This window comes from Azospirillum melinis, assembly GCF_013340935.1.
GTDB lineage: Bacteria > Pseudomonadota > Alphaproteobacteria > Azospirillales > Azospirillaceae > Azospirillum > Azospirillum melinis.
Genome location: NZ_WHOS01000041.1, coordinates 1 through 56481 on the forward strand (window position 1 = coordinate 1; position 56481 = coordinate 56481).

55 protein-coding genes (1 of these 55 only partly in view) are annotated in these 56481 nt (G+C 68.3%); 32 read left to right on the plus strand and 23 right to left on the minus strand.

The window, feature by feature from the left end; translation table 11 throughout:
• Window positions 1–730, minus strand: a 730-nt coding sequence (locus tag GBZ48_RS24720) for a 3-hydroxyacyl-CoA dehydrogenase family protein (protein WP_174473447.1), incomplete at its 3' end; no start/stop codon positions are given.
• 345 nt (window positions 731–1075) lie between these two features.
• On the opposite strand from GBZ48_RS24720, the gene GBZ48_RS24725 reads away from it, so the two are divergent.
• From GBZ48_RS24725 to GBZ48_RS24780, 12 genes are read left to right on the plus strand one after another with little or no spacing between them, the layout of a single operon-like run.
• Window positions 1076–1840, plus strand: a complete 765-nt coding sequence (locus GBZ48_RS24725) for an SDR family NAD(P)-dependent oxidoreductase (RefSeq protein ID WP_209798347.1) — start codon at window positions 1076–1078, stop codon at window positions 1838–1840.
• A 24-nt stretch (window positions 1841–1864) separates the two neighbouring features.
• A complete protein-coding gene (locus GBZ48_RS24730) occupies window positions 1865–2725 on the plus strand; it encodes a branched-chain amino acid ABC transporter permease (protein ID WP_174473448.1) in 861 nt (286 codons plus the stop codon).
• Entirely contained in the window at window positions 2722–3735 is a 1014-nt protein-coding gene (locus tag GBZ48_RS24735; protein ID WP_209798346.1) for a branched-chain amino acid ABC transporter permease, read from the plus strand. Before GBZ48_RS24730 ends, GBZ48_RS24735 begins: the two co-directional genes overlap by 4 nt.
• A complete protein-coding gene (locus GBZ48_RS24740) occupies window positions 3732–4445 on the plus strand; it encodes an ABC transporter ATP-binding protein (RefSeq protein WP_174473449.1) in 714 nt (237 codons plus the stop codon). The genes GBZ48_RS24735 and GBZ48_RS24740 overlap by 4 nt, the downstream gene beginning before the upstream one ends.
• Window positions 4442–5140 (plus strand): ABC transporter ATP-binding protein, encoded by a 699-nt coding sequence (locus GBZ48_RS24745; protein ID WP_174473450.1) that lies wholly within the window; start codon window positions 4442–4444, stop codon window positions 5138–5140. Before GBZ48_RS24740 ends, GBZ48_RS24745 begins: the two co-directional genes overlap by 4 nt.
• A gap of 51 nt (window positions 5141–5191) precedes the next feature.
• On the plus strand, window positions 5192–6397 hold the full coding sequence (locus tag GBZ48_RS24750; protein WP_174473451.1) for an ABC transporter substrate-binding protein: 1206 nt from the start codon (window positions 5192–5194) through the stop codon (window positions 6395–6397).
• A 34-nt stretch (window positions 6398–6431) separates the two neighbouring features.
• On the plus strand, window positions 6432–7214 hold the full coding sequence (locus tag GBZ48_RS24755; protein WP_174473452.1) for an SDR family NAD(P)-dependent oxidoreductase: 783 nt from the start codon (window positions 6432–6434) through the stop codon (window positions 7212–7214).
• A gap of 34 nt (window positions 7215–7248) precedes the next feature.
• Window positions 7249–8439, plus strand: coding sequence for a 3-hydroxybenzoate 6-monooxygenase (locus GBZ48_RS24760; RefSeq protein WP_174473453.1), 1191 nt, complete (start codon window positions 7249–7251; stop codon window positions 8437–8439).
• Between the two features lie 18 nt (window positions 8440–8457).
• On the plus strand, window positions 8458–9516 hold the full coding sequence (gtdA, locus tag GBZ48_RS24765; RefSeq protein ID WP_174473454.1) for a gentisate 1,2-dioxygenase: 1059 nt from the start codon (window positions 8458–8460) through the stop codon (window positions 9514–9516).
• Between the two features lie 11 nt (window positions 9517–9527).
• Window positions 9528–10166 (plus strand): maleylacetoacetate isomerase, encoded by a 639-nt coding sequence (maiA, locus tag GBZ48_RS24770; RefSeq protein WP_174473503.1) that lies wholly within the window; start codon window positions 9528–9530, stop codon window positions 10164–10166.
• Between the two features lie 28 nt (window positions 10167–10194).
• Entirely contained in the window at window positions 10195–10884 is a 690-nt protein-coding gene (locus GBZ48_RS24775) for a fumarylacetoacetate hydrolase family protein (protein WP_174473455.1), read from the plus strand.
• Complete coding sequence (locus tag GBZ48_RS24780; protein ID WP_174473446.1) at window positions 10881–11063, plus strand: hypothetical protein; 183 nt, start codon at window positions 10881–10883, stop codon at window positions 11061–11063. The genes GBZ48_RS24775 and GBZ48_RS24780 overlap by 4 nt, the downstream gene beginning before the upstream one ends.
• Here the strand turns inward: GBZ48_RS24780 and GBZ48_RS24785 are convergent.
• From GBZ48_RS24785 to GBZ48_RS24815, 7 genes are all read right to left on the minus strand, one after another.
• A complete protein-coding gene (locus GBZ48_RS24785; protein WP_174473456.1) occupies window positions 11053–11730 on the minus strand; it encodes a DAK2 domain-containing protein in 678 nt (225 codons plus the stop codon). The genes GBZ48_RS24780 and GBZ48_RS24785 overlap by 11 nt on opposite strands.
• A 1-nt stretch (window position 11731) precedes the next feature.
• On the minus strand, window positions 11732–12733 hold the full coding sequence (locus GBZ48_RS24790; protein ID WP_174473457.1) for a dihydroxyacetone kinase subunit DhaK: 1002 nt from the start codon (window positions 12731–12733) through the stop codon (window positions 11732–11734).
• A 28-nt stretch (window positions 12734–12761) separates the two neighbouring features.
• A complete protein-coding gene (locus GBZ48_RS24795) occupies window positions 12762–14504 on the minus strand; it encodes an acetolactate synthase catalytic subunit (RefSeq protein ID WP_174473458.1) in 1743 nt (580 codons plus the stop codon).
• 75 nt (window positions 14505–14579) lie between these two features.
• A complete protein-coding gene (locus GBZ48_RS24800) occupies window positions 14580–15770 on the minus strand; it encodes a CaiB/BaiF CoA transferase family protein (protein WP_174473459.1) in 1191 nt (396 codons plus the stop codon).
• 10 nt (window positions 15771–15780) lie between these two features.
• Entirely contained in the window at window positions 15781–16578 is a 798-nt protein-coding gene (locus GBZ48_RS24805) for a CoA-transferase subunit beta (RefSeq protein WP_174473460.1), read from the minus strand.
• A 34-nt stretch (window positions 16579–16612) separates the two neighbouring features.
• A complete protein-coding gene (locus tag GBZ48_RS24810) occupies window positions 16613–17518 on the minus strand; it encodes a CoA-transferase (RefSeq protein ID WP_174473461.1) in 906 nt (301 codons plus the stop codon).
• A 144-nt stretch (window positions 17519–17662) separates the two neighbouring features.
• Window positions 17663–18835: a LacI family DNA-binding transcriptional regulator gene (locus GBZ48_RS24815; RefSeq protein ID WP_174473462.1), complete on the minus strand. Its 1173-nt coding sequence runs from the start codon at window positions 18833–18835 to the stop codon at window positions 17663–17665.
• Between the two features lie 133 nt (window positions 18836–18968).
• Between GBZ48_RS24815 and GBZ48_RS24820 the strand changes: the two genes are divergently transcribed.
• From GBZ48_RS24820 to GBZ48_RS24840, 5 genes are all read left to right on the plus strand, one after another.
• Complete coding sequence (locus tag GBZ48_RS24820) at window positions 18969–20483, plus strand: sugar ABC transporter ATP-binding protein (protein WP_174473463.1); 1515 nt, start codon at window positions 18969–18971, stop codon at window positions 20481–20483.
• On the plus strand, window positions 20480–21487 hold the full coding sequence (locus GBZ48_RS24825; RefSeq protein WP_174473464.1) for an ABC transporter permease: 1008 nt from the start codon (window positions 20480–20482) through the stop codon (window positions 21485–21487). The genes GBZ48_RS24820 and GBZ48_RS24825 overlap by 4 nt, the downstream gene beginning before the upstream one ends.
• Window positions 21488–21547: 60 nt before the next feature.
• Window positions 21548–22561, plus strand: coding sequence for a substrate-binding domain-containing protein (locus GBZ48_RS24830; protein ID WP_174473465.1), 1014 nt, complete (start codon window positions 21548–21550; stop codon window positions 22559–22561).
• A gap of 97 nt (window positions 22562–22658) precedes the next feature.
• Window positions 22659–23558 (plus strand): CoA-transferase, encoded by a 900-nt coding sequence (locus GBZ48_RS24835; protein WP_174473466.1) that lies wholly within the window; start codon window positions 22659–22661, stop codon window positions 23556–23558.
• Entirely contained in the window at window positions 23555–24412 is an 858-nt protein-coding gene (locus GBZ48_RS24840) for a hypothetical protein (protein WP_174473467.1), read from the plus strand. Before GBZ48_RS24835 ends, GBZ48_RS24840 begins: the two co-directional genes overlap by 4 nt.
• 748 nt (window positions 24413–25160) lie before the next feature.
• Here GBZ48_RS24840 and GBZ48_RS24850 read toward each other — a convergent pair.
• Window positions 25161–26438: a glycoside hydrolase family 3 protein gene (locus GBZ48_RS24850; RefSeq protein WP_174473468.1), complete on the minus strand. Its 1278-nt coding sequence runs from the start codon at window positions 26436–26438 to the stop codon at window positions 25161–25163.
• Window positions 26435–27790: a cell envelope integrity protein CreD gene (gene creD / locus GBZ48_RS24855; protein ID WP_246307440.1), complete on the minus strand. Its 1356-nt coding sequence runs from the start codon at window positions 27788–27790 to the stop codon at window positions 26435–26437. The genes GBZ48_RS24850 and creD overlap by 4 nt, the downstream gene beginning before the upstream one ends.
• Window positions 27791–27927: 137 nt before the next feature.
• Between creD and GBZ48_RS24860 the strand changes: the two genes are divergently transcribed.
• The 4 genes from GBZ48_RS24860 to GBZ48_RS24875 all read left to right on the plus strand — a co-directional run bounded on the left by GBZ48_RS24860 (window position 27928) and on the right by GBZ48_RS24875 (window position 32029).
• Window positions 27928–28620: a response regulator transcription factor gene (locus tag GBZ48_RS24860; protein ID WP_174473470.1), complete on the plus strand. Its 693-nt coding sequence runs from the start codon at window positions 27928–27930 to the stop codon at window positions 28618–28620.
• A complete protein-coding gene (locus GBZ48_RS24865; protein WP_174473471.1) occupies window positions 28617–30257 on the plus strand; it encodes a sensor histidine kinase in 1641 nt (546 codons plus the stop codon). The genes GBZ48_RS24860 and GBZ48_RS24865 overlap by 4 nt, the downstream gene beginning before the upstream one ends.
• A gap of 114 nt (window positions 30258–30371) precedes the next feature.
• The gene (locus tag GBZ48_RS24870) at window positions 30372–31271 is read left to right on the plus strand and encodes an ABC transporter ATP-binding protein (RefSeq protein ID WP_246307441.1); all 900 of its coding nucleotides are present in this window, start codon (window positions 30372–30374) and stop codon (window positions 31269–31271) included.
• Entirely contained in the window at window positions 31268–32029 is a 762-nt protein-coding gene (locus tag GBZ48_RS24875) for an ABC transporter permease (RefSeq protein WP_174473473.1), read from the plus strand. The genes GBZ48_RS24870 and GBZ48_RS24875 overlap by 4 nt, the downstream gene beginning before the upstream one ends.
• A 110-nt stretch (window positions 32030–32139) precedes the next feature.
• On the opposite strand, the gene GBZ48_RS24880 is transcribed toward GBZ48_RS24875, so the two are convergent.
• From GBZ48_RS24880 to GBZ48_RS24890, 3 genes are all read right to left on the minus strand, one after another.
• Window positions 32140–32589 carry a hypothetical protein gene (locus GBZ48_RS24880; protein ID WP_174473474.1) on the minus strand — a complete coding sequence of 150 codons (450 nt, stop codon included), beginning with the start codon at window positions 32587–32589 and terminating at the stop codon, window positions 32140–32142.
• 133 nt (window positions 32590–32722) lie between these two features.
• Window positions 32723–36547 (minus strand): response regulator, encoded by a 3825-nt coding sequence (locus GBZ48_RS24885; RefSeq protein ID WP_209798345.1) that lies wholly within the window; start codon window positions 36545–36547, stop codon window positions 32723–32725.
• 78 nt (window positions 36548–36625) lie between these two features.
• Window positions 36626–36859, minus strand: coding sequence for a type II toxin-antitoxin system ParD family antitoxin (locus GBZ48_RS24890; RefSeq protein ID WP_343049653.1), 234 nt, complete (start codon window positions 36857–36859; stop codon window positions 36626–36628).
• 384 nt (window positions 36860–37243) lie between these two features.
• On the opposite strand from GBZ48_RS24890, the gene GBZ48_RS24895 reads away from it, so the two are divergent.
• The 7 genes from GBZ48_RS24895 to GBZ48_RS24925 all read left to right on the plus strand — a co-directional run bounded on the left by GBZ48_RS24895 (window position 37244) and on the right by GBZ48_RS24925 (window position 44158).
• The gene (locus tag GBZ48_RS24895) at window positions 37244–38197 is read left to right on the plus strand and encodes a LysR family transcriptional regulator (RefSeq protein WP_174473475.1); all 954 of its coding nucleotides are present in this window, start codon (window positions 37244–37246) and stop codon (window positions 38195–38197) included.
• Window positions 38198–38356: 159 nt separating this feature from the next.
• Window positions 38357–39382, plus strand: coding sequence for a TRAP transporter substrate-binding protein DctP (gene dctP / locus GBZ48_RS24900; RefSeq protein WP_174473476.1), 1026 nt, complete (start codon window positions 38357–38359; stop codon window positions 39380–39382).
• A gap of 15 nt (window positions 39383–39397) precedes the next feature.
• The gene (locus tag GBZ48_RS24905; protein ID WP_174473477.1) at window positions 39398–39973 is read left to right on the plus strand and encodes a TRAP transporter small permease; all 576 of its coding nucleotides are present in this window, start codon (window positions 39398–39400) and stop codon (window positions 39971–39973) included.
• Between the two features lies 1 nt (window position 39974).
• Window positions 39975–41258, plus strand: coding sequence for a TRAP transporter large permease (locus GBZ48_RS24910; protein WP_174473478.1), 1284 nt, complete (start codon window positions 39975–39977; stop codon window positions 41256–41258).
• Between the two features lie 98 nt (window positions 41259–41356).
• Entirely contained in the window at window positions 41357–42289 is a 933-nt protein-coding gene (locus GBZ48_RS24915) for a hydroxymethylglutaryl-CoA lyase (RefSeq protein WP_174473479.1), read from the plus strand.
• Window positions 42282–43517, plus strand: a complete 1236-nt coding sequence (locus GBZ48_RS24920) for a CaiB/BaiF CoA transferase family protein (protein ID WP_174473480.1) — start codon at window positions 42282–42284, stop codon at window positions 43515–43517. The genes GBZ48_RS24915 and GBZ48_RS24920 overlap by 8 nt, the downstream gene beginning before the upstream one ends.
• Window positions 43518–43558: 41 nt before the next feature.
• A complete protein-coding gene (locus tag GBZ48_RS24925) occupies window positions 43559–44158 on the plus strand; it encodes a gamma carbonic anhydrase family protein (RefSeq protein ID WP_174473481.1) in 600 nt (199 codons plus the stop codon).
• 131 nt (window positions 44159–44289) lie between these two features.
• Here the strand turns inward: GBZ48_RS24925 and GBZ48_RS24930 are convergent, their stop codons facing one another.
• The 5 genes from GBZ48_RS24930 to GBZ48_RS24950 all read right to left on the minus strand — a co-directional run bounded on the left by GBZ48_RS24930 (window position 44290) and on the right by GBZ48_RS24950 (window position 48498).
• A complete protein-coding gene (locus GBZ48_RS24930) occupies window positions 44290–44676 on the minus strand; it encodes a transposase (protein ID WP_174473482.1) in 387 nt (128 codons plus the stop codon).
• A 269-nt stretch (window positions 44677–44945) separates the two neighbouring features.
• A complete protein-coding gene (locus tag GBZ48_RS24935) occupies window positions 44946–45872 on the minus strand; it encodes a ParB/RepB/Spo0J family partition protein (RefSeq protein ID WP_174473483.1) in 927 nt (308 codons plus the stop codon).
• Window positions 45865–46884 (minus strand): AAA family ATPase, encoded by a 1020-nt coding sequence (locus GBZ48_RS24940; protein ID WP_174473484.1) that lies wholly within the window; start codon window positions 46882–46884, stop codon window positions 45865–45867. The genes GBZ48_RS24935 and GBZ48_RS24940 overlap by 8 nt, the downstream gene beginning before the upstream one ends.
• Window positions 46885–47044: 160 nt before the next feature.
• Window positions 47045–47665, minus strand: a complete 621-nt coding sequence (locus GBZ48_RS24945) for a hypothetical protein (protein ID WP_174473485.1) — start codon at window positions 47663–47665, stop codon at window positions 47045–47047.
• An 11-nt stretch (window positions 47666–47676) separates the two neighbouring features.
• Window positions 47677–48498 (minus strand): helix-turn-helix domain-containing protein, encoded by an 822-nt coding sequence (locus GBZ48_RS24950; RefSeq protein ID WP_174473486.1) that lies wholly within the window; start codon window positions 48496–48498, stop codon window positions 47677–47679.
• 783 nt (window positions 48499–49281) lie between these two features.
• Between GBZ48_RS24950 and GBZ48_RS24955 the strand changes: the two genes are divergently transcribed.
• Window positions 49282–50511 (plus strand): plasmid replication protein, encoded by a 1230-nt coding sequence (locus tag GBZ48_RS24955; protein ID WP_174473487.1) that lies wholly within the window; start codon window positions 49282–49284, stop codon window positions 50509–50511.
• Window positions 50512–50535: 24 nt separating this feature from the next.
• On the opposite strand, the gene GBZ48_RS24960 is transcribed toward GBZ48_RS24955, so the two are convergent.
• The 5 genes from GBZ48_RS24960 to GBZ48_RS24980 form a co-directional block, all read right to left on the minus strand.
• Window positions 50536–51045, minus strand: a complete 510-nt coding sequence (locus tag GBZ48_RS24960) for a c-type cytochrome (RefSeq protein WP_174473488.1) — start codon at window positions 51043–51045, stop codon at window positions 50536–50538.
• Window positions 51046–51064: 19 nt separating this feature from the next.
• Window positions 51065–52036 (minus strand): alpha-ketoacid dehydrogenase subunit beta, encoded by a 972-nt coding sequence (locus tag GBZ48_RS24965; protein WP_174473489.1) that lies wholly within the window; start codon window positions 52034–52036, stop codon window positions 51065–51067.
• Window positions 52037–52053: 17 nt separating this feature from the next.
• Window positions 52054–53019, minus strand: a complete 966-nt coding sequence (locus GBZ48_RS24970; protein ID WP_174473490.1) for a thiamine pyrophosphate-dependent dehydrogenase E1 component subunit alpha — start codon at window positions 53017–53019, stop codon at window positions 52054–52056.
• A 150-nt stretch (window positions 53020–53169) separates the two neighbouring features.
• Window positions 53170–54519 (minus strand): GAF domain-containing protein, encoded by a 1350-nt coding sequence (locus tag GBZ48_RS24975; RefSeq protein ID WP_174473491.1) that lies wholly within the window; start codon window positions 54517–54519, stop codon window positions 53170–53172.
• Complete coding sequence (locus tag GBZ48_RS24980; RefSeq protein ID WP_174473492.1) at window positions 54516–55070, minus strand: hypothetical protein; 555 nt, start codon at window positions 55068–55070, stop codon at window positions 54516–54518. Before GBZ48_RS24980 ends, GBZ48_RS24975 begins: the two co-directional genes overlap by 4 nt.
• A 393-nt stretch (window positions 55071–55463) precedes the next feature.
• On the opposite strand from GBZ48_RS24980, the gene GBZ48_RS24985 reads away from it, so the two are divergent.
• The 3 genes in view from GBZ48_RS24985 to GBZ48_RS24995 are tightly spaced (at most 4 nt apart) and all read left to right on the plus strand, a layout consistent with a single transcriptional unit that may run on beyond the window.
• A complete protein-coding gene (locus tag GBZ48_RS24985; protein WP_174473493.1) occupies window positions 55464–55787 on the plus strand; it encodes an STAS domain-containing protein in 324 nt (107 codons plus the stop codon).
• A gap of 4 nt (window positions 55788–55791) precedes the next feature.
• Window positions 55792–56160 carry a response regulator gene (locus GBZ48_RS24990; RefSeq protein ID WP_174473494.1) on the plus strand — a complete coding sequence of 123 codons (369 nt, stop codon included), beginning with the start codon at window positions 55792–55794 and terminating at the stop codon, window positions 56158–56160.
• Window positions 56157–56481: the 5' portion of a chemotaxis protein CheA gene (locus tag GBZ48_RS24995; RefSeq protein ID WP_174473495.1), read on the plus strand. The gene runs 1685 nt beyond the window's last position; 325 of the gene's 2010 nt are visible here — the first part of the coding sequence; it begins with the start codon at window positions 56157–56159; the stop codon falls past the right edge of the window. The genes GBZ48_RS24990 and GBZ48_RS24995 overlap by 4 nt, the downstream gene beginning before the upstream one ends.

The following is a 56481-nucleotide window of genomic DNA, read 5'->3' on the forward strand; positions in this document are numbered from 1 at the left end:
CCCCCAGATGATAGGACAGCCCCTGCCCCAGCACCGCCCAGCGCGGTCCGGGGCCGGCGGCGATGGCGCGGTCGATGTCGTCGAGATCGCAGACCCCCTGTTCCACCAGATAGACCGCCTCGCGCCACAGCGCCGCCACCAGCCGGGTCGCCAGATGGCCGGCGATTTCCCGGCGCAGCACCACCGGCACCTTGCCGACCGCGAGGTAGACCGCTTCGGCCGCGGCCACCGCCTCGGGCGCCGTCAGCCGGCCCGGCACCAGTTCGACCAGCGGCAGCAGGTGCGGCGGGTTGAAGGGATGGCCGATCAGGAAGCGGTCGGGATGGCGGGCCCCGTCCTGCAGGTCGCTCGGCATCAGGCCGGAGGTGCTCGACGCGATCAGTGTTCCGGGCGGCACCACCGCCTCGACGGCGGCATAGATGCCGCGCTTGGCGGCCAGCGACTCCGGCCCGTTCTCCTGAACCAGGTCGACGCCGGCCAGTGCCCCCCAGTCGCCGCCGGCAGCGGTCAGCCGGTCCCAGTGGGACCGCGGATCGCCGATGCCGAGCGCCACCAGATCGCCGGCCACCGCCTCGATGGACGGGCGCAGGCGGGCCATCGCCTGCGGATCGGAATCGACCACCGTCACGCGCCGTCCGGTGGCGAGGAAAAGGGCGGCCCAACTCGATCCGATGGTGCCGGCCCCGACGATGCCGACCGACGCGGCGTCATGGCTGAACGCGCGGTGCATGGAGGACTCCTGACTTGTGAGGGGGGATGGAGAGATCGTAAGCCGGCCGGCAGCGATCCGCTGCATTGACAATCCGGGACGCCGATCTTCCAAAAAGCAGATTGACAGTACACATACTGACAGATAGCTTTCTGACAGCATACTTACGAAATGCCCGCTTGCGACATGACCGGCGGCCTTTCGAAGGCGGAATTTCAGAGACAAGCGGACAGCCAGGGCCGACCGGGCGGGACAGCCCCGCCGGGCAATGCCGACAGGCACGGACAACAGGCAAGGCCGGCAGGCCGGACGCCTGCCCTGCCCCTTGCGCGAAGCTCCGCAAAAAAACAGAGGGAAAGGGACGCCATGACGATTCCATTCGATTCGATCCCCTTCGCGTTGACGGGCAGGCGGGTGCTCATCACTGGGGCGGCCGGCGGTATCGGCTCGGCCACGGCAAGGGCCTGCGCACAGCTGGGCGCCGAACTGGTGCTGACCGACATCCGCGACTGTTCGGCCCTGGCGGAGGAGCTGGCGCCGGTCGGTGCCGGAGCCACCGCCCCCAGGGTGACCACCCATGTCTGCGACGTCCGCGACCGTGCCGCCATCGACGCGCTGGCCGAGACCGTCGGCGGCGTCGACGGGATGGTGCTGAACGCCGGGGCCATCGCCTTCGACGACTGGGACTCGCTGGAGTGGGAGGACTCCTTCCACGAGATCATCCACGTCAACCTGCTGGCACCGATGCAGTTCGCCCGCGCCTTCCTGCCGGGCATGCGGACGCGCGGCGGCGCGCGGATCGTACTGGTCGGCTCGGTCGCCGGCTGGACCGGCGGCACCATGTCGACCACCGGCGCGCATTACGTCGTCTCCAAGGGCGGCGTCCACGCCTTCACCCGTTGGCTGGCCCGCCGCGCGGCGCCCGATGTCGGTGTCAACGCGGTCGCTCCCAGCGCCACGGCGACGGCGATGATCGCTGGCCAGCCCTCTCCGGCGGTCGGGGCGCAGCTGGTGCCGCGCGTGGCCTCGGCGGACGAGATCGCCTGGCCGATCGCCTTCCTCTGTTCGCCCGCGGCCTCCTTTCTCAGCGGGGTCGTGCTCGACATCAACGGTGGCGCCTATCTGCGCTGACCGGCATCGAAGGGATCCGCCAAGATGGCGAACGCATTGCTGATCCAGATTCTCAACGGCCTCGTCTATGGGGGGCTGCTCTTCATCGTGTCGGTCGGGCTGGTGCTGATCTTCGGGCTGCGACGGGTGGTCAATTTCGCCCATGGCAGCCTGTTCATGATCGGCGCCTATGTCGGCTTCAGCATCTCCCTGGTCGCCGGATTCTGGGCCGGTGTCGTCGGCGCCGCCGTGGTGCTGGCGGTGGCCGGCGCGCTGCTCGACGTGTCGGTGTTCCGGCCGCTGCGCCGCCAGGATCCCATCGCCACCGTTCTGGTCACCTTCGGTCTGCTGCTGATCCTGGAGGATCTGGCCAACACCGTCTGGGGCAAGGAGACGCATTCCCTGCCGCTGCCGGAGATGCTGGCGGGCAGCGTCGAAATCCTGGGCCAGCCCTTCCCGACCTACCGGCTGCTGGTGATCGCCGTCGCGGCGGCGGTCGGCATCGGGCTGGCGCTGTGGCTGCGCTTCAGCCGGGTCGGGCTGTTCGTCCGCGCCTCCAGCGTCGACCCGGTGACGACGGCCGTGCAGGGCGTCAACACCGACCGGGTCAGCGCGCTGGTCGTCGCCGTCGGCACGGCGCTGGCCGGCCTGTCGGGCACCATCGCCGCCCCGCTGCTGGCGCTGTCGCCGTCGATGGGCGGGTCGATCCTGATCGAATCCTTCATCGTCGTGGTGGTCGGCGGGCTCGGCAGCTTCTCCGGCGCGCTGATCGCAGCACTCGCCATCGGCCAGATCCACAATCTCGGCATCATCTACGTCCCCTGGGCGGCGACGATGGTGCCCTTCCTCCTGATGGTCGCGGTCCTGGTGTGGCGGCCGACCGGTTTCGCAGGGAGCCACGTATGAGCCGCGCAACCATGAACATCGCCGCCGCCCGCGTCGCCTCCCCCCGCCTGTCGCATCTGTCCTGGCTGCTGCTCGCCCTGGCGCTGGCCGTCGGTTTCGGCCTTCCGGGCGTGGTCGCCTCGGTCCTGGTGCTGACGCTGCTGACGCAGGCGGTGATCGGCGGGATGCTGGCGGTCGGCGTCGGCTTCCTGATCCGTCAGAACGGCGTTGTCAGCTTCGGCCACGCCGCCTGGTACGGGGTATCGGCCTACTGCCTCGGCCTGCTGCTGCGCCACGACGTGCTGTCGGTAGAACTGGCGCTGGTGCTGGCTCTCGCCGTGCCGACGCTGACGGCCTTCCTGCTCGGTCTGGTGATCGTCCGGGTTCCGGGGGTCGCCTTCTCAATGCTGACCCTGGCGATCGGACAGGCCTTCCACGAATTCGCGATGAAGGCGCAGGGCGTAACCAACGGGGACGACGGCTTCGCCATCCCGCTGCCCGACACCCTGTTCGGCCTGCCGATCTCCACCGTCCAGCAACCCGAAACCATGTTCGTCCTGTGCTGGAGCCTGCTGGCGCTGGTGGTCTTCGGCCTCTACGTCACCGTGCGCAGCCCCTTCGGCCGGCTGACGGAGGCGATCCGCGAGAACGAGGAGCGCGCCCGTTTCATCGGCTATCGCACGGTGCTGCCGCGCGCCGCGACCTACGCCATCTCCGCCTTCGTGGCGGCGTTGGCCGGGCTTCTCTTCGCTCTCTACAACGGCTTCGTCTCGCCGGAGGTGCTGCACTGGAGCCTGTCCGGCTCGGCGCTGATCATGGCGGTGATCGGCGGCTCGCGGCTCCTCTGGGGGCCGGCGCTGGGCGCGGTGATCTTCTTCTTCCTCAAGGATCTGGCCGGGAACATGACCGAGCACTGGCCGGCGATGATCGGCGCCACGGTAATCGTCGTGACGGTCCTGATGCCGGCCGGCATCGCCGGCACCCTGGCCGAACTCTTCGAGCGCCTGCGCAAGGCTGGAGGCAGAGCATGACCGGCAGCGCCTACGCCATCGAGGGGACGGCACTGACCCGGCCCTATGGCGGCTTCCTCGCGGTGAACAAGGTGGACATCGCGGTTCCCCATGGCGAGATCCGCGGCCTGATCGGCCCGAACGGCGCCGGCAAGTCGACGCTGATCGACGTGCTGTCGGGCCGGGCCGCCGTCTGGTCGGGACAGGTGAGGATGGACGGCCGCGACATCGGCGCGCTGGGCGCGCAGGAACGCCGCCGCCAGGGCATGGCCCGCTCCTTCCAGAAGACCAACATCTTCCCCGAACTGTCGGTGCGCGAGCAGCTCGACATCGCCGCCCGCAAGGCCGAGAAGCCGAATGTCGAGGAGGTGATGGACGAGCTCGGCCTGAGCGAGCTCGGCGCGGCGCGGGCACGCGACATCGCCTATGGCGAGCAGCGCCGGCTCGATCTGGCGCTGGCGCTGATCGGGAGGCCCCGCGTGCTGCTGCTCGACGAGCCGGCGGCGGGGCTGTCGATGCGGGAATCGCTGGGGCTGGCCACCCTGCTGCGCGATCTGGCGCAGCGCTGGAAGGTCACGGTTCTGCTCGTCGAGCACGACATGGAGGTGGTCTTCTCCATCTGCGACCGCATCACCGTCCTGCAACTGGGCCGCGTCCTGGCCGAGGGCACGCCCGACGAGATCCGGCGCTCGGCCGATGTCGTCACCGCCTATCTCGGGAGTGCGGCATGAGCGAACTTCTGGCTTTCAGCAACGTCGTCGCCGGCTATGGCGGCGCCCGCATCCTGCACGACCTGGATTTCCGCATCGACACCGGCGAGCGGGTGGCCGTGCTCGGCCGCAACGGGGTCGGCAAGACGACCATCGTCAACGCCTTCCTCGGCATCGCCCGGCGCATGCAGGGCGAAATCCGGCTGGCAGGCAAGGCGGTCGGCGACATCCGCCACTTCACCGCGGCGCGTGCCGGCATCTCGGTGGTGCCGCAGGGGCGCTGCATCATCCCGAACCTGACGGTGCGCGAGAACCTGATCCTGGGCGCCGCCGTCCGCCGCAAAGGGGCCTGGACCATCGAGCGGGTCTTCGCGATGTTCCCGATCCTCAAGGAGCGGGCAGACACGCCGGGCACCGCGCTGTCGGGAGGGCAGCAGCAGATGCTGGCGATCGGCCGCGCCCTGATGGCAAACCCGCATCTGCTGGTGCTCGATGAGCCCAGCGAGGGGCTGGCTCCGGTGATCGTCGACGAGCTGGCCGAGAACCTGCGGCAGGTCGCCGCCGGCGGCACCAGCCTGCTGATCATCGAGCAGAACTACAGCCTCGTCCGCCGGGTGGCCGAACGCTACTACGTGCTGTCCAAGGGCGAAGTGGCGGAACAGGGCGCCATGGCCGCCCTGACCAAGGAAAGCCTGAAGAAGCACATCGCGGTCTAGAAGCCCTCTCCCGCCCCGGGAGAGGGAAAAAACAAAATCATGGAGGAAACGATGACCAGGACGAACAGCCTCAAGCTTCGCGCGCTGGGCGCCGCCAGCGTGCTGGCGCTCGCCCTTTCCGGCACCGCACATGCGCAGGACATGCTGAAGATCGGCGTGCCGACCGCCATGTCCGGCACCTATGCCGATCTCGGCAACCAGGCCAAGCGGGCCGTCGAGTTCGCCATCGCCGAGGCCAACGCCAAGGGCGGCGTCGCCGGCCACAAGGTCGAGGCCAAGTTCCTCGACACCGAGGCCAAGCCCGACCTCGCCCGCAAGCAGTCCGAACGGCTGGCGCTGGAAGGCTACAAGGTGCTGACCGGCGTCATCGCGTCCGGCGAGGCGCTGGCCATCGCGCCGATGCTCGACCGCTGGGACGCGCTCTACGTCGCCACCGTTACCAAGAGCGACAAGATCACCGGCGACAGCTGCGTCCGCCGCGCCTTCCGGGTCAACCACCAGGACGCGCAGGACGCGGCGGTGGTCAAGCCCTGGCTGGCCGGGCGCAAGGAACAGAAATGGGCGATCATCGGCATGGACGGCGCCTGGGGCCGCGGCTCCGGCGCCGGTTTCAAGGAGGCCGCCACCGCCAACGGCAAGTCGGTCGTCGCCGAACTCTACCCGCCGCTCGGCGCCACCGATTACGCCGCCTACATCCAGCAGATCAAGGCGTCGGGCGCCGAGGGGCTGTGGGTGGCGCTGGCCGGGCGCGACGCCGTCAGCTTCGCCACCCAGGCCCGCCAGTTCGGACTGCTCGACAGCGTCTTCACCGCCGGGGTCAGCTTCGTCACCGACAACACCGTGCAGGCGATGGGCGAGACCTCCAAGGGCATCGCCGGCATCATCAACTACAGCTCGACCCTCGACACGCCGGAGAACAGGAGCTTCGCCGCCGCCTGGGCCAAGCATTTCAACGGCGACCAGCCCTCCAACTTCGAGGGCGAGACCTATCTCGGCATGCAGGTCATCTTCCAGGCGGTGGAGAAGGCCAGGAGCGTCAAGCCGATCGACATTGCCCGGGCGATGAGCGGCGGCAGCTTCGACACCATCCTCGGCAAGGTCGCCTTCCGGCCCGAGGACAACCAGCTGGTCCTGCCCAACTATTTCGGCCATGTCGCCGAGACCGGCGGCAAGCTGCGCCCGGTGGTGACGATGTCCTTCCCGGCCGATCAGGCGACGCCGCCGCCGTCCGGCGCCTGCAAGCTGCAGAAGTTCTGACCTTCCCCTCACCCCCACCGACAGGAGCCGGCGCATGTCCGCTCAGGCCTTTCTGGAAAACCGCTTCGGGCTCGGCGGCTCCGTCTTCCTCGTCACCGGCGGGGCCGGCGGCATCGGTTTCGCCGCCGCCCGTGCCGCAGCCGAGGCCGGCGCCCGCGTCGCCGTCAACGACCTTGACGCCGACCGCGCGGAGCAGGCCGCCGCGAGCCTGCGCGCCGACGGGCTGGAGGCGATGGCCGTGCCCTTCAGCGTCACCGACCCCGCGGCGGCGCGGGCCGGCGTCGCCGCGGTGCTCGGACGCTGGGGCCGCATCGACAGCCTGTTCAGCAACGCCGGCAACCAGAACCGCAAGCCGTTCCTGGACTACCGGCCGGAGGAATGGGCGTCGCTGTGGCAGACCCACGTCGACGGCGCCTTCAACCTCTGCCAAGCGGTGCTGCCGTCGATGGTGGAGCGGCGCGGCGGGCGCATCGTGCTGATGTCGTCGGTCGCGGCCTTCGGCTCGCGCGGCACCATCAGCGCCTACGCCACCGCCAAGGGCGGGCTGGCCGCCATGACGCGGGCGCTGGCGGTGGAATACGGGCCGCTCGGCATCGCCTGCAACGCCATCGCCCCCGGCTTCGTCGCCACCGGCTTCACCACGGCGATGCAGGAGAACGCGGCCTTCCAGAGCTACATCGAAAGTGACGTGCCGGCGCGGCGCTGGGGAACGCCCGACGACATCGCCGGGGTGGCGGTCTTCCTCGCCGGCCCGGCCAGCGGCTTCATCAACGGACAGGTCATCCCCGTGGACGGCGGGCTGCTCGCCACGCTGTGACAGACCAGAAGAGATCACGCAGAGGAACAAACACATGCCTGACCGTCCCATCCTGATCGCCGGAGGCGGCATCGGCGGTTTGGCCGCCGCGCTGGGGCTGGCCCGCAAGGGCTTCCGCTCGATCGTGCTCGAACAGGCCCCCGAACTGGGGGAGATCGGCGCCGGCATCCAGATCGGCCCCAACGCCTTCCACGCCTTCGACTGGCTCGGCGTCGGCGACGCCGCCCGGGCCAAGGCCGTCTACATCGACCATCTGGTGCTGATGGACGCCGTCCGCGACGAGCGCGTCGCCGCCATCCCGCTCGACGAGCCGTTCCGCCGGCGCTTCAAGAATCCCTACGCCGTCGTCCACCGCGCCGACCTGCACATGGTGCTGCTCGACGCCTGCCGGACCAGCGACCTGATCGAGCTGCGCACCAGCTCGTCGGTGGAGCGCTACGAGCAGGACGGCGCATCGGTCACCGTAACGCTCGGCAACGGTGGGCGGCTGACCGGATCGGCGCTGATCGGCGCCGACGGGCTGCGCTCCAAGGTGCGGGCGCAGGTGGTCGGCGACGCCCAGCCGCGCGTGTCCGGACACACCACCTTCCGTTCGGTCATCCCGACCGAGCAGATGCCGGAGGATCTGCGCTGGAACGCGGCGACGCTGTGGGCCGGCCCGAAATGCCACATCGTCCATTACCCGCTGAAGGGCGGCAAGGTCTTCAACCTCGTCGTCACCTGCCACAACGATGCCGCCGAGGCGGTGGCCGGGGTGCCGGTGACCAGGGAGGTGGTGTACGAAGGCTTCAGCCACATCGCCGACCGGCCCAAGCAGATCATCGAGCGTGGCGAGAACTGGAAGCTGTGGGTGCTGTGCGACCGCGATCCGACGCCCAACTGGGTGGACGGCCGCGTCGTTCTGCTGGGCGACGCCGCCCATCCGATGCTGCAATATCTGGCGCAGGGCGCCTGCATGGCGCTGGAGGACGCCGTCAACCTCTCCCACCACATGGCGGAGACGGGCGGCGCCCTGGACGCCGCCTTCCCCGCCTACAACCGCGACCGCTTCGCCCGCACCGGCCGGGTCCAGCTCAATTCCCGCCTGATGGGCGAGTATGTCTACCACCCGGCGGGCGGCCAGGCGGCGCTGCGCAACGCCATCCTCGGCAACTCGACCCGCGAGCAGCATTACGACCGCGTCGCCTGGCTCTACGGCGTGACCGGCCTGGGTGCGGCCATCTGACAGAAAGGATTGAACCACATGTCGATCTCCGGACCGCCCGCCGACACGCCCGAGCGTCAGGCCTATTACGACAAGATCAGCAAGCGCAACCTGAACCCGCTGTGGTCGGTGATGGGCGCCATCATCACCCGCGAGCCGCGCAGCGCCTGCGTGCCCCATCTGTGGGACTTCGCCGAGATGAAGGAGCTGCTGCTGGAAGCGGGCTCCCTCATCACCGCCAAGGAGGCGGAGCGCCGCGTGCTGATGCTGGAGAACCCCGGCATGCCCGGCCAGAACCGCATCACCACCTCGCTCTATGCCGGGCTCCAGCTGGTGCTTCCGGGCGAGGTGGCGCCGTCCCACCGCCACAGCCAGTCGGCGGTGCGCTTCGTGCTGGACGGCGCCGGCGCCCACACCTCGGTGGACGGCGAGCGCACCATCATGCAGGTCGGCGACTTCGTCATCACCCCGCCGCGCGCCTGGCACGATCACGGCAACCACAGCGACGAGCCGATGATCTGGCTCGACGGGCTCGACATCCCGACCGTGTCCTTCTACGACGCCTCCTTCGCGGAATCCTCGCCGGAGGACGAGCGGCCGGTGACCCGCCCGGTCGGCCACTCGATGGCGCAATTCGGCGCCAACATGCTGCCGGTGGATTACGAGGCGACGCAGCCCTCCTCCCCCATCTTCAACTATCCCTACGCCCGCACCCGCGAGGCGCTGGAGACGATGCGCCGCCAGCAGGACTGGGATCCCTGCCATGGGTTGAAGATGCGGTTCGTCAATCCGGTGGACGGCGGCTCGCCGATGCCGACCATGTCGGCCTTCATGCAGCTGCTGCCGAAGGATTTCGCCACCAGCGCCTACCGCAGCACCGACGCCACCATCTTCGCGGTGGTCGAGGGCCGCGGCACCACGACCATCGACGGCCAGCCCTTCGCCTGGGGTCCGAAGGACGTGTTCGTGGCGCCGAGCTGGAAATGGGTGACCCATCACGCCGGCGAGGATGCGGTGATCTTCAGCTATTCCGACCGGATCGCCCAGCAGAAGCTCGGCCTGTGGCGCGAAGACCGCGGCAACCGCGTGAAGGAGTGAGGAGCATGGCGATGGAGGTCTACGGCTATTTCCGGTCGTCCGCGGCCTACCGGCTGCGCATCGCGCTCAATCTCAAGGGGCTGACCGCGGAACAGCACTTCATCCACCTGCGCCGGAAGGAACAGTCTTCGCCCGGCTATCTCGCCGTCAACCCGATGGGGCTGGTTCCGGCGCTGGTCGAGGACGGGCGCACACTGACCCAGTCGCTCGCCATCATCGAGTATCTCGACGAAACGCATCCCACGCCGCTGCTGCTGCCGCGCGACCCGTTCGACCGCGCCTGGGTGCGGTCGGTGGCGCTGGCGGTGGCCTGCGACATCCACCCGGTCAACAACCTGCGCATCCTGAACCACCTTCGCGACGATCTGGGCCAGGACGAGCAGGCCCGCAACGCCTGGTACGCCCATTGGGTGGCGGAAGGCTTCCGCGGGCTGGAGGCGATGCTGGCGGCAAGCCCGCGGCCCGGCACCTTCTGCTTCGGCGATGTGCCGACGCTTGCCGACATCTGCCTCGTCCCGCAGGTCTTCAATGCCGAGCGGATGAACTGTCCCCTCGACGCCTATCCCACCCTCCGCCGCGTCGCCGACGCCGCCCGCGCCCTGCCCGCCTTCCAGGCCGCCGAGCCGGGCCGCCAGCCAGATGCCGACTGATTTTTCCTCCATCCAAGGATGCACCGACGTGACCAGCTATGTCTTCGATCCGGCGCCGCTTCCCGCCGCCCCGGTCCGCGGCACCGACGCCCGTTTCCCGATCAACCGCATCTTCTGCGTCGGCCGCAACTACGAGGCCCATGCCCGCGAGATGGGCGTGCAGGTCGACCGCGAGGCGCCCTTCTACTTCACGAAGTCGCCCGGCACCTACGTCCCGAGCGGGGCGACCGTGGCCTACCCGCCCGCGACTGAAAATTACCATTACGAGATGGAGTTGGTGGTCGCCATCGGGAAGCCGGCCTTCCGCATCGCCAGGGAAGACGCCCTGGACATCGTTTACGGCTATGCCTGCGGCCTCGACATGACCCGGCGCGACCTGCAGCTCGCCGCCCGCGCCAAGCAGCGGCCCTGGGACATCGGCAAGGATTTCGAGGACTCCGCCGTCCTGTCGGAGATCGTCCCGGTCGCCGAGTGCGGCCATCCGGCCGACGGGACGCTGGAACTGCGCGTCAACGGCGAAACCAGACAGTCAAGCGACCTCAGCCTGCTGATCTGGTCCGTTCCGGAACTGATCGCCCATCTCTCCACCCTCTATCACCTGCAGCCGGGCGACCTGATCTACAGCGGCACGCCGGAAGGTGTTGGCGCGGTCAGGGCCGGCGACCGGATCGAAGGGTCGGTCGCCGGCCTCGGCGGCATCGTCCTGACGATTGCATGATCGACGCCTCGGTCGGCTTGTCGCACGGAGCGTCGGCGTCATTCACCGCGCGGGGCACGGACCACTGCCCCGCCGCCACGGGCGGCTATGTCAAGGATATGGAGGATATGCCGCCGTTCCGCGACGGCATACCGCCGGTGGCGGCCGGTGCGGACAGGCCGCTCGACATCAGGGCCTGACCGGACGGAGACTTTCGAGCATATGCCGGAACGCGATCATGCCCGGATCGTCGAGCCCGACCGACCGCTCGGCGAACATGCGGGCCCGACCGATGCGGTTCGGTTTGTTCCGGAAGATCTCGATCGTCCGGTCGGTGGCCCGCGTCGCCGCCCCGTGCTGGGCGGCGGTATCGCTCCGTTCACCGGCGTCGAGCGCGGCCAGCGCCTCCCGCACCGCATCCAGCGGGTCGAGCACGGTCTTGTCGCCCAGTGCCGCCCCGCCGCGGGACGAAAGCGCGCCGAGGATGTCCCCCAGCAGCTGCGGCAGCTCGGAGCATGGCAGGGAGGTTCGCCCGGCGGTCGCCTTGGCGGCCGTGAGGAAGGCAACGGCCAGCAAGGTGCCGAAGCTCGACCCCGACGCCTTGGAGCACGCCATCGCGCAGGCTTTGAAGGCTTGGCCGAGGTCGCCGTCCCCGGTGCCGCCATCCCCGGCGCCGCTGTTGTCCAGACCGGGGCGGATGGCACGGATGTTCTGGGCGCATTTTGCGAGCGTGGCGCCGAGATCGCCGTCGCCCAGACGGCCGTCGAGGGCATTCAGCTCGTCGGCCGCCGCCTCCATCCGGTCGGCCCAGCGGTCGAGCGCCGACGCCAGAACCGCCACCGTCAGTCCATTTTCGGTCGTGTTCATCTCACATGCTCCAGAAGGGGCAGCTGGCCGGAGCACGCAGCAGCGCCTCCAACTCCTCGTCGAGGCGCAGCAGAGTCAGCGAGGCCCCGGCCATCTCCATGGAGGTGGCATAGCGCCCCACCAGCGGGACAGCGACCGCAACGCCGGCATCGGCCAGCCGGCGGGAGAGGTGGCGATAGAGGATGTACAGCTCCTCATGCGGCGTGGCGCCCAGCGAATTGACCAGCACCGAGACCCGCTCGCCGCGGCCGATGCCGGTGTCGGCCAGCAGCCGGTCCAGCATCTCCCCGGCGATCTCGTCGGCGCGACGCAACGGGCCACGCCAGATCCCGGGTTCGCCATGGATGCCCATGCCCATCTCCATCTCGTCGTCGGCGATGGAGAAGGTCGGCCTGCCGGATTCCGGGACGATGCAGGGGGTCAGCGCGACACCGATGCTGGCGGTCGCCGAAACCGCCTTGCGCGCCGCCGCGGTGACCTCGCCCAGCGTCGCCCCCGGCCGGTCGGCCATCGCGCCGGCGATCTTGTAGGCGTAGATCAGCCCGGCGACGCCGCGCCGCTTGGCCCGCTCCTCCGGCCCGGCGCTGGCGACGTCGTCGGCGACCAGAACGCTGGTGGTCTCCATCCCCTCCATCTCCAGCATTTCGCCGGCCATGTCGAAGTTCATGCGGTCGCCGCCGTAGTTGCCGTAGAGCCGCAGCACGCCGGCCCCGCCATCGGCCGCCCGCATGGCGTCCACGCAATCGCCGACACTGGGACCGGCGAAGACGTTGCCGATGGAACAGGCGTCGAGCAGCCCCGGACCGACATAGCCGGTGAAGGTCGGCAGATGGCCGGAGCCGCCGCCCGAAACGATGCCGACCTTGCCCTGCACCGGCCCGCCGGCCCTGGCAATCACCCGCCCGGTCTCGCCGAGGCGGCGGTAGCTCTCCGGATGGGCGGCGACCAGCCCATCCAGCATCTCATCCACATAATCGGCGGGGTTGTTGAGGATCTTCTTCATGGCATTCCTCCCGTCGTGACCGTCCGGCTCAATAGTTCAGCCGGGCGTTGCCCTCGAACATCGTGACCGGCGGGTGGGCGCGCTGTTCGGTGACGATGTCCAGCACCGTGGTGGTGCCGGCGGCCAGCGCCCGCTGGAGCGCCGGCAGGAAGGCGTCGGGCGTCTCGATGCGCTCGCCGGCACAGCCGCAGGCCCGGGCGATGGCGGCATGGTCGACGGCGGCGAAGTCGCAGACATCGGAGTAGTCGTTGAACAGCACCTTCTCGGCGTGCTTCTGATAGCCGAGGATCTGGTTGTTCAGCACGGCGACCACGACGTTCAGTCCCATGCGGCGGGCGGTTTCCAGCTCAGACCAGACATGGGCGAAGCCGCCGTCGCCGACCAGCGCGAAGACCGGGGCGTCCGGCCGGGCGCATTTGGCGCCGAGCGCGAAGGGCAATCCCCAGCCGAGCCCGGCCAGCCCGCGCGGCGTGACGAAGCGCATGCCCGGCTTGAGCGAGGTCAGGTAGTTGGCGACCCAGATGGAGGAATAGCTGGCGTCGGCGACCACAATGGTTTCCGGCGTCAGCACGCTGTCGAGGTCGCGCATGAGACGCTCGGGCCGGACCGGCGCCGCATCCATCGGGATGGCGCGGGCGACATCGTCCTTCCAGGCGGTCAGCCCGGCGGCGATCTGCCTCTCCACCGCCGGACGGGCGGCCTTGCGGGTGGAGAGATCCTCCCCGTCCAGCGCCTCCGCCAGGGCGGCCAGGGTCAGCTTGGCGTCGCCGACCAGCCGAAGCGCCTCGTAGTTGCGGCCGATCTCCTGCCCGTCGACGTCGAGATGGATGTAGCGGGCGGTCTTCGGATAGAGCGACCAGCTGTCGGTGCCGTTCTGGTTGGTGCGGTTGCCGATCAGCAGGATGACGTCGGCGTCCTCGACCATTGGGCGGAGATGGCGGGTGCGGCCGCCGGTGCCCATGAAATAGCCGACCGGGCCGAGGGAGAGCGGGTGCCGCTCGTCCACCGCCCCCTTGCCCATGGCGGTGGTGGCGACGGGCAGGGAGGCGCGGTCCTGCAGCGCCGCCAGTTCCCCGGCGGCGTCGGACAGGTGGATGCCACCGCCGGCGATGACCAGCGGCGCCTTCGCCGAGGCGAGCAGGGCCGCGGCCTCGCGCACCCGTGCCGGGTCTGCGCCGACGCGGTCGAGCGGAAACTGGCCGAGCGAAGCCACACGCTCGCCACCGCCGGGAGCGGGCACGTCGTTGAACAGGTCGATGGGGGCGATCAGCACCGCCGGGCCGGGACGGCCCGAGGCGGCGGCGGTGAAGGCCATGTCGACATAGTCGTCGATGCGCTCGACCTCCGAGACGCGCTTGATCCACTTGGCGCAGCCGCGGAACAGCTCCAGATGGTCGAGTTCCTGGAAGGCGTTCTTGTCGGTCTGCTTGCGGTGGACGTCCTGGACGATGGCGACGATGGGCACGCTGGCCTTCAGCGCCTCGGCGAGGCCGGCGACCAGCAGCGTGGCGGCCGGGCCGTTCTGGGCGGTCACGACGGGCACCTTGTGGCTGACGCGGGCATAGGCGTCGGCCATGGCGGTGCCGGCATTCTCGGTGCGGTAGCCGATCTGGCGGATGCTGAATTCCGGCGCCACCAGGAACAGGGCCGACGGGATGCTCTGCCCGAAGATCATCTCGACGCCGTGACGCTTCAGGGCGGCCGCGAAGACATGGGCGCCGGTGCGGTTGGAGCCTTCGACCGGCTTGGCCGCGGCGAGATGGGTATCCATGCGTGTTCTCCGAAGGGAGTGAATCAGTAAATCGTTTTAGTAAGCAAATGCGCGAAACCGATCAGGCCGCGGCGGTCAGACGGTGCCGTCGTCCCGCAGGGCGCCGACATCGGACGGGGTCATCCCCAGCCATTCGCCCAGCACCTCGTCGGTATGCTGGCCCAGCATCGGAGCGGGGTGGCGGATCTCGCCGGGCGTGTCGGAGAGGCGGACGGTCAGGCCGTGGGTGGTGACGGTGCCGGCCTTGGGGTGCTGCGTCTCGACGATCTGGCGGGCTTCGCGCATGTAGGGGTTGGCCAGCAGATCGGGCAGGGTGGCGATCCGCGCCGCCGGCAGTTCGGCCTGCCGCAGCAGGGCCACCACCTCGTCGGCGGGAAGGCCGGCGATCCACTCGCCGACGACCGCCTCGATGGCCGGGATGTTGCGCATTCGCGCCTCCAGCGTGGCGAAGCGCGGGTCCTCCAGCAGGTCGGGCCGCTTCATGATCCGGGTCAGCCGCGGGAAATGGGCGTCGTTGCCGGCGACCATGTGCAGCCAGACGCCGTCGGCGGCGCGGAAGGTCTGGGCCGGCGCCGAATAGCGGTCGCGGTTGCCGACGCGGGACATCGCCCGGCCGAGCATCGCCTGTTCGGGAATGGCGGTGACCAGCATCGACACGGCGCTGCCCATCAGGCTGGCGTCGACCATCTGGCCCTTGCCGGTCTTGTGGCGGTGCTCGACCGCCGCCAGGATGCCGATGGAGGCGTAGAGCGCGGTGGCGTAGTCGACCAGGAAGGTCCCGCCCATCGTCGGCGGACCGTCCGGATCGCCGGTGATCTCCATCAGGCCGGAGGTCGCCTGGGCGATGCCGTCGAAGCAGGGTTCCGCCGCCATCGACCCCTGCTGGCCGTAGCCGGAGATGCGGGCCATGATCAGGCGCGGGTTGATCGCGTGGAGATCGTCCCAGCCGCAGCCCATCTTCTCCATGGTGCCGGGGCGGAAATTCTCGATCAGCACGTCGGCCTGCTTCACCATCTCGCGCAGCAGGCCATGGGCGCGCGGATCGCGGAAGTTCAGGGTGATGCTGCGCTTGTTGCGGTTGAACACCATGAAGTACAGGCTCTCGCCTTCGACATGGGGTTCCAGGGCGCGGGTGTCGTCGCCGCGGCGCGGGCGCTCGACCTTGACGACGTCGGCGCCGAGATCGCCCAGCATCATTCCGCAATGCGGGCCGGCGATGAAGCGCGACAGGTCGAGGACCTTCAGTCCATCGAGGGGTCCAGGCATGGGGGTCACCTCAGACGCGCAGCAGGACGCGGTTGGGATCGATCACCCGGCGGATGAGATCCAGCTCCTGCATGCTGGGAAGCGGAGTGGCGGGAAGCTGCTCCGGCAGGACCGGGCGGAAGGACATGAGGTCGAAGACCTCTTCCGCCGTGACGCCGGGGTGCAGCGAGCGCAGGCGCATCTGCCGGCTGCCGGGCTCGAAGTCGAAGATCGCCTTGTCGGTGACGACGAGCTGCGGCCCGCCGGAAGACAGCCCGGCCTCCTCGCGGCTGCGGCCGCCCCGCAGGTGGCCGACGCTGGTGATGAAGTCGACCGCCTCGACGAAGACCCGGCGGTCGAGATCGACCACGACGATCGGGCGGGGAACGAAGGCAAAATGCTCGGGCTGGGCGAGGCAGCCGACCAGCCGGACCTTCGGATTGCGGTAATCGCCGATGGCCGTGATGTTCAGGTTGCCGAAGCGGTCGATCTGCGCCGCGGAATCGAAGCAGACGTCGAAGGCGCGGCGGGCCAGCATGTCGCACTTGACGCCGGTGTCCGACGGGCAGGCGGCGGCCTGCCAGCGGGTGAAGCTGTCCTGCTTCAGGTCGGCCGGCATGCTGGACAGGTCCGGCTCCAGCAGGTTGCCCCAATAGACCGAGGCCGACGGGGCATGGAGCATCTGGGCCAGCCGCACCGCCGTCAGCGGGATGCCCACCGCCAGGGTGAAGGCCCGCCCGTTGGTGCCGACGCCGACGAAGGCGAGGTCGCCGTCGCGGATTTCCCGCGCGATGGCGGCGGTGACGATCTCGTTCGTGGTGGGGGACATCGTCGCCACGTCAGCAGCTAAATCGATTTTATTTTCAGGCATGGGTCTGCTCGCGGTTCGGGACGTCGAGAGCCTCCAGGGCGGCGAGGCCGCCGACCTTGGCGACATAGGCGTCGTGGTCGGGCACGGAGCGGGCATACTCGTCCAGATAGGTCTGCGCCCCCTCCGGCGTGCGGCTGCGCTCCAGATAGCCGGTCAGGTGGGCGTCGTCCTCGTCGTAATGGCCGTCGCAGGCGGCCGGATGGGCGCCGTAGGGCAGTTCGACGATGGCTTCGACCCAGTTGCCGGGAATGTAGGTCAGGGTGGGACGGCGCTTGATTTCCTCATGCGGGACGATCTTCTCCACCGTCACGATCAGGCGCGTCGCGGCGCTGGCGATCATCTGGTCGATGTCGTCGCTGTCGCGCACGATCGGCCATTGCACGTTGCCGTACTTGTCGCCGACATAGCCGTGGATGATGGTGAAGTCCGCCTTCGCCGCCGCGACCGCCTGCAGCGGCTCGCCGGTGAAGGGGCAGGAAAAGGGCCGGATCTGCTCGGGATTGTGGCGGGCGATGTCGGACCCCAGCAGGGTCTTGATCGGCAGGAAGGCCAATCCCTGGGTTGCGGCGCGGAAGCGGGCCACCATGGCGGTTTCCGAGAAGTCGCGCACGGCGATGGCCCCGCCCTCCACCCCGCGGCGGAAGTTGGGCGCCAGGCCATAGCTGAACATGCCGGTGTAGATACCCTCAAAGCGGCTGATCGCACCGGCGGCGGCCAGCATGTCGGTGGCCGTGGTCGCCGCCCAGCTCTGCACCGTCAGATCCTTGACCCCGCGGCGGATCAGGGAGCGGATCGCGGCATTCGGCTGACGGCGCAGCAGGCTGCCGCCGAGCGCCAGCGTGCTGCCCGACGCGATGGGGGCGAGCGCCTCCTCCAGGGTTGTCAGTTTCTCTTTCACGGTCGATGTCTCGCGTTGGTTGGGCCGGCGGCCGTCGGCCGGCCGGACATAATCGAATGGAAGCGGTCGAGCGGAAGCGATGCGCGGCGGCGGGCGCCGCGCTGGAAGGATCGCGTGAGGGGTATGGGTCGCCGGCGGCGCGCGTCAGCCGCCGTCGCCGGTCCCGCGCACCGTCACCGGCCTGCGGCGGCGCGGCTTCGGTGTGCTCGGCGGCGGTGCCGTGGTGCCGCGCACGATCAGCGACGGCTTCAGCACCACCGAACGCGGCGGCTCGTTGCGGTCGCCGGCGATGCGTTGCAGCAGCAGGCGGGCGGCGGCGTCTCCTGTTTCCCGCTTGGGATGGTTGATTGTGGTCAGGTTGAGCAGCGGGTGCTCGGCGAGCTGGATGTTGTCGAAGCCGACGACCGAGACGTCGGCCGGAACGCGGATGCCAAGGTCGTGCAGCGCGCCCAGTGCGCCCAGCGCCATCAGGTCGTTGGCCGCCAGGATGGCGGTCGGACGCTGCGACAGCGCCATCAGGCTGCGCGCGGCGCTGTCGCCGGATTCCATGCTGTAGTCGCCCTGGACCGCCAGCGACGGATCGCCGTCCAGGCCGTGCGCCTGCACCGCCGCCTGGTAGGCGGCGAAGCGGTCATCGGCGGAGCTGGAACGGAAGAGACCCTTGACGAAGGCGATGCGGCGGTGCCCCAGGCTGACCAGGTAATCGACCGCCATGCGCACGCCGGACTGGTTGTCGATGCCGACATAGTCGGTGCTGAAATCGGGGGCGCGGCGGTTGACGGTGACCAGCGGGATGCCGGCCGCCGCCACGCGCTCCATGTCCTGGGCGTCGAGGATCTGGGAGAGCACGATCATGCCGTCGATCTGCTTGTCGAGCAGCGAGCGGACATAGGCCGTCTTCTTCTCCGCCTGGAAATCGGTGTTGCAGAGGATCAGGTTCTTGCGCTCCCGCCAGACCACGTCCTCCACCCCGCGGACGACGTCCGGCACGAAGGGGTTGGCGATGTCGCCCACCACCAGCCCGATCGACCAGCTCCGCCCAAGCCGCAGGCCGCGGGCGGCCGATGAAGCGTGGTAGCCGATCTCGCGCGCCTTGCGGCGCACGAGGTCGCGCGTCTCGGCCTTCACGTTCGGCTTGTCGGCCAGCGCGTTGGACACGGTCGCCGGGGAGACGCCGCACAGCGCCGCGAGATCCAGGATGGTCGGCCGGACGCCGGACACGGACGGCGCCGCCGTTCCGTTGACCGTCCCGTTCGCCGGAGCGCCGCCGCCCTGCTGTCCGTTGGCCTGTTCTTCGCGAGGTCGATTTCTGGACATGCCCCACCAAAAAATGCTTGCGAACCGAATTAAAAACGTTTTAGCTCCTGACTGCAAGCGAAAAAACAATAAGCCGGCACCACAATCCGGCCCGCCAGCGACAAGCACAACCGAAAACATAGGGAGGGGAGCGATGCGCGATTCGGCGCCCCTGCTACGGCTGACAGGCATTTCCAAGAGCTTTCCCGGCGTGCGTGCCCTGGACGGGGTCGACCTCACTGTCGGAAAGGGCGAAGTTGTTGCTTTGATTGGAGAAAATGGGGCCGGAAAATCGACGCTGATGAAGATCCTCAACGGGATCTACCAGCCCGATGCCGGGGAGATCGCACTGAACGGCGCGCCTGTCTCCTTTCCGGACCCTCATGCGGCGCTCGCCCACGGCGTCAGCATGGTCCATCAGGAACCGAAACTGTGCCTCGCCCTCAGTGTTACTGAAAACGTTTTAATTGGACATCTGCCGCGTGGCCGTTTCGGCGCCATCGACTGGAAACGGGCGCACGAGCGCACGCGAACGTTGCTGCGGCGGGTCGGTCTGGCGATGGAGCCGACCACCCCGGCGGAACGGCTGTCGATTGCCGAGCGCCAGTTGCTGCAGATCGCCAAGGCGCTGGCATCGGATTCGGCACTGATCGTGCTGGACGAGCCGACCGCCAGCCTGACGCCGGTCGAGGTCGAGCTGCTGTTCGGCATCGTGCGCGACCTGCAGGCGGCCGGGGTCAGCTTCATCTACATCTCCCACCATCTGGAAGAGATCCTGCGCATCGCGCAGCGGGTGTCGGTGCTGAAGGACGGCCGCAAGGTCGCCGACCGCCTCGTCAGCGAGACCGGCAAGGATGAAATGCTGTCGCTGATGGTGGGCCGCAGCCTGGGGGACCGCTTTCCGGCCAAGGACCGCCGGGCCGGCGCAGTCGCCCTGGAAGTGCGCGGCCTGAGCGGCCGGGGCTTCGCCGACATCTCCTTCCGTGTCCATCGCGGCGAGGTGGTCGGCGTCGCCGGCCTCGTCGGCGCCGGGCGGACCGAGCTGGCCCGCGCCATCTTCGGCGCCGATCCGCTCAAGGGCGGGTCTATCCTGGTGAACGGCCAGCCGGCGCGCATCCGCAACCCGGCCGACGCCATCGCGCTCGGCATCGCCTACATCGCCGAGGACCGGCGCGACGGGCTGTTCATGCCGCTGCCGGTGAAGGAGAACATCACCTGCGTCACGCCGGAGGCGGTCGCCAGCGCCGGGGTCATCCGGGAGTCCAGCCAGAGGCGCATCGCCCTCGACTACATAAAACGATTGAATATCCGTACGCCGTCGCCCGAACAGCAGATCCGCTTTCTCAGCGGCGGCAACCAGCAGAAGTGCATCCTGGCGCGCTGGATCATCAAGGGCGTGCAGACCATCATCTTCGACGAGCCGACGCGGGGCATCGACGTCGGCGCGAAGACCGAAATCTACCGCCTGATCGACCAGCTCGCCCGCGAGGGCAAGTCCGTCATCCTGATCTCGTCCGAACTTCCGGAAATCCTCGGCATGAGCGACCGCGTCCTCGTCATGGAGCGAGGACGGCTCAGCGGCGAGGTCGACGGACGCGACGCGACCGAGGAAAGCCTCCTGGCGCTCGCCCTTCCGGCCAACCCTTCTTCCCACGAGTTGCAGCCATGACCGAACCGTCCCAGCCGATGGCGGCACCCGCCACGGGCCCCGCCGCGCCGCAATCCGCACCCGCCGGCCGTTCCGTCAACTGGACCGGCTATCTCGTCCAATACAGCAACGTGCTGGCCCTGATCGTCATCCTGCTGGTGGCCTCGGCGCTGTCGCCCTACTTCTTCTCGACCCGCAACATCTTCAACGTCCTGCGCGGCGCCACCATGGTGGGCATCGTCGCGGTGGGCATGACCTATGTGATCCTGAACCGCGGCATCGACCTGTCGGTCGGTTCGCTGGTCGGCCTGTCGGCGGCGCTGACCGCGTCCTTCGCCGACCAGGGCATCCTGGCGGCGGCGGCGATCGGGCTGGCGTCGGGCCTGTTCCTGGGGCTGGTCAACGGCCTGATGATCACCGTGCTGCGCCTCCAGCCCTTCATCGCCACGCTGGGCATGATGATCTTCGCCCGCGGCCTCGTCTTCGTCTACACCGGCGGCAGCAACATCGCGGTCGAACAGCCGAGCGACGCCTTCACCCTGCTGGGCTCGGGCTATGTCGGGCCGGTGCCGGTGCCGGTCGTGGTGTTCATCGCCATCTGGGCGCTCGCCGCCTGGGTGCTGCGCTACACGGTGTTCGGCCGGTCGATCTACGCGGTCGGCGCCAACGAGGAGGCGGCCCGGCTGTCCGGCATCAACGCCGACCGCAACAAGGTGCTGGTCTACTGCATCAGCGGCGTGCTGGCCGCCTTCGCCGGCGTGGTGATGGCGAGCCGCCTGACCGTCGGCGAGCCCAATGGCGGCACCCTGTTCGAACTGGACGCCATCGCCGCGGTGCTGATCGGCGGCACGACCTTCGACGGCGGCGTCGGCAGCGTGCACGGCACCGTGCTGGGCATCCTGATCCTGGCCTTCCTGTCCAACGTGCTGAACCTGCTGAACATCTCCCCCTATTCGCAGATGCTGCTGAAGGGCGTGATCATCGTCCTGGCGGTCGTGGTCAGCGAGTGGCGCAAGCGCAAATAGCGGGTCGGCAGCCTGCCGCCCCTCCCCAACGAACCGGATAATAAAACGAGGAAACGCATCATGTCGAAGAAGGATATCTGGATGCCCGGCCGCCGCGAGCTGCTGAAGGTGGGCTCCGCCGGACTGGCCGCCGCAGCCGCCCTTCCCTTCGTCAACCGGACCGCCTGGGGCGAGACCGGGGTGGAGGGCAAGACCATCGGCTTCACCATGTCGTTCTCCAACACCGAGTGGATCAAGCAGATGCAGCGCGGCGTCGTCGACACCGCCGCGAAGTACGGCATGAAGACCGTCGTCTACGACGCCAACGACCAGCCCGCCAAGCAGGTGCGCGACATCGAGGACCTGCTGGTCCGCAACGTCGACATCATCATCATCTCCACCTACTACGCCGATGCGATCCGGCCGGCGGTGCAGGAGATCAACCGCGCCGGCATTCCCATCGTGGTGCTCAGCTCCCCCCTCCCGTCCGGGGTCGATTTCAACTGCCTGCTGTCGACCGACATGATCGGCACCGCCCGCAAGGCCGGGGAATACTACGTCAAGAAACTGAACGGCGAGGGCAGCGTCGTCCAGATCGAGGGCAAGCCGGGGTCGCTGATCAACCAGCAGCGCGGCAGCGGCTGGCGCGAGGTCATCGACAAGCATCCGGGCATCAAGGTGGTGTCGCATGTGGTCGCCAACTACGACCGCACCCAGGCCATCCGCGGCATGGAGGACGCCCTGCAGGCGAACCCGAAGATCGACGCCGTCTACAGCCACAACGACGACATGGCGCTGGGCGCGGTCCGTGCCGCCGCGGAATTCGGCCGCGAGAAGTCGATGTTCTTCACCGGCTTCGACGGGCTGACGCCGGAGGCGTTGGAGGCGATCCACAACGGCACCCTGGATGCCGTCTGGGAATATCTGCCGTTCGGCGTCGAGGGCGTCGAGGCGGCGGTGCGCATCCTCCAGAAGAAACCGATCCCGAAGACCATCGCGTTCGAATCGCCGATGATCACCAAGGAGAATGTGCTGGAGTGGTACGACCCGGAGACGCGCAAGCGCCGCGTCCTGCCGTCGCGCCTTTCGCTCTGACCGGATCCGCTCCGGCCGGCTTCGGCCGGCGGCTCCGCTTCCGGCGGTGCTGGCCGGCCCTGCCCGCCGCATCATCCACTGCACCGGAATTCCTGCCGTGACACCAAGCACTTCCAAGGTGGGAAGCATCGCCGATGCCGTCTCCCTGATCCCCGACGGGACGCGGCTGGCAATCGGCGGCTTCGCCATCTACCAGCATCCCATGGCCGTCGTCCGCGCGCTGATCCGCGCCGGCCGCCGCGACCTGACGGTCGTCGGCACGGTCAGCGGCAACGAGGTCGACCTGCTGGCCGGCGCCGGCTGCCTCAAGCGGGTGGAAACCTCCTATGTCGGGCTGGAGAAATACGGGCTGGCCCCCAATTTCCGCCGCGCCGTCGAAGAGGGGCGGATCGAGGTGGTCGACTACCCCGAGGTCCTCAGCTTCGACCGCTTCCGCGCCAGCCAGGAGAATCTCACCTTCTGGCCCTGCGATTACCTGGGCGGCACCGACGTGCTGGCCCGCAACCCCGACATCAGGATCTTCACCTGCCCGATCACCGGGCGAAGCCTGCAGGCAGTGCCGCCGGCCGACCCGGAGGTCGTCGTGCTGCATGCCATCGCCGCCGACGAGCGCGGCAACGTCATCCTGCCGCGGCGCCATCTGCTGCCGCAGGGGCTCGACGTCATCATGGCGCGCGGCTGCGACACCGTGATCGTCACGGTGGAGAAGATCGTGCCGCGCGCCCTGGTGCGCCGCCATGCCGAACAGGTCCAGATCCCCGCTTACAAGACGAAGCTGGTGGTCGAGGCCCCATGGGGCGCGCATCCCACCGCCGTCCTTGGACGCTACGCCACCGACGACGCCCATTTCCGGGACTATGTCGCCGCCTCGGCCAGTCCGGAGGGGTTCGCCGCCTATCTCGACCGCTATGTCCATGCCCCCGCCGACCATGCCGCCTATCTGGAGCGGATCGGCGCGGAGCGGCTGGGCACCCTGACGGAGCTCGACACGCTATGAGCGAATCGCACCACACCCCGTCGGCGGGCGCGCCGACACTGGCCGAGACAATCGCCGTCACCCTGGCCCGCTCCTTTTCCGACGGCGAAGTGGGATTCACCGGCCTTGTCACCGGCGGCGCCGCGGCGCTGTTCGGCACCTCCATCCCGCTGGCCGCCATGGCGCTGGCCCAGGCGATGCACGCGCCGAACCTGACCATCCTGCTCGCCGGCTGGTCGCACAATCCGGATTTGCAGTCGCTGTCGGTCATGCCGGATTCGGAATTCGACGCGGTCCTGCGCGACCTGCCCTGCGACGCCCAGATGATGACCTATCCGGGCCCCTGGTCGATCCGGCGCGGCGACATCGATTTCGGCTTCAGCTCCGGTGTCCAGGTCGATGTGGCGGGCAACATCAACAGCGTCTGCATCGGCGATCCGGCGAGGCCGAAGGTGCGGCTGGTCGGGCCGATCCTCCAGCCCGAGCACATGACCCTGTTCGGGCGCGAATATGTGATGATGCCTCACCACGCACGCCGCAACTTCGTGGAGCGGGTCGATTACGTATCCGGTGTCGGCTATCCGGGCGGTCTGGAGGGGCGCAGGCGCCTGGGGCTTCACCATGGCGGCCCGGAATGGGTGGTGACGCCGAAATGCATCTTCGATTTCGACAAGGAGAACGGCCGCATCCGTTTGAAATCGGTGCACAGCGAGGCCGACCGGCAGGACATCGCCGCTCACACCGGGTTCGACATCGACAGCGCGGGCGTGCCGCAGACGGCTGCGCCGACACCGGAGGAACTGGATTTGTTGCGGCGTCATGTGGATGCCAAGGGCGTGTTGCTTGGCAGGCACGGTTCCCGGCCCGCGGTGTGAGGGGCAGGTGTCGGCATCGTGTTCCGCATCGATGCCGCCGGGCGGGAAACCGTGGCACCGACCCGGCCGCCGGCGCGACCGTGCAGCGTCACCGCATCGGTCAGCTCATAGGACAACCGCAGGTCGGCCCGTCCATAGCAGGGATCGAACCGTTCGTAGAGCGACGGCGGTTGCCACGCGGTGCCGTAGCTGGAACGCAGGGTGGTTCCGGTTTCCTCGATCCGGTAGGGGTCGTGCCCCACAGGGAGGTGTAGGAGCTGCGGGGCGCAACAAACGGGCGTTGCCGAACGGACGCCACGACGCGAGGCCCCGCGCCTGGAGAACCGTTCAGCTGCGACATGCTTCAGGGAGGATCGATCTTCCCGGAATCCGGCCGCGGCAACGCCAATGGACGCGTCACCACGACGGGTTTCCGCACCTTCGACACACCCCGATCGAAGGCAGAGTGACGCTGTCGGAGGGGGCCAAATGGTCGTCCTCGACCGCGCTGGAGCTGTTCCGTCTGCTTCAGGAGGCGACGATGAACGCCGCCAGACATTCGGGGGCCGACCAGGTGAGGATCGAAATCCGGCCGACCGGCGGTGGGGCTGACGACCGACACCGGCGTCGAACTGGGCGGTGCTGGTGGAGAAAGCGTCGTAACCGTCCGGGCCTGAAAGCTGTGAGAAGGCGAGCGCCAGATCGCGAATGCTGCGGGCCATCGGGCCTGCGTGCCGGAAACGGTGCGGTGCCCGCGGCCAGATGCCCGTCATCGGGACGCACCCATGCGTTGCTTTGAGCGGCTGTCGCTCGCCATCAGCATGGCCTGATCCAGCCGGCCGTGCTTCCCGGCGTCCACGGCACAGGCCATGGCCCGGTAGAACTGGCTGCCGTCGAGCGCGAACAGCAGAAGATCGACGCCGGCGTTGAGCGCCTCGACGACCGCCCGGCACAGACCGTACTGATAGACCGGCGTCATGAGCATGTCGTCGGTGACGATCAGGCCGTCGAACCCCCAGTCCCGGCGGATCACCCCATCGATCAGCCGCCGCGAATGGGAAGCCGGCCGGTCGGGATCGACGGCCGCCACGATGGCATGGCCGACCATCAGAAGGGCCTGCGGATCGCCAGCCAGCACGCGGCGGAAGGGCAACCAGTCGGTCGCCTCGAGAACCTCGCGCGATTCGGCGATGACGGCGCGGAAATGGTGGGTGTCGCTTTGCGCCCGACCCAGCCCGGGGAAATGCTTCGCCGTCGGCCGGATGCCGCCGTCGGTGACTCCCCTGGCATAGGCCGCGGCGACCTCAGCCACCACGTCCGGATCGTCGGAAATCGCCCGCTCGGCGATGAGGCTGTGGAAATCCAGCGGATCGGGCGGACGGGCGCGGCGCAGGTCGAGGACCGGTGCGAGGTTGACGGTCACGCCGATGGATTGCAGGTCGCGCCCATGCGCCTGCCCGAGGGCGCGCGCGGCGGCGCGGCGCTCGTCGGAGGGCAGGCCGGCCAGCGCCGCGGGGGCCGGGCGATGCGGCAGCCAGGGCGACAGCCGGGACACGATGCCGCCCTCCTGGTCGGCTGCCACCACCAGCGGCGGCAGCCCGGCCCGCCGCCGGACCTCCTGCAAATGGCCGATCTCGTCCCGCAGCTCTTCGGCCGACCGTCCGGCCAGATTGTGCCGGGACACGAAAATTCCGCCGATCAGCCCGCGCGCCGCCAGCGCCTCGACCTCCCCGACCCGCCGGTAGCCGACGATGAAGTGCCGCCCCAGCCCGACCGCCAGCGGCTCCTGCATCGCCAGGACATGCGCCTTGCGGATCTGGAACACCGCCTCCGCCCCCACCGTGCAGAGCGGCACCGCCAGCCAGAGCAGTGCCAGCATCGGCCGCCGGCGAATGCCCGTCCGCCACAGGACGAGCAGGCCGCACAGCCCGGCCGCCGCGATCAGGGGCAACGACCAGCCCTTGACCGGGGTCAGGTAGGGATCATGGATGTTGGCACCGGCGAAAGCCAGCAGCAGGCCGCCAACCCACCAGGCAAATGCCCTCACGGCTCCTCTCCCTGCCAATCCACGCGCTGGGTGACGGCCATGACCGCCGACAGGACCAGGAACAGGGCGATCGTCCCCACCAGCAGGGAGTAGTTTTCCAGCCCGATCAGGAGGTGGAGGAAGGCGAACAGGCCCGCCAGCGCCGCCGCGAAGACCAGGGTCGGACCGGCGCGCCGGGTGACCGCCGCGGTGTAGGCCGTCGCCTGAACCAGGACAAGCGCTGCGCTGATCCAGTAGCCGGCGACATAGCCGAACGGTTCGGCGAAGGACACCAGCAGAAGGGAGAACAGAGTCATCGACAGCCCGAGCAGGCCATACTGGACGATGTGGATGCGCACGCTCGAAAGAAGCTCGAACAGCGCATAGACCGTGAAGGACAGCACGACGAAGAGACTGGCGTATTTCGAGGCACGGGTGATCATGCGGTAGGTGGGAACCGCCTCCAGCAGCTCGACGCCGACCGAGGGGAGATACTGGGCATCGGCGGAGTCCAGCAGCGCCGCGTCGGAGCGGAGCGGCGGCCTGGAATAGTCGGAAACGGTCCACCGCGCCTCGAAGCCGTCGGCGGTCACGGTCGGATCGGACGGCAGCACGGTGCCGACGAAGCTCGGCGTCGGCCATGGTGCCTTGATGGCTGCGGTCGCCTGCCGGCCGTCCAGGGTCTGATGGAAGGCCCCGGTGCCGCGCAGCGTCACCGTCGCCTGGAACTTCATCTCCACACTTGCCGCGGGGGCCGCCGCCATCGTCGGACGGGCGGCGAGTGCTGCGCCCCAGCAGTCCTCGGCGCGGGCGACCAGCTCCTGGCAACCGCGCCAGGGGATGGTCTCCCCGTTCCAGACCACGCGGTCCTCGGCCGTCATGCCGGCCAGCCCCGACAGCTGGAGCAGGAACACGCTGTCCTGCCAGGAGATGGAGCTGCCGCGCCCGACCAGCTTTTCCAGGCTGGACGCGGACGGGACCGCGAAGCTGCCGGTCATCTCCAGCGCCGCGGTATAGACGGTCGCGGAGAACAGGCCGCGCTTCTTGCGCTCGGGCGCCAGGGCCGCCTGCGTCGCCAGGGTCGCGGGCGCGATCTTCAGGTAACCGCGGGTCTTGCCGTCAGCGGCGAGATAGGGCACCGCCAGCACCGGCGTCCGCACGGTCTGTTCGGGACTCCAGCTCCGCGCCAGTTCCTCCTGCATCTCGGCCTGCCGGTCGGAGCGCTCGCCGATGATGCCGGAGACCGGCAGGCCGGCGATGAGGGTCACCGCCAGAAGCAGGACGATCTGCAGGAACTTCGCGGACCGGCGGTTGCGCCGCGCAGGCTGGGGATTGGCCAGCGGATTGAGAGTGGAAGCGGGCGGCACGGTCATTCGGACACTCCATGGGGGGATGGGAAACAGGCCCCCAGCGTGGCGTCCCGGCATGCCGCGGCGATGACGCGGTTGTGCAGCCGGGAAGGAATCTCCGTGCAGAACTTGTGCAGATTATCGGGTAGGCTTGCGCTGCCATGACCAAGATCCTGCTGATCGACGACGATCCCCACATCCGCGACATCGTCCGCTTCGCCCTGAACCGGGAGGGCTTCGCCGTGGTCGAGGCCGGGGATGGCGCCCAGGGGCTGGCACTGGCCCAGGCGGACTCCCCCGACCTGATCCTGCTCGACATCGGCATGCCGGAGATGGACGGCACCGAGGTCTGCCGGCGGCTGCGCCGGGAGAGCCGGATCCCCATCATCTTCCTGTCGTCGCGCGACGACGAGATCGACCGGATTCTCGGCCTCGAACTGGGGGGCGACGATTACGTCACCAAGCCCTTCTCGCCGCGCGAGCTGACGGCGCGGGTCAAGGCGGTGCTGCGGCGGACGGCCCCCCCGGAGCCGCCGGTTCCGGAGGGTCCGGCACCGGTTCTCCGCCACAACCGCCTGCGGCTGGACCTGGACGGCGTGCGCGCCTTCTGGGACGAGGTGGAGGTGGTGCTGACCGCCACCGAGTTCGGCCTGCTGCGCACCCTCGCCGACCGGCCGGGCAAGGTGTTCAGCCGCGACGCCCTGATGGACGGCGCCTATGCCACCGAACGCTATGTCGCCGACCGCACGGTGGACAGCCACATCCGCCGGGTCCGGGCCAAATTCCAGGCGGCCGGCGGCGCTCCGGTCGAAACCGTGCATGGGCTGGGCTACAAGCTGTCGGACTGCCGATGAAGTGGCCGTTCGGGAGGTCGCTGTCCGGACGGCGGCCGTCCATCGCGACCGTACTGCTGGTCATGACGGTGGCGGCGCTGGTCCTGCCGCTGAGCGGCCTGTGGATCCTTCGTCTCTATGAAAGCGCCCTGATCCGCCAGACCGAATCCGAATTGATCGCCCAGGCCGGGGTGGTCGCGGCCTTCTACCGCGACGCCTGGCGCCGGGCCGGCGGAAAGGCGGAGGAGCTCGGCCCCCCGGTCGATCCGGCCTGGACTCGCCCGCCGGGCTTCGACCCGCCCTGGACGCCGCGGTTCGCCAGCCTGGACCTTGCCGAAGATCCGATCCTTCCCCCCGCCCCCGATCCGGTCCCGGCCATGGCGAGCGACCCGTCCGCCGCCATTGCCGGATCGACGCTCGGCCCGATCCTGCGCGAGGCGCAGCGCATCACCCTGGCCGGCATGAGGGTCACGGATCGCCAGGGTGTGGTCGTCGCCAGCACCGGCGAGGAGATGGGCCTGTCCCTGGAACGGCAGGACGAGGTCCGCCGCGCCCTGGCCGGCGAGGCCGCCAGCGTCCTGCGCGAACGCACGAGCCATGACCGCCCCGGCCAGGAGAGAATCGGCTACCGGTCCGGTTCGGACAGCCCGGCCGTGCCGGACCGCAGCCGGTCGGTGCGGGTCTTCACCGCCCAGCCCGTGCTCGACGACGGGCGCGTTGTCGGCGTGGTGGTGGTGTCGCGCACGCCGCGCAGCATCGCCGATACCCTCTATGGAAAGCGCTGGCACCTCGCCGGGCTGGCGGTGCTGCTGCTGGTGTCGGTGGGCGTGCTGGCGCGGCTGGGGACGGTCGCCATCGCCCGCCCGCTGCGCGCGGTCACCGGGCTGGCGAAGCGCACAGCAGACGGCGAGAGGGGCGTGATGGTCCCGCTACCGCGCCCGGTGGTGCGCGAGGTCGCCGAGCTGTCGGACGCGCTGACCCGGATGGCGAGGACGCTGGAGGAGCGGGCCGACTATATCCGCGACTTCGCCGCCCATGTCTCGCACGAGTTCAAGACGCCGCTGACCACCATCCGCGGCACCGTTGAGCTGCTGCGCGACCACATCGACAGCATGCCTCCCGAAGACCGGGACCGCTTCCTCGCCAACATGGATGCCGAGGCCGGACGGCTGTCCCGCCTCGTCCGCCGCCTGCTGGAATTGGCCCGTGCCGACGTGATGACAGTGACCGACGCCGCCGTGACCGACGCCGTGCCGGTCGCCGCCCGTCTGGCCGAGCGTCATGGCGCAGATGCGTCGCTGCCGGCCTCGCTGCCGGTCGCCATGGGGCGGGACTCCCTGGAAAGCGTCCTGGCGAACCTGATCGAAAATGCGAGACACCACGCCGGCGCGGACGCGCGGGTGACCGTCACCCTGCGGGCCGAGGGCGGGCGGGCGATCCTGCGGGTCGCCGACGACGGGCCGGGCATTTCGCCCGCGAATGCCGACCGGGTCTTCGTCCCCTTCTTCACCACCGCGCGCGACCGCAGCGGCACCGGCCTCGGCCTCACCATCGCGCGGGGGCTGGTGGAGGCCCATGGCGGAAGCATCGCCCTGCTGCCGTCGGAACGCGGCGCCCTGTTCGAGGTCGTCCTGCGCCGGGTCCTACCACTCAGGTAAAAATTCCGCCGGGCACCACAGAGCGTTATGGTGGCCCCGCCCTGGTGGCGTCCGCACCCGGGAGTTGGCCCCAAGCCGAGGAAAGATATGCAGCCTATAATTGAGATTCGTGGGTTGACGAAGACCTACGCATCCGGCTTCCAGGCGCTGAAAGGAGTCGATCTCGACATCCGCCGCGGCGAGATCCTGGCACTGCTCGGTCCGAACGGTGCCGGCAAGACGACGCTGATCAGCATCGTCTGCGGCATCGTCCGGGCGACATCGGGCAGCGTGACGGTGGACGGCCACGACATCCGGCGCGACTGGCGCGCCGCGCGGTCCCTGATCGGTCTGGTTCCCCAGGAGCTGACGACCGAGGCGTTCGAGAGCGTCTGGGCGACCGTCAGCTTCAGCCGGGGCCTGTTCGGCAAGCCGCCCAACCCCGCGGTGATCGAGAGGATCCTGAAGGACCTGTCCCTGTGGGACAAGAAGGACACCAAGGTCATGGCGCTGTCCGGCGGCATGAAGCGGCGCGTGCTGATCGCGAAGGCGCTGTCGCACGAGCCGCGCATCCTGTTCCTGGACGAGCCGACCGCCGGTGTGGATGTGGAGCTTCGCCGCGGCATGTGGGAGATGATCGGGCGCCTGCGCGACAGCGGCGTCACCATCATCCTGACCACCCACTATATCGAGGAGGCGGAGGAGATGGCCAACAGCATCGGTGTGATCTCCGGCGGCCGGATCGTCCTGGTGGAGGAGAAGGCCGCGTTGATGCAGAAGCTGGGGAAGCGGCAGCTGACCCTGCAATTGCAGGCCCCCTTGAGCGCCATTCCGCCCGAACTCGCCGACTATCCCCTGACCCTGTCGGAGGGAGGGCGTGAACTGGTCTACAGGTTCGACACGCAACAGGAGCGTACCGGCATCGCCGGGCTTCTCCGCAAGCTGGGCGACCACGGCATCACCTACACGAACCTGCGCACCGAAGAGAGCTCCCTGGAGGAGATCTTCGTCAATCTGGTGAGGGAGCGGGCATGAACCTTCATGCGATCAGGGCCATCTATCTCTTCGAACTGGCCCGCACCTGGCGCACGCTGGCGCAGAGCATCGCCGGCCCGGTGATCTCCACCTCGCTGTATTTCGTCGTCTTCGGGGCGGCGATCGGCGGGCGTTTCACATCGATCGAGGGCGTCAGCTACGGCGCGTTCCTCGTCCCCGGCCTCGTCATGATGTCGGTCCTGACGGAGAGCGTGTCGAACGCGTCCTTCGGCATCTACATGCCACGCTATTCCGGCACGATCTACGAGCTGCTGTCGGCCCCCGTCTCCGCCTTCGAGACGGTGATCGGCTATGTCGGCGCGGCGGCGACCAAGTCTCTCATCCTTGGAACGCTGATCCTGCTGACGGCACGGCTGTTCGTGGATTTTTCCATCGCGCACCCGGTCTGGATGGTCGCCTTCCTCGTGCTGACGTCGGTGACCTTCAGCCTGCTCGGTTTCATTCTGGGCATCTGGGCCGACGGCTGGCAAAAGCTGCAGATCGTGCCGATGCTGATCGTGACACCGCTCGCTTTCCTGGGCGGGAGCTTCTATTCGATCAAAATGCTGCCGCCGTTCTGGCAGACGGTCACCCTGTTCAATCCGGTCGTCTATCTGGTCAGCGGCTTCCGCTGGAGCTTCTATGGCGCCGCCGACATGCCCGTCGCATTGAGCCTCGGCATGACCGCCCTGTTGCTGGCGATCTGTCTTGCCGTCGTATGGTGGATTTTCCGCACGGGCTACAAGCTGAAGAACTGACCGGCCACCGGCTCTGCCTCAAGCAGGCAAAGAGAAGGCCCCGGCGGGAGAACCGCTCGGGGCCGAGGCCGTGGGGCGAAGTCGGTGAGGAATGAGACGTAACCCGCTGTTCAGCGCTGTCGGACGAAGGCGCCCTGGCTGGCGGAGTTGCCGATGCCGGCGGCGAGGTTCTGCACGTTTGCGAGGTTCGGGGCGGCGAACGGCGTCCGGCCGCCGGAGCGCTGGAGCACCGTCACGCCCTGCATCGCCGAGTTGCCGATGCCCGCCGCGGTGTTCGACAGGTTGGCGGCCGAGCCGCCGGGGAACAGCCCGCCGCTGCGCTGGCCGACCAGCACGCCCTGGCTGGCGGTGTTGCCGATACCGGCGGCGAGGTTCGAGACGTTCGCCGTGTTCGGACCGCCGAACAGCCCGCCGCTGCGCTGCATCGTCGTGACGCTCTGGGTGGCGCCATTGCCGATGCCGGCCGCGGTGTTCGACAGGTTGGACACATTCTGCGCCATGGCGGGGGCGGCGAGCAGGGCCAGGGTGGCGAAGCCGGCGAGCAGGGAGGTGCGGATCATGGTGTGGTCTCCTGGGTGGGGCCGGTGCGGTGCATCCGGCGGGTTGTCTCGATGACATGACCCTAGCCGACCCCGCCCGCCGCCGATGTGAGCCGGACCACAACCGGCCGCATCTTTCACCACGCTCCAGAACTCAGCACCGGCGCCTTGCCCCGTCTTCCAGCTCCTCCTGAATGGCGTGTGCCAAATCCTCGATCCGGTAGGGTTTGGACAGAACCCGGACGGACTTCGTCGCCGCCAAATCCTCGCTGTAACCGGTGGTCAGCAGGATGCCGAGATCCGGCCAGCGTTGCCGGGCCTCCTGTGCCAGAGCGGCGCCGTTGATCGAACCGGGCATGACGACATCGCTGAACAGGAGGTCGACCGCCTCCTCTTCCAGCCGGCGCAGCGCCTCTTCGCCGCTCGCCGCGCGGGTCACCCGGTAGCCGAGATCCTCCAGGGCCGCCGTCACCACGGGCGCCACCACCGGATCGTCCTCGACCAGCAGAACGTGGATGTCGGCGATGGGCGGCAACACCGGCGGCGCAGCCGGCGTCTCCGAGACCGCCGTCGTTTCGGCGCGGGGCAGCAGCAGGGACACGACGGTGCCCTTCCCCTCGACGCTCTCCACGGTCGCGGTGCCGCCGGACTGCCGGCAGAAGCCATAGACCTGTGACAAACCCAGCCCGGTGCCCTTGCCCACCGCCTTCGTCGTGAAGAAAGGTTCGAACACCCGGCCGAGAGCTTCGGGTGCGATGCCGTGGCCGCTGTCGCGCACCCAGACCTTCAGGAACTGTCCCGACAGACCGTCGACGCCGTCCAGTTCGACATTTTCCGCCCCGAGCATCACCGCCCCATCCGCTTTTATAGCGTCACGGGCGTTGGTGGTGAGGTTCAGCACCGCCAGGTCGAACTGCACCGGGTCGGCCATCACTGGCCACAGTTCGCCCTGAAGCGCGAACTCCAGCCCGATGTCGGCGCGCAGGGCCCGGTCGAGAAAAAGGCGCAGGCCGAGCAGACGGTCCCGCACATCGAATGCCTCCGGCTGCAGGCTCTGGCGACGGGAAAACGTCATCAACTGCCGGATCAGACTGGCACCGCGGTCCACTGCCTGACGTCCGGCGTCGAGGATGGGTTCCACCTCCGGAGCATGGCCGACACGCCGGCCCACCAGCTGGAGGCAGCTGGACATCGCCTGGAGCAGATTGTTGAAGTCGTGCGCCATGCCGCCGGTCAACTGCCCAACCGCTTCCATCTTCTGCGACTGGCGCAGTTGCTCTTCGGTCTTTCTGAGCGTCGCCGCGCGCTCCTTCTCGTCGGTCACGTCGCGGGCCACACCGAACATCAGGCCGTCCGCCTGGGTGGCGGTCCAAGCGAAGTCGCGATATTGCCCGTCCCGTGTGCGGAAGCGGTTCTCGAACCGCATCGTGCTGCCGCCACCGGCCAGCTTCCGCACCTCCCTGCGCGTCTTGTCACGGTCGTCCGGATGCTCCATCCACTCCGACGTGCGGCCGAGCAGCTCTGCCTCCGTCCAACCCAGGATTTCCGTCCAGGCCGGGCTGACGCTGAGCCAGCGGCCCTCCCGGTCGGCGACGAGAAAGGGATCGCGGGAAAGTCGCCAGAAGCGGTCGCGTTCCCGGGTGCGCTCCTCGACGCGGCGCTCCAGCGCCTCGTTGGCATGGCGCAGCCGCTCGGCCGTCTCCCGGCGCAACTCCGCCAAGCGCAGCGCGCCGTCCACCCGGGCCAGCAGCTCGCGTGCACTGAACGGCTTGACCAGATAATCATCGGCTCCGGCCCGCAGCCCTTCGATCGAGGATTCCTCTCCGGCGCGGGCCGAGAGCAGGATGATCGGCAAATCCTTGGTTTCAGGATGCCCGCGCAGTGCAGCGATCACGCCGAAGCCGTCCAGGCGCGGCATCATGACGTCGGACAGCACCAGATTCGGAGGTGCCGCCTTTGCCGCCTCGACGGCGGCAGCCCCGTCGCCAACCGCCTCGACCCGGTAGCCGGCGGCGGTCAGCAGCCGCTCGACATAGCTCCGCATGTCGGCATTGTCATCCGCCAGCAGAATGGTCGCGTTTCGCACCCCTTCGGGTGCCAGTCCGCCGGAAGTGCCTTCGACCAGCGCGGGAGCGGCCTGCCCTCCCTGTTCCTGGGGCAACCACTGCAGAGCCTCGGCGACGAAAGCGTCGGCACGGGTCGCCGTGGAGACCGGTGCCGGGCCCGCCGAACGCTCTGTCGCGGGAACATGCGCAGTGCCGAAGGGAAACGTGACGGTGAAGGTGGAGCCTCGGCCGACCTCGCTGTCGAGAGCGACGGCGCCGTCATGAAGCTGGGTCAAGTCCTTCACCAGGGCCAAACCGATCCCGGTGCCCTCATGGGTGCGCCCGCCCTGCCCTTCGATGCGGTGGAAGCGGTCGAACACCCGGGGCTGTTCCTCGGTCGGGATGCCGATGCCCGTGTCGCGCACGCTCAGCGCTGCGTTCTTGCCGGATACCCGGACCGACACCGTGACGCTGCCGCTCAGGGTGAACTTGAAAGCGTTGGATATGAGGTTGAGGACGATCTTCTCCCACAGATCGCGGTCGACCCAGACCGGCTCCGGCAGAGGCGGGCAATCGATGCGGTAGTCCAGCCCGGCCCGGTCCATGGCCGAGCGGAAGCTGCTGGCCAGTTCGGCGGTGAAAGCCGCCAGATCGACCGGCTCGAAGCGGGCTTTCATCCGGCCGGCCTCGATGCGCGAGACGTCGAGCAGGGCGTTGACCAGACGCAACAGACGCTGTCCGTTGCGGTAGACCAGCTCCAGCGCGTCACGTTCGACCGGAACGGCCATCCGGTCCTCCGCCGGGAAGCGCTGAAGCATGTCCTCCACCGGGCCTAGCATCAGGGTCAGCGGCGTGCGGAATTCGTGGCTGGCGTTGGAAAAGAAGGCCGTCTTGGCGCGGTCGAGTTCCGCCAGGATCTCGGCGCGGCGGCGCTCCTCCTCATAGGCCTCGGCGTTGGTGATCGCGGTGGCGATGTGGCCGGCGGCACGTTCGAACAGGGTGACATAGGCCGTGTCGATGCGCCGGCGCGGGCTGATCCCGGTGACCAGAAAGCCGTGCGGGGCGTCGGCGCGGGCGCTGAGGATCGGCACGACGAGCGACTGTTCGACCACCTCCGGCCAGGGCTTGCCCGGCAACCGGCCGGCATACCGGAGCGCCAATCCCTCGACCGTCACCGGCGCCCCCGTCGCCAGGACTTCGGCGAACGGCCAGGGTGTGGGGTTGCCGTCCGGCGAAATTCGGTCCGGTGCCAGATCGGCGCTGGGGGGCAGTCCCTCACGAGCGACAAGCCACAACGCTCCGCTGGAGGGGTCCCGCAGATAGGCGAGCACGAAAGGCGCTTCCTCCGGCAAGGTGGCCAGGCACCGGACGGCGGCCTCGCAGGCCTCGGATGCCGACCGAACCTGCGACGTGGCTTCCGACACCACGCGCAGCAGGCGCTCGCGCCGCTCCGCCAGCACCCGCTGGGTGGTTTCCGTCACGGCGGTGAAGATGCCTTCGACCTCGCCGTCCTCACCGCTCACCGGACTGTAGCTGTAGTAGAAATAGCATTCCTCGACATAACCGAAGCGGTTCAGAGGCAGCAGCTGGTCTTCCGACCAGGTTGCCTCGCCGGTGGTCATGACATGGTCGAACATCGGGCCGATGATGTCCCAAATCTCCGCCCACACCTCCCAACCGGGCCGCCCGAGCGCCCAGGGATGCTTGTTTCCTGGTACCGGGCTCCAGGCATCGTTGTAGATCAGCGCCCGCGTCGGCCCCCAATAGAGCACGATGGGAAAGCGCGAGCCGAGACAGATGCCGACGGCCGAACGCAGGGCGGGAGACCATGCCTCAACCGGGCCGAACGGCGTTTCCGCCCAATCCTTGGCACGCATCAGGGCGGCCATGTCGCCGGGTCCGTTCAGAAAGGCGCGGCTGGTGTCTGCGGTCACGGAGTCCCCAAGCGATCGCTGTTGATGGAAAGCGGTACAAGGGCCGCCTCGGCAGGAACGGCGTCACACATAGTAGGCTTACACCGCAGAGCCCCGACCCACGGGGGTGGGACTCTGCGGCACGGCGCATTCGTCCCGCCCCAGCAAGCGCAACGCGGCGCGGACCACTTCGCTGGCGCTGCCGCAGCGGCCGGTGGCGACGCGTCCGACGACAAAGCGCTCCAACTCTGGAGTGAGCGAGACATTCATGGTTTTACGAAATGGCATGGTCCCATCGAAAACTGCTCGCAACCGCATGTCAAGGTTTGACATAGATTACAGAAGCAAAATCTATGAATTTAACCCTATGCTGATCGAATAAACTTAGTCTATGCCCTGCATCCGGCGCAAATTCGACAAAAAATTCCTCTGCAATAACATAGGATAATGGGAAGCCAGAAAAATCATCCACCAAGCATCGTCACATTCCCGAGCCATTCTTGTCATTCAGGCCGAACCTCATCGAATTGCCAAGCTTCAGATTGAATTCCGTATTCTTTGGTCCGGTTGCGGGCACGTCCTTGGCCGCGGAATCACCGCGCTCTACGCCCATTCCTGGTCAACCCGCGCCCGCCACCTTCCATGCCGCCAACCAGTTGACGGTGCCGAGCCCAACATTCCGCTTTGTCCAGCAAGGGGCCTGTGGGAAAAAGTGGAATGTCAACGAAGCTGGACTTCCGCCGTCTCCGCTACTTCGTCGCCGTCTGCGAACTCGGCAGCTTTTCAAAAGCCAGCGAGTTTCTGAACGTGGCGCAATCGGCGCTGAGCCAGCATGTGGCTGTGCTGGAAGAGGATCTGGGCGTTCAGCTGCTTGTCCGGCAACCGCGCGGCGTTAACAGGACCGAGGCGGGTGACCGCCTGTTCGCCCATGCCAGAGGCGTGCTGCACGCGCTGGAACAGGCCGAACTGGACGTGCTGTCGCTGTCCCGGGCGGTGATCGGGCCGGTGATGGTCGGCTTCAACTACACGGCGATGGAGGCCATCGGCCTGCCTTTCATCCGGCGCGTCGCCTCCACCCTGACCGAGGTGAAGCTGCGCGTGATCGAAGCGCACAGCGAGATCATGCACCAGTGGATGCTGTCCGGTCAGGCCGACATCGCCCTGACACTGGTGCCGCCCAACGACGACCGGCTGGAGGGCGTGCCGCTGCTGGACGAGGAGCTCGTCTGCCTCGGCACCCGCGCGATGATCGGCGACGGCGGCCCCATCGATCTGGCCGACGTGCTGCGCCTGCCGCTGATCATGCCCGGCCGCACCGCCGTTCTCCAGGCGCTCGCCAGCGACGCCGAGGTGCGCAACGCCATCGCCGCGAAGGTCTATCTGGAGATCGAATCCGCCATTCCCCTGAAGCGGGCGGTCAGCGCCGGGCTGGGGGTGACGGTCCAATCGGCGGCCCTGGCGGGCGACGAGATCGCCCGCGGCGAACTGGTGGCGCGGCCGGTGGTGAACCCGTCGATGGGCCGCACCCTGTATCTGGTGTCCTCGCGGATGAAGACCGCGTCCCGCGCCGTGGTCGAAGCGCGGCGGCTGATGATCGACGTGGTGCGCGAGGCCCATCGCAGCGGCCGCTGGCCCGGCCGGCTGCGGGAGAGCTATCTCGAAACCAGATAGCTCGGTTCTTGTCTTTATATTTTACGACGCTGCCTCCCCCGTGCTGTTCTGCTTTGCAGACGAACAATCCGAAGGCCCGCAGTTGAACGGGCTTCGCTTCCGGCCCCGTTTCCCACCCGCCGGAACGCTGCAACGAACCACCACCGGGAGGTGCAGGACATGACGCCCACCAAGACGTCCAGCCATTTGAAGACCATGCTGTCGCTGGCCGCCGCGACCTCGGCCCTGGCGCTGACGGCGCTGCCGATGGAGGCGGAGGCCGCCACGCGGATGCGGTGCAGCCACCAGCTTCCGCCGTCCCACCACATCTCCAAGGTCATCGAACGCTGGGCGGCGGAGGTGAAGACGCTGTCGGACGGCAATCTCGACGTCCAGGTCTTCGGAGCCGACAGCCTGATCAAGGCCAACGACAACATCCTGGCGGTGGCCAAGGGCGACATCGAATGCGCCTTCTCGCTGAACTTCCAGTGGGGCAAGACGCTGCCGCTGATGAACGTCACCGTCGGCCCCTACACCATGTCGTCGATCGACGCATGGCGGAAATGGCCGACCTCCGAAGCGGCGGCCTTCCTCGAGGAGCGGCTGCTGAAGAAGGGCGTCAGGAATGTGGTCTGGATGTTCCAGACCAACACCAGCGTCTTCACCTCCAAAGGCAAGCCGCTGCTGACGCCGGCGGACTTCCGGGGCCAGAAGATGCGCGGCATCGGGCCGGCCTTCGACCGCGGGCTGAAGGCGATGGGCGCCACGCCGGTCGCCATTCCCGGAAGCGAGGTCTATCAGGCCCTGGCGACCGGCGTCATCGATTCCGCAATCACCGATGTCGCCGCCGCCTGGTCGCGCAAATATTACGAGGTGCAGGACCATATGACGGTGGTGCCGGTCCTGGCCGCCTATCTGCACGGCTACGTCAATCCCCGCTGGTACGACACGCTGACCGACAAGGACAAGGCCGCGCTGAAGAAGGCGGGCGAGGATGCCGCCGGCTGGGCGCTGGAAGCCTCGCAGGAGGCCGCCGCCAGCGCACCGGCGGAGCTGGAATCGAAGGGCGTCAAGGTCCACATCGCGACGGCGGAGGAGAATGCCGCCTTCAAGGCCGCCATGGCTCCCGCCTTTGCCGAGGGCTTCGCCGACGAGACGGGTGCGGACGGCCGCAAGCTGCTCGAACTCGTCCAGAAGCTTCAGTAACGGAGGGGACAGGCCATGAGCAGCATGTCCAGTCCGGATGCCGTCGCCCCGGCTGACGGCAAGGCGTCCTCCCCCGGCGCCCTGCGCCTGCTGGCGGGCGCCGCCTCGGTCCTCTCCCGCATCGGCGGCGCGCTGAGCGTCCTGCTGATCGCCATCGTGCTCGTCCTGACCACGGCCGGCGTCGTCGCCCGCTATCTCGCCGGCCACCCGCTGGAGGGTGTGGACGAGGCCTGCGGCTATCTGGTCGTCGCCATGGTGATGGCCGGCGCCGCCGAGGCGCTGCGCACCGGCCACCATATCCGCATCGACCTGATCATGGGCTTCGTCGGTCCGCGCGGCCGGCGCTGGCTGGATGCCTGGGCGAACCTCGCGGTGCTGGTCTTCGCCGGCCTGCTGGTCCGCACCGGCTGGCACAGCGCCGCCTTCTCCTATGACTTCGACGCCTTCTCCTCGGGCCAGCTGGAGCTGCCGCTGTGGGTCCCGCAGGCCACGCTTCCCGCCGGCGCCGCCCTGTTGGGGATCGTCGCCTTCGCCAAGCTGGTCTCCGCCCTGGCGGGCGTCGAAACCGACGAGCGGACGGGGGGCCACTGAGATGACGTTCCTGATCCTGGGCCTGCTGCTGCTGCTGCTGTTCAGCGGCATGCCGATCTTCGCGGCCCTCGCCCTCACCTCGCTCGGCGTGCTGGCCCTGTTCGAAGGCAGCGTCGACAGCATGGCCGACGCGGTGTTCGCCAGCCTGAACAACCCGCTGCTCGCCACCATCCCGATGTTCGCCTTCATGGCCCACGTCATGATCAAGGCCAAGGTGGTCGACGACCTCTATGAGATGTCGAACACGCTGGTCGGGCACATCAAGGGTGGGCTCAGCTTTGCCACCATCCTGTCCTGCACCATCTTCTCGACCATCTCCGGGTCCTCGGTGGCGACCGCGCTGACCATCGGATCGATCTCCATCCCGCAGATGAAGCGTTACGGCTACCGCCAGCGCGACACCTACGGGCTGATCGCGGCGGGCGGCACCCTGGGCATCCTCATCCCGCCGTCGGGGCCGATGATCCTCTACGCCATCGTCACCGACGCCTCGATCGGCGCCCTGTTCCTGGCCGGCATCATTCCGGGGCTGCTGATGGCGGTGGTCTTCGCCGGCTACAGCTGGCTGCGGGCGAGGGGGCAGGACAGCGTGCAGTCGCAGCCCTGGCCCGGCTTCGGCACCATCGCCGCCGCCTTCCGCAAGTCGATTTGGGCGGTAATGATGCCGCCGCTGATCCTGGGCGGCATCTATCTCGGCGTCTTCACCGCCGGTGAAGCGGCGGCGGTCGGTGCGGTCTATGCGCTGGCGGTGGCGTTGCTGGTCTACCGCAACATCTCCTTCGCCGACCTGCTGGACTGTGGCGTACAGACGATGCGGACCAGCGTCATGCTGTTCATGATCATCGCCGCCGCCGGCATGTTCGGCCACGCCATCACCATCATCCGCCTGCCGGCCCAGATCATGGAAACCGTGGCGACGCTGGGCCTGTCGCAGAGCGGCTTCATCCTGGCGGTGATGGTCGCGATCTTCATCCTGGGCATGTTCCTGGAGACCATCGCCATCATCCTGATCACCACGCCGATCATTCTGCCGGTGATGACGGCGCTGGGCATCAATCCGATCTGGTACGGCGTGATGCTGATGATCAACCTGGAACTGGCGCTGATCACCCCGCCGGTCGGCATGAACCTGTTCGTCATCAAGGGCATCACCAGCTCCTCCCTGGCCGAGGTGACGCGCGGCGCCCTGCCGTATGTGCTGCTGATGATGGCCGGGCTGTTCGTGATCTGGCTGTTCCCGCAGCTGTCGCTGTGGCTGCCGCAGGCCGCCGGCTTCGGGACCTGACAGCCCTTTAATCTCTGACGCTTTTTTCCTTCTGTTTTTTCCTTCTGATTCCCACCGGGTGCGCGCGTCCTCGCGCACCCGAACGAGGACCCTTTGCCATGACGAAAGACCCCGTGACCATCGTCGAGGTCGGCCTGCGCGACGGGCTCCAGATCCTCGACCGCGTGATGCCCACCGCCGACAAGCTGCGCTGGCTGGAGGCCGAGCGCCGCGCCGGCGTCCACCGCTTCGAAGCCGCCTCCTTCGTGCCGCCCAGGCTGCTGCCCCAGATGGCCGACGCGGCGGAGGTTGTGGCCGGTGCCCGCGCACTGCCCGGCGTCATCGTCCACACGCTGGCCCCCAACCTGAAGGGCGCCACGGCCGCGCTCGCCGCCGGCTCCGACGTCATCGTCCTGCCGCTGTCGGCCAGCGAGGCGCACAGCCGCGCCAACATCCGCAAGACCCGCGAGGAGTCGGTGGAGGAGTTGGCCCGCGTCTGCCGCGCCCGTGATGAAGGCGGCTACAAGACCCGCATCGACGCCGGCATCTCCACCGCCTTCGGCTGTACCATCCAGGGCAAGGTGCCGGAGGACGAGGTGGTCCGTCTCGCCGAGGCCTGCCTGGAGGCCGGGGCCGACCGCGTGGCGCTCGCCGATACCGTCGGCTACGCCGACCCGGCCCAGGTCCGCCGCCTCTACAAGCGGGTGAAGGACATCGCCGGCGACCGGTTGCAGAGCGCCCATTTCCACGACACCCGCGGTCTCGGCCTTGCCAACTGCCTTGCCGTGCTGGACATCGGCATCCGCGAATTCGACGCCTCGCTCGGCGGACTGGGCGGCTGCCCCCATGCCCCCGGCGCCAGCGGCAATGTCGCCACCGAGGATCTGGCTTTCATGCTGGAGGCGATGGGCTTCGACACCGGCATCGACCTGGACACCCTGATCGAGGCGCAACGCCTGCTCGCCACCCTGCTTCCCGGCCAGACGCTGCACGGCAAGATCGCCGCCGCCGGCCTGCCGAAGCATTTCCACCGGAGCACCGTCCATGCCTGACGCCAACAACCTTGCCGCCGCCCTCCCGCTGGCCGGCATCCGGGTCGTCGAATTCTCCCACATGGTGATGGGGCCGACCTGCGGCATGATCCTGGGCGATCTCGGCGCCGACGTCATCAAGGTGGAGCCGGTGACAGGCGACAAGACCCGCGCCCTGCCGGGCGCCGCCGCCGGCTTCTTCCGCACCTTCAACCGCAACAAGCAGTCGCTGGCCGTCGACCTGAACAGCCCGGACGGTCTGGCCGCCGTCCACAGGCTGGTCGACACCGCCGACGTGGTGCTGGAAAATTTCCGTCCCGGACTGATGGCGAAATACGGCCTCGACTATGCCAGCCTGAAAGCGCGCAACCCGCGCATCATCAACCTGTCCCTGAAAGGCTTTCTGCCCGGCCCTTATGAAAAGCGCACGGCGCTGGACGAGGTGGTGCAGATGATGGCCGGGCTCGCCTACATGACGGGTCCCACCGGCCGGCCGCTGCGCGCCGGCAGCTCGGTGAACGACATCATGGGCGGCATGTTCGGGGTGATCGGCATCCTTGCGGCGCTCCGCACCCGCGAGGCCACCGGCCATGGCCAGGATATCCAGTCCGGCCTCTACGAGACCTGCGTCCTGCTGTCGGCCCAGCACATGCAGCAATTCGCCGTGACCGGCGAGGCCCCGCCGCCCTTCCCCGAACGCATCGCCGCCTTCAGCATCTACGACACCTTCGAGGTGAAGGACGGCGAGCAGATCTTCCTCGGCGCGGTCAGCGACGTGCAGTGGCGGACCTTCTGCACCGCCTTCGGCTTCGACGACTTGGCCGCCGACCCCAGGCTGGACGGCAACACCAAGCGCTGTCAGGCCCGCGACTGGATGCTGCCGGAGATCCGCCGCCGTCTCGCCGCCTACAGCAAGGCCGAGATTGCCGAACTGTTCGAGCGCAACGGCCTGCCCTATGCCCCGATCAACCGGCCGGAGGAGCTGTTCGACGATCCGCACCTGAACCAGAGCGGCGGGCTTGCCGCCATCACCACCGAAACCGGCGGGGAGACCCGCGTCCCGCTTCTGCCGCTGACGCTGGACGGCCGACGGCTGGGTCCGCGCATGGCGCTGCCCCCGGTGGGTGCCCAGAGCGCGGCGCTGCTGGCCGAACTGGGCTACGGTCGGACCGACATCGACCGCCTGCTCGCCGCCGGGGTGATTGCCGATCCGGCAGCGGAGACAGAGGCCGAACGGCTCGTCTCCTGACCGGCGCCATCATCCGGCAGGGCCAAAAAGGACAAGACCGAATGACCACCGAGAGCGCAACCGAAGCGACCTTCGAAACCGGGGCCTTCGAAACCGGGGAGGCCCTGCTCGCCCGCCATCCCGGTGCCATCATCCAGCCCGTCAAGGGAGTATGGCCGCGCATCGCCGCCGACGCCTACATCGCCCCCGGCGCGGTGGTGGTCGGCGACGTCACCATCGGGGCGGGGGCCAGCGTCTGGTACGGCTGCGTGCTGCGCGGCGACGACCACAGCATCACGGTGGGGCCGCGCACCAACATCCAGGACGGCACCATCATCCACGTCATGCTGAACGAGTATCCGACCATCATCGGCGCCGACGTGGTGATCGGCCATGGCGTGCGGATGCATGGCTGTACGCTGGCGGACGGCTGTCTGGTCGGCATCGGCGCAATCGTGCTGGACGGGGCGGTCGTGGAAAGCGGCGCCATGCTGGCGGCCGGCGCCGTGCTGACCCCGCGCAAGCGCATCCCCGGCCGCCAGCTTTGGGCGGGCAGCCCGGCCAGACATCTGCGCGACGTCACCGACGCCGAGGTGGAGTTCATCGCCTTCGACGTGCGCCACTATGCCGGCCTGGCGCGGGCAGCATCGGGACGTGGGTGATCCCTGGGGAAGAAGAGCGGCATCAGGGACGGGGTTACAGTTTACCCTTCACGACGAAGCGCGGGTCGTAGCACAAGCGAGCATGTTGGCGAACTTCCGGCCGAAGCGCAGACCCACTCCCGAATCGTCCTCTAGCTGATCTCAATGCCGCGCGCCGCCGGACTCAGGATGTTGCTTATGTCCGCGCACATGCGACGAGACTTCCGCCAATCCGGCAGCATTGCGGAAACTGGTGCAGACGGCTCAAACGGGTGCGCCTTCCCGGCTTTGGCCGAGCGCTCGCCGCGATAACCGACATCGCCGATAGCCGGTCCTTGGAATCCGCCTCCGGCAAACCGGCGCAACACCGGCACGATGCCTCTGGTGTCGTGCATGGTGGCTGACGTGGCGTCGATCGCCAACGGGATGCCATACGTCTCCACGCCGAGATGGATCTTGATGCCGCGGTTCCTCTTGCCGCCGTCTACGCCGCGGGCAAAACAGCCCGAAGCGGACTGGCAGGTGCGGCTGTCGATCACGATGGCACTCGGCTCCGCCGCATCGCCGCAGACCTGCCAGACCGCGCCCCGCCGCAACACTCATATTCAGTCTAAAGTAGCATCCCGACCAGCAATCCCAGAGATGCGGGTATCCCGGCACCGCAGATGGGGTACAGGGCGGTCAATGGGAACCGTTCCCATCGAACAGACAGGCAGGAACAGACGTTCGACCGGGTCGGCGGTCATCGGCACGTCCATGGCCAAGGACGCCGTGCAATGGGAACCGTTCCCATTGCACGATCCTTCCATTACGCCTTGCGCTGTTCAAGCAGCGTGTCGATCAGCGACCGCATCCGCATCAGCCGCTGCCAATCCTCGTCGGTCAGCGGGCGCGGCTTTTCGACCATCGCGCTGATGGTTTCCTGGGCCCGGTTGAGCACGCGGAACACCCGCTGCGGCAGGGCGCTCAGCGCCATCTCCGGCGAGCTGTCGGCAGGGTTGTGGGGGGAGCGCCCGCCCTCATCGCCGGCGTTCTTCCCCTGTGGCGGCTCGGCGTCCGGATCGGGATTTCCCGGCCCGTCACCGCTCTTCCATTGGGTCCACATGGCAAGCGCGGACGCTTCCGACGCGGCCCGGGTCAGGGTGAGGAGGAAGCGGAGCGTCGGCTCATGCTCCGCATATTCCTTGCGGACCACCCCGGGCAGGGATTGCAGGCGGAGCAGCTTGGAGATCATGCTGCGGTCCTTGCCGACGATGCCGGCAAGCGCCTCGTCCGTGTAGCCGTGACGCTCCTTCAGCCCCTGCAGCGCATCGGACTGCTCGAACGGAGACAGGTCGACACGCTGCACATTCTCGACCAGCGCCACCTCCAGCGGATCGCCGGCGGTCAGGACCGCGGTGATGGTCGGCCAGCCGAGCGCCCGGGCTGCCCGCCAACGCCGCTCACCCCACACCAGGAGATACTCGCCGTTGGCCTGCTGCTGCACACCGATTGGCTGCTTCAAGCCATGCCGGTCGAGCGATGCGGCCAGAGATGCCAGATCCTCTTCCCGGAAGATCTTGCGCGGCTGGTCGGGATTGGTCACCACCAGCCCGATGTCGCAGGCGAAAGGCCGCTCGAAGGGCACGGCCTTGCCGGTCAGCGCATTGCTATCGAGGCGCACCGGGCTGGCGCTGTTCTGATCGCTGCTCTTGGCGATAAGCCCCATGTTGGAGCGCGGAATGCCCTTAGCCATGCGTCATCACTCCATGACCGGCCGGGACGATGCGGCGGTCGCGTTCCGCGATCAGGGTCTGCACCACCAGATCGAAGGTTCCGATCCCCGGCGCCTTGGCGTTGAAGGCGACCAGCGCATCGCCGCCGGCCGAGGATTGCGGGTAGAGCGTGGTGTTGGGGATCGGCGGGAAGATGTGAACCTCCTGCCCGTAGGTGTCGTGCATGTCCTTCAGGGTGGCCTGATCCTGGGTGGTACGGCCGGAATAGAAGGTCGGGACGATGCCGAGCAGCGACAGGGTTGGATTGCCGCGTTCCCGCACGAAGTCGATCTGCTTGCGCAGCGTGCCCATGCCCATGAAGGCGAGCGGCTGCGTCTGGCACGGGATCAGAACCGTGTCGCTGGCCACCAGAGCGTTGGTCACCAGATGCCCCAGCGTGGGCGGGCAGTCGATGAGGATGAAATCGACGCTGCGGCGCAGTTCGGCCAGACGGCTGCGCAGCGTGTTGTGCGAGAACTGCTGGGCGGCAAGCTCTGTCTCGCTCTCAGCCAGCTTGAGGGAGGAGGGCAGCACCCGGAGGCGCGGGTTGCGCGTCTCGACCAGACATTCCTCCGCCTTCGCCGCCCCCTTGAGGACATAATAGAGGGTCCTCTCGGCTTCCTCGCAGGCGACGACGTCGACGCTGAGATGGATGCCGGCGTTGGCCTGGGGATCGGAATCCACCAGCACGACGGAATAGCCGCGGTCGGCCAGCATGCGGCCGACATTGACGCAGCCCGTTGTCTTGCCGACGCCGCCCTTCTGGTTCGCGAGCGACACCACAAGCGCCGGACCGGGCTTCTCGACCGGAAGCACCGGGTGCTTGCGGACGAAGGCAATGACGGCCTGCGGAATACGCTCGCCGCCATTCTCCCAGCGTGAAATCCGCTGGCGGTCGTAAGAGCGGTCCAGGCCCTCGTTCAGAAAGGCCGCGAAGTCTTCCCTCGATTGCCCGCGAGCCTCGCGGTACGCCTTCAACTGTTCGCCGAGCATGCCCCCTCCCCAATCCGTCGAATCCAGCCGGGTCAGCGATAGTGTGAGACACTCATAGCTGTCAACGCCGTTCGGATGGGCCGGCCATGCCCGCGTTAGCGTCTCGCGGCCACCCTGGCTTTTCGGCAACACCGGTGAGAGCCGCGATCAAGTCCTGGGATCAGGAAAAACGGCGGATGCGGGGAGTCTCGGCCAGCGGCGTGAAACCCGGAACCGACGATCTCGGCAGGGCGGCACCCGACAGTTTTCGGAGACACTCGGCCAGTTGGCGCTCTTTCGTGCAGGCCTCCTCGCACAGCGCCCGCATCTCGGCGATGCTTGGCCGCCATTTCCGTGTCCGGCGCCAGCTGCGCGCCGCCTGATCGATTGCCCAGCCGGGAAACTCCCCCAGATCCTCGACCCAGTCCATCGCAACCAGCTGCTCCACCTCGGGCGTCAACCCTTTGGCGGGGTAATGCGACAGCAGCGCCAGGATACGGCCGAGCAGCCGCTCGGGCTCCGTCGGAGCCAGGACCGACCCTTCGAGGTCGGCCAGCGCCCATTGCGCCATGGCGGCCTGCCGGGCGGTGACGTTGGCGGGCGGCGACCAGATCTCGGAAAGGCCGTCGAAGCCGTTGTCACCGAAGCGCGGGCGGTGTTCGAGCCGGCCGGCGGCAAGGACCTCGCGCAGCGGTTCCGGCAAGGCGGCAACGAGCAGCCGGCGGCGGTCGCCCGGCGGCATCGCCGGGTCGAAGGGCAGCGGCGAGCGCTCCGGCACCGGCATGACGGCAGCGGCTGACATGGCGGTTCTCCTCACAGCCAGGAACGGGGTTCGGGCTTCGCATCCCTGAGCCGCGCCGCGACGGTCATCCACGCAGTGACGCGCTGTTCGGCAGCGCTTTCGCGTGACCGGACGGTCGGCGAAGCGGAATGCTGAAGGGGGGCACCGGTCGCCGCACTCTTGACCGCCGGTGCCTTGCTGGCGGCGGCATCCTGGATCAGCCAGGCACGCCAAGCCGCGGAAATGTCGCGGTAGCGGTAGCCATGCGCCTGACAGCGCAGGACGAAGCCCTCGACATGCCGACCGAGATCGACTGTGCCAAAGCGGCTGCTGGCCCAGGCGAGATCGTCGGCGGTCGGCATCCAACCCGCGGGCACGTCGGGCATCACTCCGCGCCCGCCCCTGGCGAGCGAGTCCGGAATCTGTTCGGAATGGAGGTGTTTCTGACTCGCTGGCGGACAGGGGGCGTTCACGACCGAGTCATCCCTGTCCTCCGCATGGACAGACCCGCTGGCGGCAGGGCGTGGCGCCTCCTCCGCGGCCCTGTCCCCGTCCTGCTCGACACGCAGCCGGTACAGGCAGGACAGCCGGGAGCCGTCGCGGCCGCGGCGGTGCTCGATGCGGACCAGACCGATGTCGTCCAGCCGTTGCAGGATTCGGTTGATTGTCGGGCGCGACCGCTTGAGTTTGGCGGCGAGCGTCGATTGCGACGGCCAGCAGACGCCTTGCTCGTCGGCAAAGGTGGCGAGCGCCGCCAGGATGGCGAATCCGTCGGCGTCGAGATCGGGGTGGTCGAGCCACCAGGCGGGGATCCTGCCCCAGCGGCTGGTGCTGTCGGTCGGCGAGCTGCGCATCGGGTGCTCCTGCGAGGTCTGGCAATCGGCATGGGCCGACGGATCTGCGAGCAGGATTCCCCGGGTGACGGGCATCGGCCAAATTGCACCCGGCGCCCACCGTTAGGTGTCGGGTGCGGATGCATAGGTGCCGGATGCAGCCCGGTAGGATGCGGGTGCCGATGGATAGGCACCGGGTGCAGAAACACTGCGAATCGGAGCGGCTCATCTGCACCCGGCTCCTATCGGTGGCCAGCGCGGGATTCTGCACCCTTCTGCCGCGGCAGGACGGGCCGGAGGACAGTCCGCTTTCTGCACCCGGTGCCTACCGTCACGCCAGGGGGGAAGGCTAACCGGCGATCCGAAAGCGTCGGAAGCTCATCTGCACCCGGCACCTATCGACCGCTTGCGGTTTTCGCCGGCTGGAGCAGCGGGTGAGGGTGGCCTGCCGGCGTGAGCACCGGCGCAGATGGGTAGGCATCGGGTGCAGTTCGCTGCGGAGGCTGGAGACCCTGGTGCCGCAAGGGGCCGTCGCCGGAGTCCGGCCGGGCAATTCCAGCCCGATTCGGACGGGTTTCCGGTAGGTACCGGGTGCAGAAAGGATTGTCCGGCTGCCTGTCCTGGCGTTTCCTGCACCCGGTACCTACCGGCCTGCACCCGGCACCTATCGCTTCTGCACCCGCAACCTGCCTATCTGCACCCGGCGCCTACCGGCGTGGGGAAGGGCATGCCAAATCCGTCGTTGCGCATCGGACGTCCGACCCCATAGCGTGTGTCGTTGGAGACGTGGCTGGAGACCCCAAGATGTCGAGCAACACACCGGGCGGAAAGGGCGACTTGAAGCAGATGGCGTTGCCGCTCCAGTTCGCGCTGTTCGAAATCGACGAGCCCGACGACGCCAAGCGGACGACCCATTTCGTCGGTCTGTACGATGTCGCGCCCAAATGGGTCTTCTTCGCCTCCGATGTCGCACGCTCCAATGGCCGCAAGCGCTCCGCCGGCGCGGTCGACGCCGCGGAGCCCGATCCGGCCAAGCCGCGGTTCCTGCGCCAGGTGAAGCGCGAGTTCGTCTTCAACGACAAGAGCTATTCGCTCAAGATCCTGCCGGCCCGCATCGAGCGCCGGGTGAAGGAGGGCGCTACCGAGGTCGTCGAGGAAATCGACATGTTCCCCGGCGAGAAGGAGCAGGTCGTCGAGGAGGTCATCCGCCGGCTTGCAGCCGAGAAGGCCCGGCTGTCGACCGGGGACAAGGACTCCATCGTCTTCAAATTCACCCTCTACGAGGTGATGCAGGAGCTTCGGCGGGTCAAGCACACGCTGAGCTTGCCGGAACTCAAGGAAGCGCTTCTCGTCCTGCGCCGCTCGACCATCGTCATCGCGGAGAAGGGCGGGAAGAACGCCCTTCTCGATTCCAGCGTCTTCCCGCAATTGTGGATGCGCAACCAGGACGTCAACGCCGGCGGCTCTCCGGACGAGAACGGCCGGGCCGACGTCGAAACCGCCGTGCAGTTCAACTGGATGGTGGAAAACACCATCCGCAGCGTCGAGCAGCAGCGCATCTCCTATGAATGGCTGATGCGCATCGCCAATCCGTTCTCGCGCTGGCTGTTCAAGCGCGTCGCCTTCACGCTCCTGCAACGCCATCACCAGGACCGGTCCAGCATCGAGATCACCGCGCGGGAGATCATGCGCGACAGCGGCATGACGGAATGGGCGCGCTGGTCGAACATGCTCCGCTGGATTTCCGACATCGTCGATGTGCTGCAGAAGGTCGGCGCGCTGGCGGAGATCGAACGCGAGGTCATCAAGGTCGGCAAGCGGCACGACGACATCATTTTCCGCCTGCGTCCGTCCGACCTGTTCCTGCATCAGATCGCCGAGGCGCATCGGGTGTCCGCCTGGAACCGCCGGGAAATCGCCCGCGCCGCCGACGCCGAACAGGCTCCGGGCAGCTTCGTCCGGGTCGATTCCAGGGAACTGGCCGACACCCGGCGCCGCCGGAAGGCCGAGCTGGTGTCGATCAGCGAGGACTGAGCGAACCCCGCCGGGACGCCGGTTTCACTCGCTCTGCGGCGCCACCACCCGCATCACGAACCCGGTCGGCTTCGCCGTCGGGCTGAAGGGGCCGGGGACCTTGTTGGCGACCGCCGGCAGGCTCTTCAGGTAAGCGGCGATGGCGTAGGCATCGGCGTCCGTCAGGACGGAGAAGGCCATCCAGGGCATCACCGGCGCCAGCATGCGCCCGTCCGGCCGCTTGCCGGTCCGCAGCGTGGCGACGATCTGATCCTCGCTCCAGTCACCGAGCCCGGTCGCCTTGTCCGGCGTCAGGTTCGGGCCGTGGAACACGCCCACGCCCGGGATCTCGAAGCCGACCTCCGACCCGCTCAGCGCGTGGGCGAAGTCGGGCTTGCCGAGGAAGTTGCCCGGCGTGTGGCAGTCGTTGCAACCGCCGAGGGCGACGAGGTACTTGCCACGCTCCGCCCGCTCGTCAGCGAGGGCCTGACCGACGTGGGAGGCGAGAGTGGCGGCGGACAGCAGGAGGGCGGTGCACAGGGTCTTGCGGAACATCGTCGGCAACTCCGGATGATCAGGCGGCGAGCGCGCCATGGACGAGGGACTGAACCGCCGCGACCACCGCGTCGGCCTGGGGAACGAAGGCCTGCTCCAGCGGGAAGCTGGCCGGGGCCGGGGCGTCGGGGCCGGTCAGCCGCAGCACCGGCGCCCGCAGGCTGGCGAAGGCCTTCTCGGCGACCAGCGCCGCGACCTCCGCCCCGACACCGCACAGGCGGCTCGCCTCGTGGACGACCACCAGCCGGCCGGTCTTGGCGACCGACCGCAGGATGGCGCCCTCGTCCAGCGGCTTCAGGCTGCGCAGGTCGAGGACATCGGCGGAAATGCCGGCCTCGGCCAGCCGGTCGGCGGCAGCCAGGCAGGTGCCGACGGTCTTGGCGTAGGAGACCAGCGTCACGTCGTCACCCTCCCGCCGCAGCGCCGCCTGCCCCAGCGGGATCGCATCGATGTCCTCGGGAACCTCGCCGGCGCTGTAGCCGAGCGCTATGTCGGCGAAGACCAGCACCGGGTTGTCGTCGCGGATCGCCGCCTTCAGCAGCCCTTTGAAGTCGGCGGGGGTCGAGGGCATCACCACCTTCAGGCCGGGACTGTGGACGAACCAGGATTCGATGTTGTGGTTGTGCTGGGCGCCGACGCCCCAGCCGGCGCCGGTCATCGCCAGCACCACCATCGGGAATTCGAACTGCCCGCCGGAGACGTAGCGCAGCTTGCCGGCGCTGTTGACGATCTCGTCCATCGCGTAGCACAGGAAAGGGGCGAACAGCAGGTCGATCACCGGGCGCAGGCCGGTGGCGGCGGCCCCGGTGGCGGTGCCGGCGATGATGCCCTCGGCCAGCGGGGTGTTGCGGACGCGGGCCGGGCCGAATTCGCCCAGCAGGTCGCGGCGCTTGGTGGCGACGCCCTCGCCGAAGATCAGCACGGAGGGGTCGCGGCGCATCTCCTCGGCCAGCGCGGCGGAGATCGCATCGTTCACGGTCATCTGGGTCATGATGTCGGTCTCCCGGGTCAGGCGTAGACGTCGCGGGTCAGTTCCTCGGGCGCAGGGTACGGGCTGGCCTCGGCGAAGGCGGCGGCCGCCTCCATCCGCGCCCTGACCGACTCCTCCATCCGGGCGGCGGCAGAGGCGTCCAGCAGCCCGTCGCGCTCCAGCCGGCGGCGCAGCAGGACGACGGGGTCGCGCTCGCGCCAGCGGGCCAGCTCGCCGGGGTCGACGTAGGACTGGTCGTCCGGCTCGAAATGACCGCGCAGCCGGTAGGTCATGGCTTCGAGCAGGAAGGGCTTGCCGGTGCGGCGGATGGCGGCGACGGCGGCAGTGGCGGCCTCGAACACCGCCAGCGGGTCGTTGCCGTCGACCACCGCGCTGTCGATGCCGTAGGCGGCGGCATGGCCGGCGACGCCGTCGGCCGTCATCGTCTCCTTGCGGTGGACGAAGGCCTGCCACTGGTTGTTCTCGCAGACATAGAGGATCGGCAGGCTCCACACCGCGGCGAGGTTCAGCGATTCGTGGAAGCGGCCCTCGCAGGCCGCACCGTCGCCGAAGAAGCAGACGACGATGCCGGGGCCACCCTGCATCGAGCGCGACAGCCCGACGCCGGTCGCCAGCGCCAGCTCGCCGCCGACGATGGTGGAGGTCAGGACGACGCCCAGCTCCTTGGCGGAGATGTGCAGCGACCCGCTCTTGCCGCCGCAATAGCCACCGCTCTTGCCCTGCACCTCGGCCAGCATCCGCCCGGGGTCGGCGCCGCGGGCCAGCAGATGGCCGGCGCTGCGGTGGTTGGTGAGGATCAGGTCGTCGGGGGTCAGCGCCGCGACGACGCCGACGGCCGACGCCTCCTGCCCGATGGCGGTGCAGGTTCCGGCGGCGCGGCCGCGGCCATGCAGGTCGACCAGGGTTTCTTCGTAGGCCCGGATCAGCATCATGCGTTCCAGCATCATGCTCTCCAGGGCCTCCACGGGAGGGAGGGCGGTCATGTCGGTCGGCTCCGTGACGTTGTGTGCGGAACGGACCCTACGCAGGCAATCGCCGCCGGCTTGCTAACTGTTACCTAACGGAATGCTAAAATATTCGTAACTGTTTCTGGTCCGATAACTGTCGGGTTGGAAAGTAAAGCTGGATGGCGTTCAAGCCGTCTCCTGCAGGAGGAGCGGCTTCGTCACCACCAGGCGGAAGCGTCCGCGCCCGGTCTTTTCGATGCGCAGCACGCCGCAGCGTTCCGCCAGCCGGCGTTGCAGCAGGATCAGCCGCGCTTCCAGATTTTCGGCGAAGTCGGGCAGCGGGATGTCGGGGGCCAGCCGCAACTCGCGGTTGGTGAAGTCGGTGCGGCCGAGCGTGGTGTGATCGCGCACCAGCTTCCACAGGATGGCGCCGGCCACGCCCTTGATCAGATAGTCGTGATCGACGAACACGCTGTCGTCGGCGGCGTAGTGGCGTACCACCACCGGGGCGCCGCCGGCCTGCGGGCAGGCGGCGGGAACGGGCGCCACGTCCTCCGCCGGGGGCAGGGCCTGGATCAGCGCGCCGAGCTGGGCGGCCAGCGTCGCCAGCGCATCCTCGTCGTCGTAGGTGAAGCGCATCTCCTGCCGGCTCTCGACGAACAGCACGCCGGCCAGCCGCCGCCCGGCCAGGATCGGCACCGCCAGCTGGCTGTGCGGCCGTTCCAGCCCGGGAAAGGGAATTTCGCGGGCCGGGCCGCCGGTCAGCCCGGCGTCCTCCGCCCCGTCGCGGGCGGTCAGGCTGTAGGCGACATCGCTGGTCATGTGGGTGATGCGGATCGGCACCCGTTCCCGCGCGGCCACACCGATCACCCCCTCGCCGGGCGCCACCTCCGACCCGACGCCGGAGGAGTCGTAGCCGAGCGCCGCGACGGTGAAGAGCCGGCCGGTCGCCTCGTCCGGCATCAGGATCAGCGCATGCTCGACCCCGAACAGCCGCCGCAGCACGCACAGGCTGTGGTCGAGCAGCTCCGTCAGGTCGGCGCAGCCGCGCAAGGCCTCGCAGGCCCGCCGGGTCGCCGACAGGAGGCTGCGCTGGGCGACCGGGGCGGGAAGGGGCGCGCCGCCGGGCACCGCCTCGATTGCCGTCACCCGGTAGAGGTCGGCGCCGAGCAGCCGGAACACGTCCTGCATTCCGACGTGGGAGGCGATGCCGGCCAGCTTGGCCTTCATGCTCTCAAACAGCGGCCCGGTGGTCTCGGTGCGCAGGTAGCACAGCTCCATCCGGTACTGCGCGGCGGTCGGCGGGTCGATCACCTGCAGGACGGCAATCGGGTTGGCCAGGATGTTCGCGCGCGTCTTGTTGAAGAACTGGTAGGACAGCGCAACGTGGTCGGGATCGACGTAATGCACCTGCGACAGCAGCGAGACGTTGGGCGTTCCGTCCGGCGCGCAGGTGGCGATTGTCGCCGGGACCGCCCCCTCCAGGCAGGCGCGGATCGCATCGAGCGTCAGGGAGGCGCTGGTGGCGGCACTCATGGCGGCACCGCGGTGCCGGCCTTCGGGCCCGGTGTCTGGTCGTAGAGCCGCGACGGGCAGAAGCGGACCACTGCCAGTGTGGCCGGGTCATGGGCCATCAGGGCGCGTGTGAAGGCGTCGCCGTAGCCGATCAGCGCAAGTTCGGCGGCGAAGGCGTCGACATGGCGGGCGGCCAGCGCCGTTGCCTCGGCATCCGCTACGGTGACGGTGGCGTCCTCGCCGATCAGTTGGATGGAGAGATGCGTGCTCGGCTCGGTCGCCGCCAGGGCGAAGCGTCCGGTCTCGGCAACCGCCGCCAGCAGGGCGGCGTTCGCCGTCCGGTCGAGGCAGACGCCGATCCAAGTCCCGTCGGCCGGCACCTGCACCGCCAGCGCCCGGCCGACCCGCGGTCGGTTCGCCCGATCGCTCGACGATACGACCAAGCTGACGCCACGCTCCAGGAAGGTCAGGATCGCCTCGCTCAGACCTGCCCGTGCCGGCCTTCCTCCCTCCGGCCCCAGTCTTTCCGGCCACCCGCCCCGCTGCCCGTCCCGTTGCCCGCCGTTCGCCACGAAAGCCTCTCCGGTCGTCCAGCCCCAGACTACCAAGAGGCGGGCAGGGGCCGCAAACACGCACACGATTGCCGGCCGTCACCGGAAGGGGAGGGGAAGGAGGGGCCGCCGGCCGCGTCGGCGGGACGCTGCCGAAGAAAGACGCGCGCATGACCAGGAGCGAGGCGTCGGCCGTTGGCGCAAAGTGATCCGCTGCCCGTTACAACCGGCTCGGTGCCAATCAAGATTCTAATATAGACGCTACATCATCTTTCGCTGCCATTAAGTTGCGATGAAACCGGGGTTGGGGATATCCCGAATTTCAATTACGCAGACCAATAAGATATAAAATTTCAACATATGCCTTGCGGTGACATGGCGAATGCGATGACGCGGCGAATGCGGTGAAGACGAATGGCTGATCTCAGTGGACGCGTTGTCGTGGGCTGCGTTGGCCCGATGACGCTCATCGAAGTCGAGGACGTACGCGACCGGCTTCGGGATGCGCTGAGTTCGGCTGGCCGGGTCGATGTCGATTGCAGCGGGGTTGGAGAGACATCGATCTGCTTCATTCAACTTCTGCTGGCGGCGCGCACGAGCGCAGCCGCGCGGGGCATCGGCCTGCATCTCAAGCAGCCGATCTCCGCATCGATGCGCGATGCGCTCGAACGGGGCGGCTTCATCGGTATGTCCGGACCGACGCGCAAGGCGGATGAATTCTGGATCGGAGTGCCCTGACATCATGGCGAAGACCATACTAGCCGTCGACGATTCCGCCAGCATGCGCCAGATGGTCAAGTTGACCCTGTCCTCCGCCGGTTATCAGGTGGTGGAGGCCACGGATGGGCGTGACGCCCTGGTCAAGGCGAAGTCCGGCAGCTTCAATCTGGTGCTGACCGATCTGAATATGCCGAATATGGATGGCCTGACGCTGATCCGCGAATTGCGGACGCTGCCGGCCTATCGCGGCGTCCCGATGGTCTTCCTGACCACCGAATCCGACGCCGGCAAGAAGGCCGAAGCCAAGGCGGCCGGCGCCACCGCCTGGATCGTCAAGCCGTTCCAGCAGGACCAGCTGCTGAGCGTCGTCCGAAAGATCGTCGGCACATGACCGGCAGCGACCCTGGCCAGGTCTTCCGCGAAGAGGCGGCGGAGCTTCTGGCCGATCTGGAATCCGCACTGCTCCATCTGGAACAGAGCCCCACCGACCGCGAGCCGCTCGACACCGCGTTCCGTGCCCTGCACACGATCAAGGGCTCCGGCTCGATGTTCGGGTTCGAGGCTGCGGCGAGCTTCACCCATCATCTGGAAAGCGCCTTCGACCGGATGCGCAAGGGCGAACTGGCCGCCACGACGGCGATGATCGGCATCGCCCTTGCTGCCAAGGACCATATCCGCATCCTGATCGAGGATCCCGCCAGTGCCGATCCTG

Bases quoted from the DNA above. Each gene is read 5' to 3' on its own strand.
- GBZ48_RS24740 (WP_174473449.1), top strand. From the start codon at position 3,732: ATGACCGGCAGCGCCTACGCCATCGAGGGGACGGCACTGACCCGGCCC.
- GBZ48_RS24950 (WP_174473486.1), bottom strand. From the start codon at position 48,498: ATGCGCAGCTCGCCGACCGACAGCACCAGCCGCTGGGGCAGGATCCCC.
- GBZ48_RS24935 (WP_174473483.1), bottom strand. From the start codon at position 45,872: ATGGCTAAGGGCATTCCGCGCTCCAACATGGGGCTTATCGCCAAGAGC.
- GBZ48_RS24945 (WP_174473485.1), bottom strand. From the start codon at position 47,665: ATGTCAGCCGCTGCCGTCATGCCGGTGCCGGAGCGCTCGCCGCTGCCC.
- GBZ48_RS24975 (WP_174473491.1), bottom strand. From the start codon at position 54,519: ATGAGTGCCGCCACCAGCGCCTCCCTGACGCTCGATGCGATCCGCGCC.
- GBZ48_RS24825 (WP_174473464.1), top strand. From the start codon at position 20,480: ATGACCGAACCGTCCCAGCCGATGGCGGCACCCGCCACGGGCCCCGCC.
- GBZ48_RS24920 (WP_174473480.1), top strand. From the start codon at position 42,282: ATGCCTGACGCCAACAACCTTGCCGCCGCCCTCCCGCTGGCCGGCATC.
- GBZ48_RS24755 (WP_174473452.1), top strand. From the start codon at position 6,432: ATGTCCGCTCAGGCCTTTCTGGAAAACCGCTTCGGGCTCGGCGGCTCC.
- GBZ48_RS24840 (WP_174473467.1), top strand. From the start codon at position 23,555: ATGAGCGAATCGCACCACACCCCGTCGGCGGGCGCGCCGACACTGGCC.
- gtdA (WP_174473454.1), top strand. From the start codon at position 8,458: ATGTCGATCTCCGGACCGCCCGCCGACACGCCCGAGCGTCAGGCCTAT.
- GBZ48_RS24890 (WP_343049653.1), bottom strand. From the start codon at position 36,859: ATGTCAAACCTTGACATGCGGTTGCGAGCAGTTTTCGATGGGACCATG.
- dctP (WP_174473476.1), top strand. From the start codon at position 38,357: ATGACGCCCACCAAGACGTCCAGCCATTTGAAGACCATGCTGTCGCTG.
- GBZ48_RS24960 (WP_174473488.1), bottom strand. From the start codon at position 51,045: ATGTTCCGCAAGACCCTGTGCACCGCCCTCCTGCTGTCCGCCGCCACT.
- GBZ48_RS24750 (WP_174473451.1), top strand. From the start codon at position 5,192: ATGACCAGGACGAACAGCCTCAAGCTTCGCGCGCTGGGCGCCGCCAGC.
- GBZ48_RS24760 (WP_174473453.1), top strand. From the start codon at position 7,249: ATGCCTGACCGTCCCATCCTGATCGCCGGAGGCGGCATCGGCGGTTTG.
- GBZ48_RS24790 (WP_174473457.1), bottom strand. From the start codon at position 12,733: ATGAAGAAGATCCTCAACAACCCCGCCGATTATGTGGATGAGATGCTG.
- GBZ48_RS24970 (WP_174473490.1), bottom strand. From the start codon at position 53,019: ATGACCGCCCTCCCTCCCGTGGAGGCCCTGGAGAGCATGATGCTGGAA.
- GBZ48_RS24955 (WP_174473487.1), top strand. From the start codon at position 49,282: ATGTCGAGCAACACACCGGGCGGAAAGGGCGACTTGAAGCAGATGGCG.
- GBZ48_RS24910 (WP_174473478.1), top strand. From the start codon at position 39,975: ATGACGTTCCTGATCCTGGGCCTGCTGCTGCTGCTGCTGTTCAGCGGC.
- GBZ48_RS24745 (WP_174473450.1), top strand. From the start codon at position 4,442: ATGAGCGAACTTCTGGCTTTCAGCAACGTCGTCGCCGGCTATGGCGGC.
- GBZ48_RS24940 (WP_174473484.1), bottom strand. From the start codon at position 46,884: ATGCTCGGCGAACAGTTGAAGGCGTACCGCGAGGCTCGCGGGCAATCG.
- GBZ48_RS24785 (WP_174473456.1), bottom strand. From the start codon at position 11,730: ATGAACACGACCGAAAATGGACTGACGGTGGCGGTTCTGGCGTCGGCG.
- GBZ48_RS24780 (WP_174473446.1), top strand. From the start codon at position 10,881: ATGATCGACGCCTCGGTCGGCTTGTCGCACGGAGCGTCGGCGTCATTC.
- GBZ48_RS24805 (WP_174473460.1), bottom strand. From the start codon at position 16,578: ATGTCCCCCACCACGAACGAGATCGTCACCGCCGCCATCGCGCGGGAA.
- GBZ48_RS24875 (WP_174473473.1), top strand. From the start codon at position 31,268: ATGAACCTTCATGCGATCAGGGCCATCTATCTCTTCGAACTGGCCCGC.
- GBZ48_RS24915 (WP_174473479.1), top strand. From the start codon at position 41,357: ATGACGAAAGACCCCGTGACCATCGTCGAGGTCGGCCTGCGCGACGGG.
- GBZ48_RS24830 (WP_174473465.1), top strand. From the start codon at position 21,548: ATGTCGAAGAAGGATATCTGGATGCCCGGCCGCCGCGAGCTGCTGAAG.
- maiA (WP_174473503.1), top strand. From the start codon at position 9,528: ATGGAGGTCTACGGCTATTTCCGGTCGTCCGCGGCCTACCGGCTGCGC.
- GBZ48_RS24925 (WP_174473481.1), top strand. From the start codon at position 43,559: ATGACCACCGAGAGCGCAACCGAAGCGACCTTCGAAACCGGGGCCTTC.
- GBZ48_RS24725 (WP_209798347.1), top strand. From the start codon at position 1,076: ATGACGATTCCATTCGATTCGATCCCCTTCGCGTTGACGGGCAGGCGG.
- GBZ48_RS24985 (WP_174473493.1), top strand. From the start codon at position 55,464: ATGGCTGATCTCAGTGGACGCGTTGTCGTGGGCTGCGTTGGCCCGATG.
- GBZ48_RS24880 (WP_174473474.1), bottom strand. From the start codon at position 32,589: ATGATCCGCACCTCCCTGCTCGCCGGCTTCGCCACCCTGGCCCTGCTC.
- GBZ48_RS24795 (WP_174473458.1), bottom strand. From the start codon at position 14,504: ATGGATACCCATCTCGCCGCGGCCAAGCCGGTCGAAGGCTCCAACCGC.
- GBZ48_RS24905 (WP_174473477.1), top strand. From the start codon at position 39,398: ATGAGCAGCATGTCCAGTCCGGATGCCGTCGCCCCGGCTGACGGCAAG.
- GBZ48_RS24800 (WP_174473459.1), bottom strand. From the start codon at position 15,770: ATGCCTGGACCCCTCGATGGACTGAAGGTCCTCGACCTGTCGCGCTTC.
- GBZ48_RS24990 (WP_174473494.1), top strand. From the start codon at position 55,792: ATGGCGAAGACCATACTAGCCGTCGACGATTCCGCCAGCATGCGCCAG.
- GBZ48_RS24895 (WP_174473475.1), top strand. From the start codon at position 37,244: ATGTCAACGAAGCTGGACTTCCGCCGTCTCCGCTACTTCGTCGCCGTC.
- GBZ48_RS24735 (WP_209798346.1), top strand. From the start codon at position 2,722: ATGAGCCGCGCAACCATGAACATCGCCGCCGCCCGCGTCGCCTCCCCC.
- creD (WP_246307440.1), bottom strand. From the start codon at position 27,790: ATGACCGTGCCGCCCGCTTCCACTCTCAATCCGCTGGCCAATCCCCAG.
- GBZ48_RS24815 (WP_174473462.1), bottom strand. From the start codon at position 18,835: ATGTCCAGAAATCGACCTCGCGAAGAACAGGCCAACGGACAGCAGGGC.
- GBZ48_RS24730 (WP_174473448.1), top strand. From the start codon at position 1,865: ATGGCGAACGCATTGCTGATCCAGATTCTCAACGGCCTCGTCTATGGG.
- GBZ48_RS24860 (WP_174473470.1), top strand. From the start codon at position 27,928: ATGACCAAGATCCTGCTGATCGACGACGATCCCCACATCCGCGACATC.
- GBZ48_RS24865 (WP_174473471.1), top strand. From the start codon at position 28,617: ATGAAGTGGCCGTTCGGGAGGTCGCTGTCCGGACGGCGGCCGTCCATC.
- GBZ48_RS24965 (WP_174473489.1), bottom strand. From the start codon at position 52,036: ATGACCCAGATGACCGTGAACGATGCGATCTCCGCCGCGCTGGCCGAG.
- GBZ48_RS24820 (WP_174473463.1), top strand. From the start codon at position 18,969: ATGCGCGATTCGGCGCCCCTGCTACGGCTGACAGGCATTTCCAAGAGC.